Raw genomic sequence first — 57,671 nt, forward strand, 5'->3', positions numbered from 1 at the left:
GTGGCCTACCAGCTGCCGACGATGATCTACATCCTCACCGTCGGCGGCGGCCTGAACTCCGTGTTCGTGCCCCAGCTGGTGCGCTCCATGAAGGAGGACGAGGACGGCGGCGAGGCCTTCGCCAACCGGCTGCTGACCCTCGTGATGGTGGCCCTGGCCGCGCTGACCGGACTCGCGATGTTCGCCGCGCCGCTGCTGGTGCGCCTGCTGGCCGCCCCGGTGGCCGACGACCCGGCGGCGAACGAGGTCGCGGTCACCTTCACCCGTTACTTCCTGCCCTCGATCTTCTTCATGGGCATCCACGTGGTGATGGGTCAGATCCTCAACGCGCGCGGGAAGTTCGGCGCGATGATGTGGACCCCGGTCCTGAACAACATCGTCATCATCGTGACGCTCGGCATGTTCATCTGGGTCTACGGCACCGCCGCGAACTCGCACATGACGGTCCATAGCATCCCGCCGGAGGGCCAGCGACTGCTCGGCGTCGGCGTGCTGCTCGGCCTGGTCGTCCAGGCCCTGGCGATGATCCCCTACCTGCGCGAGACCGGCTTCCGGGTCCGGCTGCGCTTCGACTGGCGGGGTCACGGCCTGGGCAAGGCCGCGATGCTCGCCAAGTGGACGGTCCTGTTCGTCCTCGCCAACCAGGCGGGCGCCATGGTCGTCACCCAGTTGTCCACCGCCGCCGGCAAGGACTCCGGGGTCAAGGGCACCGGCTTCGCCGCCTACGCCAACGCCCAGCTGATCTGGGGCCTGCCGCAGGCCATCATCACCGTCTCCCTGATGGCCGCCCTGCTGCCGCGCATCTCGCGCTCGGCCGCCGAGGACGACACGGGCGCCGTCCGCGACGACATCTCCCAGGGTCTGCGCACCACCGCGGTCGCCATCGTGCCGATCGCCTTCGGGTTCGTCGCGCTCGGCATCCCGATGTGCACGCTGATCTTCGGCTCCGCCGGTACCGGCGCGGCCACCAACATGGGCTACATGCTGATGGCCTTCGCCCTCGGTCTGATCCCCTACTCCGTGCAGTACGTCGTCCTGCGCGCCTTCTACGCCTACGAGGACACCCGCACCCCCTTCTACAACACGGTCATCGTGGCCGTGGTCAACGCCGGAGCCTCGGCCCTGTGCTACTTCCTGCTGCCGTCGCGCTGGGCCGTCGCCGGCATGGCCGCCGCCTACGGCCTCGCATACGCCATCGGGGTGGGCGTCGCCTGGCGCCGACTGCGCCAGCGGCTGGGCGGGGACCTGGACGGCTCGCGTGTGCTGCGCACCTACGCGCGACTGGGTATCGCCTCGGTTCCGGCGGCCCTCCTCAGCGGCGCGGCCTGCTACGGCATCGGGCACACCCTCGGCCTGGGCGTCGTCGGCTCCTTCGCCGCGCTGCTCGCCGGTGGTGTCGTTCTGTTCGGCGTCTTCTTCCTCGCCGCCCGCCGGATGCGCATCGAGGAACTCAACTCGCTCGTCGGTATGGTGCGCGGGCGTCTGGGGCGTTGAGGCGAGGGTAGGCGCACAACCATCGTCCGCCGCTGTGTGTCGTGCATAGCGGCGGACTGTGGGCACAATTGGTTTCGGCGTCGGACAGCGTGCAACGGATGGGGAGGCAGGGACGACGGTGGCGGAACGGAGCACGGCTGCCGTCGACGTGGCAGACAACAGCGGTGAGCAGCCGCTGACCGCCAAGGCGGACCAGTCCACGGCCGACGGGGTGGCCAAGAACCCGGAGCGGGGCACCGACAGCGTGGAGGCACAGGGGAGCGGCGGAACCGAAGGTCCCGGACGGAAGGCTTCGCCTCCGGAGTTGCACAGCGGTCACAAGCTCGCCAGACGCTACCGACTGGAGGAGTGCGTCACCCGTCTGGACGGATTCAGCAGTTGGCGTGCGGTCGACGAGAAACTCCGTCGTGCCGTCGGCGTCCACGTACTGCCCGCGGACCACGCCCGGGCCCGTTCCGTCCTCGCCGCCGCCCGTTCCTCGGCGCTCCTCGGCGATCCGCGCTTCGTGCAGGTCCTCGACGCCGTCGAGGAGAACGACCTCGTCTACGTCGTCCACGAGTGGCTGCCCGACGCCACCGAACTGTCCACGCTGCTCGCCGTCGGCCCCCTGGAGCCGCACGACGCCTACCAGATGGTCAGTCAGGTCGCCTCCGCCATGGCCGCCGCGCACCGGGAGGGTCTCGCCCATCTGCGGCTGAACCCGAACGCCGTGCTGCGCGCCTCCACCGGCCAGTGGCGCATCCGTGGTCTCGCCGTGAACGCCGCCTTGCGGGGCGTCACCTCCGACACCCCGCAGCGCACCGACACCGAGGCGATCGGCGCCCTGCTGTACGCGGCGCTGACCCAGCGCTGGCCCTACGAGAGCGACGCCTACGGTCTGTCCGGTCTCCCCAAGGACATCGGCCTCATCCCTCCGGACCAGGTGCGGGCCGGTGTGCACCGCGGCCTGTCCGAACTCGCCATGCGCGCCCTCGTCAACGACGGTGCCACGGCGTCCCGTCACGAGGCTCCGTGCACCACGCCGGAGGAGCTGGTGAAGGCGATCGGTGAGATGCCGCGCATCCGCCCGCCCGAGCCGTCGTTCACGGCCCCGCCGGAGTACCAGCGCACGACCTACCAGCAGGGCACCTACGGCCGCCCGGCCCCGCACCCGGGGGTCACACAGCCGATCGCTCCCCCGCCGCCCCCGCTCCAGAGCCGCACCGGGAAGGCCCTGAAGTGGGCGGTCTCGGCCCTGCTCATCGCCGCACTGGGACTGGGCAGCTGGCAGCTGGCGGACGCTCTGATGGACCAGAGCGGGAAGTCGGACGACACCAACAAGAGCCAGACGACGGACGGCGGCGACAAGAACGCCGTGAAGCCGAAGCCGACTCCGATAAAGATCCAGAACGGCCAGGAGTTCGTCGCCAAGGGCGACGCCCAGAGTCCCGGTAACGTCGCCAAGACGTACGACGGCGACGCCTCGACGTACTGGAAGACCAAGAGCTTCAACGAAGGTCCGACGATCGCGCCGTTCAAGCCGGGCGTCGGCATCGTGTACGACCTCGGCTCGGCCAAGGAGCTCGGCGCGGCCACCATCGACCTCCGCTACGGCGGTGACCACACGACGGTCGAGCTGTACGCCGCGGATTCGCTGTCCCCGGCCTCGCTGGATTCCATGACGAAGATCGGCAGCGTCACGACGACGGGCACCACGGCCACGGTGAAGGTCAGCAAGCCGGTCAAGACGCAGTACGTTCTCGTCTGGCTGACGGCCGTGCCCAACTCGGGGTACGACTCCACCCTGTACGCCAGTGCCGGCTACAAGCAGGCCATCGGCGAAGTGAAGTTCACGGGCTGACGTCTCACCCGGACCGGAGGGGCAGATGGCGGAGGGCGCCGGATACGACGGAGTGAGCGACCGCGACCTGCTCGCCCGCCACGTGGAAGGCGACCCCGAGGCATTCGGTGAGATCGTGCGGCGTCACCGGGACCGGCTCTGGGCGGTCGCCCTGCGGACCCTGGGGGACCGCGAGGAGGCCGCTGACGCGGTCCAGGACGCCCTGGTGTCGGCCTACCGGGCCGCCCACACCTTCCGGGGGCAGTCGGCCGTCACGACGTGGCTGCACCGGATCACGGTGAACGCCTGCCTGGACCGGGCACGTAAGGCGGCCTCGCGGAAGACGGCTCCGGTCGACGACACCGAGCGGCTGGAGCAGTTGCTGGAGCCGTACGAGTCCGCCTCGGCGCCGGCCGAACGCAAGGACGTGCACCGACAGCTCCTCGAAGCGCTCGGCACCCTTCCGCCCGAGCAGCGGGCCGCTCTGGTCCTGGTGGACATGCAGGGTTACCCGGTGGCGGAGGCCGCGCGAATCCTCGATGTCCCCACGGGAACGGTGAAGAGCCGGTGCGCCCGGGGCAGGGCAAGGCTGCTGCCCCTGCTCACGCACCTACGGCCTGAAGGCACTCCGGCGGCGCGATCGGCCGGTGCCCCAGGCGGGAAAGAGACCGGCCCGGAAGGGAACCGGGGGCAGGGGTCATCCGTCCCACCGGCGACGGGGTCCCCGAGCGGACATCCCACGGACGCGGGACCGAGCGATACAGCTGTAGTGAAGGGCGGAGGTGGGCGAGCGTGACTTCCACGACAGACACGGCCGGGCACCCGGACGTCACGGAGATCTCCGACCTCACCGAGGGCCTCCTTCCGCCGGATCGCAGCACCGACATACGGAGCCATCTGGACGCGTGCGAGGCGTGCGCGGACGTTTATACGTCGCTGGAGGAGATCCGGGGCCTGCTCGGGTCGGTGCCGGCGCCGGAGCGCATGCCGGACGATGTGGTCGAGCGCATCGACGCCGCCCTCGCGGCGAAGGCACCACTGAACGCGGGCGGCGAGGACGTCGCAGGCGATGTTTCACGTGAAACGTCGCCCCTTACTGCCCCTCCCGGTGCACACCCTGCTGTCCACTCCACTGTTCCTGCCACTGATCACCCCGCCGACCGCCCCGCAGGGCGCCCGCGCGCGGGGACCGGGCCCGGGCGCAAGGGGTCACAGCATGGGCGGCGCCGTGGTCGGCTTGTCCTGGGCGCCGTTCTCACCGCCGCGGTACTGGGGGCCGGAGGGCTGGTCGTGAAGTCACTCGGGGACACCACCGACCACACGACCGCCCACGGGACACCGACCGCCTCCGCCGCCACCTTCTCCGGCGACAGCGTGCAGAACCAGGTGCACGCCCTCCTCACCACCAAGAGAAGTCTGCTGCCGGACAGCGCGAAGCCTCGGCTGGAAGGTGACGGCGGGTCGGACACGCCCGGCTCGACCGAGGGCCCCAACACCCTCCTCCAGACCACGGTTCCGGTCCCTGACTGTGTCCGGCAAGCGCTCAACCAGAGCGCCGACGTCCTGGGCGCCAAGACGGGAACGTACGCGGGGAAGCCCGCCTATCTCGTCGTCGTGGCCGACACACACGACAGCAAGCAGGTCACCGCCTATGTGGTCGACGCGGCCTGTGTGCACCAGCAGACGGCTTCGGCCGGCACGGTCCTGCTGAAGCAGTCCGTCGCGCGTCACTGAGCTGGCTGGAACACTCCTTCGGTCGTTCCTGGGCACGCGTGTGCCGGGGCACACCGGGAATGCAGGGCCCGTAGGATCCGTTGGGTGGGGTGGGACTCCCGAAAGGGGCTCCCACCGGTCGACTGACGCAGACCAGAGACGAGGAATCAAGCCGTGAGCGACGTCCGTAACGTGATCATCATCGGCTCCGGGCCCGCAGGCTACACGGCGGCGCTCTACACCGCCCGTGCGTCGCTGAAGCCCCTGGTGTTCGAAGGCGCCGTCACCGCGGGTGGCGCGCTGATGAACACCACCGAGGTGGAGAACTTCCCAGGCTTCCGCGACGGCATCATGGGCCCCGAGCTCATGGACAACATGCGCGCCCAGGCCGAACGCTTCGGTGCCGAGCTGATCCCGGACGACATCGTCTCCGTCGACCTGACCGGTGAGATCAAGACCGTCACCGACACCGCGGGCACGGTCCACCGGGCGAAGGCCATCATCGTCACCACCGGCTCCCAGCACCGGAAGCTGGGCCTGCCGAACGAGGACACGCTCTCCGGTCGTGGCGTCTCCTGGTGCGCCACCTGTGACGGGTTCTTCTTCAAGGACCAGGACATCGTCGTGATCGGCGGTGGCGACACCGCGATGGAGGAGGCCACCTTCCTCTCGCGGTTCGCCAAGTCCGTGACGATCGTCCACCGCCGGGACACCCTGCGCGCCTCCAAGGCGATGCAGGAGCGCGCCTTCGGTGACCCGAAGATCAAGTTCGTCTGGGACAGCGAGGTCGCCGAGATCCAGGGCGACCAGAAGCTCTCCGGCCTGAAGCTGCGGAACGTCAAGACCGGTGAGCTGTCCGACCTGCCCGCGACGGGCCTGTTCATCGCGATCGGCCACGACCCGCGCACCGAGCTGTTCAAGGGCCAGCTGGACCTGGACGAGGAGGGCTACCTGAAGGTCGACTCCCCGTCCACCCGCACCAACGTGACCGGTGTCTTCGCCGCCGGCGACGTGGTGGACCACACCTACCGCCAGGCGATCACCGCGGCCGGGACCGGCTGCTCCGCCGCCCTGGACGCCGAGCGCTTCCTCGCCGCCCTCGCGGACGCGGAGAAGGCGGAGCCCGAGAAGACCGCCGTCTGACCTTCCCTCTCCCTCACCCCACCGCACGACCAAGGTAAGGAGCCCACCGTGGCCGGCAACCTGAAGACTGTGACCGACGACTCCTTCGACCAGGAGGTCCTCAAGAGCGACAAGCCCGTCCTCGTGGACTTCTGGGCGGCGTGGTGCGGCCCGTGCCGTCAGATCGCCCCGTCCCTGGAGGCGATCGCCGCCGAGCACGGCGACAAGATCGAGATCGTCAAGCTCAACATCGATGAGAACCCGGGTACGGCCGCCAAGTACGGCGTCATGTCCATCCCGACCCTGAACGTCTACCAGGGCGGCGAGGTTGCCAAGACCATCGTCGGCGCCAAGCCCAAGGCCGCGCTTCTCCGCGACCTCGAAGAGTTCATCACCAAGTGACGTTTCACGTGAAACATGAAGGGGCCGACCCGCAAGGGCCGGCCCCTTCATATTGAGCCCTCTTCGCTACAGCGGCCTCAACGCGGGTTCCTTCTGGACCGCCCCCAGGAGCCGGTCGAGCGCCATCTCCACGTCTTCCTTCCAGGAGAGCGTGGACCGCAGCTCCAGCCGCAGCCGGGGATGCGTGGGGTGCTGCCGGACCGTCTTGAAGCCCACGGCCAGCAGATGCTCGGCGGGCAACAGACAGGCGGGCTCCTTCCAGCGGGAGTCCCCGAACGCCTCGATCGCCCTGAAGCCCCGGCGCAGCAGATCCTTGGCGACCGTCTGCACCAGCACCCGGCCCAACCCCTGCCCCTGGTATCCCGGCATGACGAAGCCGGTCATCAGCTGGACGGCGTCCGGCGAGACCGGGCTCGTGGGGAAGGCCGTCGAGCGAGGGACATAGGCCGGCGGGGCGTACAGAACGAAGCCCGCCGGTACGTCATCGACGTACACCACCCGGCCGCACGACCCCCAGTCCAGCAGGACGGCGGAGATCCAGGACTCCTTCTCCAGTGCGGCCCTGCCCGCCGTCACAGCCGCTTCGCCGCTGACAGGGTCCAGCTCCCAGAAGACACACGAACGACAACGGTGGGGAAGGTCCTGAAGGTTGTCCAGTGTGAGCGGCACGAGCCGACGCCCCATGAAGGCTGATCCTCGCTTCCTTCGCCCGCCGCATCGCGAGCGGCTGCCCCCGTCTCTCCACTCACAGATGCAGACGCTGTCCGGTGGATGCTCTATCTGATCGCATCGTATCCACGATCGGATTCACTCGATACCGCCTCAAAGCAAAGAGCGGACCGTGTTCCGGTACACACCGGACACGGTCCGCTCTACTGCTCCACGGGGCGGCGTCGCCCGAGGATCAGCCCTGCGTCTCCTCGCCGTCGCTCTCCAGCAGGCTCTTCTGGAGGGCCAGCTTCTCGCCCGGGGCGAGCGTGCTGAGGATCCTCTCCAGATCATCCGCGGAGGCGAACTCCACGGTGATCTTGCCCTTCTTCTGGCCCAGCTCGACCTTTACCCGCGTCTCGAAGCGGTCCGAGAGCCGCGTGGCCAGCTCGTTCAGCGCCGGCGAAGGCACCGACCCGGCCCGGGGCCCCCGGGAACGCGAGGCCTTCTGAGGCCGCGAGCCCATCAACGTCACGATCTCTTCCACGGAGCGGACCGACAGTCCCTCGGCCACGATCCGATGCGCCAGCCGGTCCTGCTCCTCAGAGTCCTCGACGGCCAGCAGCGCCCGGGCGTGGCCGGCCGAGAGCACTCCGGCCGCCACCCGCTTCTGGACGGTCGGGGACAGCTTCAGCAGACGCAGAGTGTTGGAAACCTGCGGACGGGACCGACCGATCCGGTCGGCCAGCTGGTCGTGCGTGCAGTTGAAGTCCTTCAGCAGCTGATCGTAGGCAGCGGCCTCTTCGATCGGGTTCAGCTGCGCGCGGTGCAGGTTCTCCAGCAGCGCGTCCAGGAGAAGCTTCTCGTCGTCCGTGGCCCGGACGATGGCGGGGATGGCTTCCAGACCGGCCTCACGGCAGGCGCGCCAGCGCCGCTCGCCCATGATCAGCTCATAGCGGCCAGGACCCAGCTGCCGCACCACGACGGGCTGTAGGAGACCGACCTCCTTGATGGAGGTGACCAGTTCCTGGAGCGCGTCCTCGTCGAAGATCTCACGCGGCTGGCGTGGGTTCGGCGTGATGGCGTCGAGGGGGATCTCGGCGAAGTGGGCCCCCATCGGGGGCGCGGGCACCTCGACGGCCGGGCTCGCCGGAGCCACCTCCGTCCCCTGTGCAACCGGCGGCAGCGTGGCCACCTTCGCCGCTGCCACCCCGCGGTCGGTCGTCAGCACCGGAACGGCCCCGGGGGAGCTGGTTCCTCCGCCCCCCATCGCCGCCGGAACCGGCGCCTTCTCCGTCGGGGCAGCAGGGATCAGTGCGCCGAGACCACGGCCCAGACCCCTCCGTCGCTCGCTCACTGGATCCCCTCCACCATGCTCTGGTCTTTCTGAGCGCCGATATGGGCCTGGCTCGCGTCATAGCTGACGCCGATGCCCTTCAGCGCGATTTCTCGGGCGGCCTCAAGATACGAGAGGGCGCCGCTCGATCCTGGATCGTAAGTCAGCACAGTCTGCCCGTAACTCGGTGCCTCGGAGATACGGACGGAGCGGGGAATGCTCGTCCGTAGCACCTCGTCACCGAAGTGGCTGCGCACCTCCTCCGCGACCTGGGAAGCAAGGCGCGTCCGGCCGTCGTACATGGTGAGCAGGATGGTCGACACATGCAGGGCGGGGTTGAGGTGCCCCCGCACCAGGTCGACGTTGCGCAGGAGTTGGCCGAGTCCCTCCAGCGCGTAGTACTCGCACTGGATCGGGATGAGTACCTCGGCACCCGCGACAAGCGCGTTGACCGTCAACAGGCCGAGTGAGGGCGGGCAGTCGATGAGGATGTAGTCCAACGGCTGCTCATACGCCTGGATGGCCCGCTGGAGCCGGCTTTCGCGGGCCACCAGGGACACCAACTCGATCTCCGCACCGGCGAGATCGATGGTGGCGGGGGCGCAGAAGAGACCTTCGACATCTACGACGGGCTGGACGACCTCGGCGAGAGGCTTGCTTTCGACCAGCACATCGTAGATGGAAGGAACGTCGGCGTGGTGGTCGATCCCGAGGGCCGTCGACGCGTTGCCCTGCGGGTCGAGGTCGATCACCAGGACGCGGGCACCGTGCAGAGCCAGCGAAGCGGCAAGGTTGACGGTCGTCGTCGTCTTGCCCACGCCACCCTTCTGGTTGGCGACCACGATGACTCTGGTCTGCTCCGGTCGAGGCAAGCCTTCGCCGGCGCGGCCGAGAGCCTCCACCGCCAGTTGGGCCGCACGACCGATGGGAGTGTCGTCCATCGGAGGCGGTGTTTCACGTGAAACATCCGCCCCCATCGACTCGGTGCGGGGACCGGGGACCGGATCGGTCATCGGTCCCGCGATGTTGGCGTCGGACCGCAAGGATTCACTCTCCTCGACTTCAGGCTCGCAATGAACAGAGCCTCCCATGTCTTCGGGGTCATGAACCAGTGAGGCCGGGTCTTCTGTGGAGAAATCCACCTCTGTGGACAACTCCGTGCCCCTGGAGGGGGACGGAGTTGCCGGGGGTGGGGTCGGAGTGTCCGGGGCGGGGACCTCTCCGAGGGAACCGAGAGGCTTTCGGTCGCGCGGTTCGGCCGCAGCGCGGCCACGACTGATGATGCCGTGCAACAGTGAGCGACGTTTCACGTGAAACACGATGCACAGCGGCTGGGACCGGACCGTCGCGACACTCCGGCTTGCGCGGGTTTGGCAGCTTGTGTGGAGTACGTCTCGTCGTCAGGACGGATCAGCGGCGTCGGCGCGTCCGTCCCGTCCGGGCCGCCTTCGCCCGCTTGGCGGCGAAGCGCACACCGCCCGGGCTCTCACCGACCTCGACCCGCACCACCGTCGACAGCGGATCCACAATGCCCTCACCCACGTGGAGGATGGACGTCTCCACCGCGCCGAGCTTGCTGAGCGCGGCAGCCGAAGCCTTCAGCTCCTCCTCGGCGGTGTCGCCCTTGAGCGCGAGCATCTCGCCGTACGGCCGCAGCAGCGGAATGCCCCAGGCGGCCAGGCGGTCGAGCGGGGCCACAGCCCGGGCGGTCACCACATGGACCGGCGGGAGCTTACCCAGGACCTCCTCGGCACGGCCGCGCACCACGGTGACGTGGTCCAGGCCGAGCAGTTCGACGACCTCCGTGAGGAAGTTGGTGCGCCGCAGCAAGGGCTCCAGTAGCGTGATGTTCAGGTCGTCGCGGACCAGGGCCAGCGGGATGCCCGGCAGCCCGGCGCCGGAGCCGACATCGCAGACCGTCACTGCCTCGGGGACGGCCTCGGAGAGCACCGCGCAGTTCAGGATGTGCCGCTCCCACAGACGGGGCACTTCCCGCGGGCCGATCAGGCCGCGCTGCACGCCCGCCTCGGCGAGCAGCTCCGCATAGCGGACCGCATCGGCGAAGCGATCACCAAACACTTCGCGCGCCTGCTCGGGCGCGGGGGGAAGCTCCGCTGCCTCCGTCACGGGGACCGTCCTTCCGTACAGCGCCGGCGCTTCGCGCACCGGCCACCAGAACTACCAGGCTGACAAAGTTCGGCCCCGCCTGCTCAACAGACGGGGCCGGTGGAATCGGAGAGCCGATCAGGCGGGCAGCACGACGACGAAGCGCTGCGGCTCCTCGCCCTCGGACTCGCTGCGCAGCCCTGCGGCCTTGACCGCGTCGTGCACGACCTTGCGCTCGAACGGGGTCATCGGCTTGAGCTTCACGGGCTCGCCGGTGCTCTTGACGTCGGCGGCGGTCTTGGCGCCCAGCTCGGACAGCTCCGACCGCTTCTTCGCCCGGTACCCCGCGATGTCCAGCATCAGCCGGCTGCGGTCGCCGGTCTCCCGGTGCACTGCCAGGCGCGTCAGCTCCTGGAGCGCCTCCAGCACCTCGCCGTCCCGGCCGACCAGCTTCTGAAGGTCGCGGCCGCCGGTGTCGCTGATGATCGACACGGAGGCGCGGTCGGCCTCGACGTCCATGTCGATGTCGCCGTCGAGGTCGGCGATGTCCAGCAGACCCTCCAGGTAGTCCGCCGCGATCTCACCCTCCTGCTCCAGGCGGGTGAGGGTGTCTGCACCCTCGGCAGCGGCGGAGGTGGTGCCTTCCGTCACGGGATGGGCTCCTTCTTACTTCTTGGACGGGGACTTGGGCCGCTGCGGGCCACCCTTGCGCTGGCCGGACTGGGCCTTGCTGCGGGTGCCGGAGCCGGGCTTCTGGGGCTGCTTGGCAGCGGCGGGCTTGGCGTCGTCCTGCGGCGCGTCGGACTTCTCCAGCGAGGTGGGCTCATCCGCCTGCTTGGGCCCGGACTGGCGCTGGGCCTTGGTCTGACGCTTGGGCTGCTGGCGCCGGGCGGCGGCGGCCACGGTGGAGTCGACGGGCGCACCGTCCTCGGTCTGCGCCGTGGCCTGGACCGTGCTCTTCACCACGGTGCCGTCGCTCTGGGCGGCGAGGCCGGCCTTGGTCAGCGCGTTGATGAACTTGCGCTCGAACTCGTTGCGGTCGCGTCCCTTGGCGACGATCGCCTTGACGATGGTCTTCTCGCTCCGGCGGCTGACCTTGCCGTGGTGCGTGACGTGCTTGGTCAGACGCTCCAGGTAGGCGGCCTGGGCCTTGGAACCCGGGGTCGGGTTGTTGTGGATGACGTACATCTGCTGGCCCATGGTCCACACGTTGGTGGTCAGCCAGTAGACGAGGACACCGACCGGGAAGTTGATACCGAAGACGGCGAACATGATGGGGAAGACGTACATCAGCATCTTCTGCTGCTGCATGAACGGCGTCTTCACCGTCGTGTCGACGTTCTTCGTCATCAGCTGGCGCTGCGTGTAGAACTGCGACGCCGACATCAGGACGATCATGATCACGGTCACGACACGGACGTCGGTGACCGAGGCGCCCAGGGCGTGGATCGTGTCGGAGCCGTCCTTGAACTTCGCGGCGAGCGGGGCCCCGAAGATGTGCGCCTTACGGGCGCTGGCCAGCAGCGAGTCGTTGATGACGCCGATGGTGTGGCCCGACGCGATGCCGTTGAGCACGTGGTACAGGGCGAAGAAGAACGGGGACTGCGCCAGGATGGGAAGGCACGAGGAGAGCGGGTTGGTGCCCGACTCCTTGTACAGCTTCATCATCTCTTCGGACTGACGCTGCTTGTCGTTCTTGTAGCGCTCCTGGATCTTCTTCATCTCGGGCTGGAGCGTCTGCATGGCCCGGGTCGCCTTGATCTGCTTCACGAAGAGCGGGATCAGGCAGATGCGGATCAGGATCACCAGGGACACGATGGACAGGCCCCAGGCCCACCCGGTGTCAGGGCCGAAGAGGGCGCCGTAGACCGTGTGGAACTGGACGATGACCCATGAGACGGGTGTTGTGATGAAGCTGAAGAGGCTGGCAATCGTGTCCACTAATCATGCTCCTTGGGCATGGGACGAGGTCTCTGCGGCCGGGCTCGGAGGAAGCTCGGAAGCAGGCTTCTCGGGCTTCGCTTCGGTGGCCGGTTCGGCGGCGGAGGGCCCGCCCCTGCGTGCGCGCCACGCGTTGCGCAGCATTTCGTGCCACCGCGGGCGCTTACGCGGCGGAACATGGTCCACACCGCCCAGCGACCACGGATTGCACCGGAGGATGCGCCAGGCGGTGAGTGCCGTTCCCTTGATCGCACCGTGCCGGTCGATGGCCGTGTAGCCGTAGTGGGAGCACGACGGGTAGTACTTGCACACCGGCCCCAGCAGCGGACTGATCGTCCACTGGTAGAGCTTGATCAGAGCCAGCAGCGGGTACTTCATCGCGCGCCCCCTCCCAGCAGCCGCTGAAGGGCGGCGTCCAGGTCTCGGGCCAGCTGTGCGTGGTCGGCGTCACCCGCTCCGGGCAGCGCTCGTACGACTACCAGGCTACCGGGGGGAAACAGGGCGACTCGGTCACGCATCAGATGACGCAGTCTGCGCTTCACTGTGTTGCGCACGACCGCGCCACCCACGGCCTTGCTCACGACGAAACCCGCACGCGTCGGGGGAGCGCTCTCCCCAGGCGCGTGCGGGTCCGTTGTACCGCTTCGAAGGTGGACGACGAGGGTCGGGCGTCCGGCCCGACGACCTCGTCGCACTGCGGTCGCGAAGTCCTCGCGCCGCCTCAGCCGGTTCTCGGTGGGCAGCACGACGTCATGACCTGATCGGGATCAGGCGGACAGGCGGGCGCGACCCTTGCTACGGCGGGACGCGAGAATCGCGCGGCCGGCACGGGTGCGCATACGCAGCCGGAAGCCGTGGGTCTTCGCGCGACGACGGTTGTTCGGCTGGAAGGTGCGCTTGCTCACTCGGGGGCTCCAGAAGAAATCGGTAGTGGCGGGGTGCCGTCCTGGCTGTCACCGTGCGCCCACGAGAAGCTCGCGTCACGCCCGAGTGCACCGCTTCCCGATCACCTGACGTGATCTGTGCCCATCGGAGGCAGGCGGCAGCAGCCATCGACAACTCGACCTGGTTACGGTACGCGGGGCTGCGCCATCCGGTCAAACCGAGGGTCACCGAGGGACACTATCCACAGGCTGGGGACAACAACTTGAACCGTACCCGCCGCGCTGACTACCGTGGCTGAACTCCGATTCGTTCCCTTATCCCCGCCCGACCTGATTTTCATCCCGACCCGTCCCTGAACCACACGTTCGTGGGACCTGTGAGAGAGCGTGCCCTGTGGCTGACGTACCTGCCGATCTTGCCGCAGTGTGGCCACGCGTACTGGAGCAGCTCCTCGGAGAGGGCCGCGGACAGGGTGTGGAGGCGAAGGACGAGCACTGGATCCGGCGCTGCCAGCCGCTCGCGCTGGTCGCGGACACCGCCCTGCTCGCCGTGCCGAACGAATTCGCGAAGGGCGTCCTGGAAGGCCGCCTGGCACCGATCGTCAGCGAGACGCTGAGCCGGGAGTGCGGCCGTCCCATCCGGATCGCGATCACCGTGGACGACTCGGCGGGCGAGCCGCCGGCACCCGCGGCACCCCCCGCGCAGCAGACCCCGAAGCCGCGCTACGAGGAACCGGAACTTCCCGCGGGGCCCTATGAGGGCTACGGCCGCCACCGCGGCGACCACCCGGGCGGCGACCGGCGCGAGCAGCTGCCGCCCGCCCGCCCGGACCAGCTCCCCACCGCCCGCCCGGCCTACCCGTCCGAGTACCAGCGCCCCGAGCCCGGCGCCTGGCCGCGCCCCGGTCAGGACGAGTACGGCTGGCAGCAGCCCCGGCTCGGCTTCCCCGAGCGGGACCCGTACGCCTCGCCGTCGTCCCAGGACGGCTACGGCTCCGGCGCGGACGCGTACGGCTCGCCGTCGCAGGACTACCGCCCGCAGGGCATGGACCGGCCGCCGTACGAGCAGCAGCGCGGCGACTACGACTCCCCGCGCGCGGACTACGAGCCGTCCCGGGCCGAGTACGACCAGCGTGAACCGGTCCGCCGTGAGCTGCCCGAGCCGCCGGTGCACCGCGGTGGTCACGGCCGCCCGGACGTGCCCTCGGCGGGCGCCTCCGGACCGCTGGCCGCGCAGCCCGCGCCGACGAGCGGCCCCGGTGAGCCGACCGCGCGGCTGAACCCCAAGTACCTGTTCGACACGTTCGTCATCGGCGCCTCCAACCGGTTCGCGCACGCGGCGGCGGTCGCGGTCGCCGAGGCTCCGGCGAAGGCCTACAACCCCCTGTTCATCTACGGGGAGTCGGGGCTCGGCAAGACGCACCTGCTGCACGCCATCGGGCACTACGCGCGCAGCCTCTACCCGGGCACGCGCGTGCGGTACGTGAGCTCGGAGGAGTTCACCAACGAGTTCATCAACTCCATCCGCGACGGCAAGGGCGACAGCTTCCGCAAGCGCTACCGGGAGATGGACATCCTGCTCGTCGACGACATCCAGTTCCTCGCGGACAAGGAGTCGACGCAGGAGGAGTTCTTCCACACCTTCAACACGCTCCACAACGCCAACAAGCAGATCGTGCTCTCCAGCGACCGGCCGCCCAAGCAGCTGGTCACGCTGGAGGACCGGCTGCGGAACCGGTTCGAGTGGGGCCTCATCACCGACGTCCAGCCGCCCGAGCTGGAGACGCGCATCGCGATCCTCCGGAAGAAGGCGGTGCAGGAGCAGCTCAACGCCCCGCCGGAGGTGCTGGAGTTCATCGCCTCCCGGATCTCGCGGAACATCCGTGAGCTGGAAGGCGCGCTGATCCGGGTGACGGCGTTCGCCTCGCTCAACCGGCAGCCGGTGGACCTGGGACTGACGGAGATCGTCCTGAAGGACCTGATCCCCGGGGGCGAGGACTCGACGCCGGAGATCACCGCGACGGCCATCATGGCGGCGACGGCGGACTACTTCGGGCTCACGGTCGAGGACCTGTGCGGCAGCTCGCGAGGCCGTCAGCTGGTCACCGCGCGGCAGATCGCGATGTACCTGTGCCGGGAGCTGACGGATCTGTCGCTGCCGAAGATCGGGGCGCAGTTCGGCGGGCGCGACCACACGACCGTCATGCACGCCGACCGCAAGATCCGGGCGCTGATGGCCGAGCGACGGTCGATCTACAACCAGGTGACCGAGCTGACCAACCGGATCAAGAACGGCTGACCGGCGGCCCACGCCGGCCGTACGCGGCACCGAGGCGCCTTCGGGACGGAGATCCCGGGGGCGCCTCTTCGCGTCCCCGTCGGCCGTTCCCCCAGCTTCCGGTGGACGGGCTGAGCGAGCGGGCGGGATCGCCCTCCGCCGCCGACGGCACGGCTCCCGGGATGCCGACGGTGCGGCCTGCGGTGGCCCTGCGAGCACGGCCGCCCGCCACCCGGTGTTCGATTACTCGCCTGGTTACGGCCACTCTCCACAGATTCGGTGACTTTCTTCCGTCCACATCCTGGGGACTGCGGAGTTGTCCCGAACTGTGTCCACAGGCACGCCTCGTCCACGGCTTCCGCCCAGCTCAGAGGCCTGTGGAATCGTGGACAAACGATCTCCACAGACTGTGGACAACGCGGAGATCCACAGCCTGTGCACGGAGTTGTCCACCGGCGACCCACAGGCTGGGGGCAGTTGTCCCCAGCGATCCCCAGCTTCTCCACAGCGCTGTCCACTGTTCGGCAACCCGGCGCACCCGCTCACCGCGTCGAGTGAAAGCCGTCACAGGAAGCTGCCGGATTGGGGTGTGGGAAACCTGGGTATTCCTGGGGACACAGCTGGGGAGAACTGCCCTCAGCCTGTGGGCGACGTGTGCAGAACTTTCCGTTCTCCACAGACAGCCCCGGTTGTCCACTGCCTCCACCCACAGGACCGGTGGACAAAATATCCGCGCTGAGCTGGGCAAACGTGGTTATCCACGGTATCCACAGGCCCTACTACTACTCCCGACTAGAGAGAGCTCGGCAATCGTTTCGAAGCGGGGGCTGTGCACAACTCGCTGTCTCGGGCCCGGCTGCCCCTCGGTCGGACTTGACCCCGACGGGCACCTACTGTCAGTGCCGTGCGTCAGACTGGTTCCGGTGTCCTTCCCGTCGCAGAGGGCGGTGACACCGAGTCGGAGGACTCAGCAGCAACGGCAGCATCAGGAGGCGGCTTACGGTGAAGATCCGGGTGGAACGCGACGTACTCGCGGAGGCAGTGGCGTGGGCCGCACGCAGCCTCCCGGCCCGTCCGCCGGCGCCTGTCCTCGCCGGCCTGCTGCTGAAGGCCGAGGACGGCCAGCTCAGCCTGTCCAGCTTCGACTACGAGGTCTCCGCGCGGGTGAACGTCGAGGCGGAGGTCGAGGAGGAGGGCACCGTCCTCGTCTCCGGCCGGCTGCTCGCCGACATCTCCCGCGCCCTGCCCAACCGGCCGGTGGAGATTTCCACAGACGGTGTACGGGTCACCGTGACGTGCGGCTCCTCCCGGTTCACCCTCCACACCCTGCCTGTGGAGGAGTACCCGTCGCTGCCGCAGATGCCGAACGCGACCGGCACCGTCCCCGGTGAGGTCTTCGCCGCCGCCGTCTCCCAGGTGGCCATCGCGGCCGGCCGGGACGACACGCTCCCGGTGCTCACCGGTGTGCGCATCGAGATCGAGGGCGACACGGTCACCCTGGCCTCCACCGACCGCTACCGCTTCGCGGTCCGCGAGTTCCTGTGGAAGCCGGAGAACCCCGACGCGTCCGCGGTCGCCCTGGTCCCGGCGAAGACGCTGCTGGACACCGCCAAGTCGCTGGGCGCCGGGGACAGCGTCACGCTGGCGCTGTCCGGGTCCGGTGCCGGTGAGGGCCTGATCGGTTTCGAGGGCGCCGGGCGGCGGACGACCACGCGCCTGCTCGAAGGCGACCTGCCGAAGTACCGCACGCTGTTCCCGACCGAGTTCAACTCCATCGCCGTGATCGAGACCGCGCCGTTCGTGGAGGCCGTCAAGCGTGTGGCGCTGGTCGCCGAGCGGAACACCCCGGTGCGGCTCAGCTTCGAGCAGGGTGTGCTGATCCTGGAGGCCGGGTCGAGCGACGACGCACAGGCTGTGGAAAGGGTGGACGCCCAGCTGGACGGCGATGACATCTCCATCGCCTTCAACCCGACGTTCCTGCTGGACGGTCTGAGCGCGATCGACTCGCCGGTGGCGCAGCTGTCGTTCACCACGTCCACGAAGCCGGCGCTGCTGAGCGGCAAGCCGGCGGTGGACGCGGAGGCCGACGAGGCGTACAAGTACCTGATCATGCCGGTGCGACTCAGCGGCTGACCGCTGTCCACAGCTGTGCGCGGTGCCGGGTGCCGCAGGGGCGCCCGGCACCGCGGTCGGCCGGGACGGGTGGGCACCGGCCGCGCGGCTACGACGGCACGAGTCCGTGGACGAGGCCGTTCTCGCAGGTGAGCGGCTATGCCCACAGCTGTGCATGAGCGTCCGGGTTTAGGCTCGGCTCGGCATCTCCGGTGCCTCTCACGCCACACAGCGACCTAAGGAACACAACTGATGGAGCTCGGTCTCGTCGGCCTCGGCAAGATGGGCGGCAACATGCGCGAGCGGATCCGCCGCGCGGGCCACACCGTCATCGGATACGACCGCAACGCGGACCTCGCGGACGTCCACAGCCTGGAAGAGCTCGTGGGCAAGCTCAAGGGCCCGCGCGTGGTCTGGGTGATGGTCCCGGCCGGTGCGCCCACCCAGTCGACCATCGACCAGCTGGCCGAGCTGCTGGAGCCCGGCGACGTGGTCGTGGACGGCGGCAACTCCCGCTGGACGGACGACGAGAGGCACGCCGAGGAGCTGGCCGCCAAGGGCATAGGCTTCGTCGACTGCGGTGTCTCCGGGGGCGTGTGGGGCCTGGAGAACGGGTACGCGCTGATGTACGGCGGCGACGCCGAGAACGTCGCCAAGGTGCAGCCGGTCTTCGACGCGCTGAAGCCGGAGGGCGACTTCGGTTCGGTGCACGCGGGCAAGGTCGGCGCGGGCCACTTCGCGAAGATGGTCCACAACGGCATCGAGTACGCCATGATGCAGGCCTACGCCGAGGGCTGGGAGCTGCTGGAGAAGGTCGACTCCGTCACGGACGTCCGTGAGGTCTTCCGCTCCTGGCAGGAGGGCACGGTCATCCGCTCCTGGTTGCTGGACCTCGCGGTGAACGCCCTCGACGAGGACGAGCACCTGGACGGTCTGCGCGGTTATGCACAGGACTCGGGTGAGGGACGCTGGACCGTGGAGGCCGCGATCGACAACGCGGTGCCGCTGCCGGCGATCACCGCGTCGCTGTTCGCGCGGTTCGCCTCCCGCCAGGAGGACTCGCCGCAGATGAAGATGATCGCCGCGCTGCGCAACCAGTTCGGCGGTCACGCGGTGGAGAAGAAGTAATCCACAGGGTCGCTCCGCGATCCACAAGCCTGAGGGAGGTCGGCGGTCCCGCCATGCACGTCACGCATCTGTCGCTCGCCGACTTCCGCTCGTACGCCCGGGCCGAGGTCCCGCTCGACCCGGGCGTCACCGCCTTCGTCGGCCCCAACGGACAGGGCAAGACCAACCTCGTGGAGGCGGTCGGATACCTGGCGACCCTCGGCAGCCACCGGGTGGCCTCCGACGCCCCCCTGGTCCGCATGGGCGCCGAGCGGGCGGTCGTACGGGCGCAGGTCCGGCAGGGCGACCGGCAGCAGCTCATCGAGCTGGAGGTGAACCCGGGCAAGGCCAACCGCGCCCGCATCAACCGGTCCTCGCAGGTCAGGCCGCGGGATGTGCTGGGGATCGTCCGGACCGTGCTGTTCGCGCCCGAGGACCTCGCGCTCGTCAAGGGCGACCCGGGCGAGCGGCGGCGGTTCCTCGACGAGCTGATCACCGCACGGTCCCCGCGGATGGCGGGTGTGCGCTCGGACTACGAGCGGGTGCTCAAGCAGCGCAACACCCTGTTGAAGACGGCCGCGCTGGCCCGCCGGCATGGTGGGCGGTCCATGGATTTGTCCACGCTCGACGTGTGGGACCAGCATCTCTCGCGCGCGGGCGCGGAGCTGCTCGCCCAGCGGATGGATCTCATCGCCGCGCTGGGGCCGCTCGCCGACAAGGCGTACGAACAGCTCGCTCCCGGCGGCGGTCCGGTCGCGCTGGAGTACAAGCCGTCGGCGCCCGGTGAGGCGCACACGCGCGAGGACCTCTACGCCCAGCTGACGGAGGCCCTCTCCCAGGCGCGCAAGCAGGAGATCGAGCGGGGCGTCACCCTGGTGGGACCGCACCGGGACGATCTGCTCCTCAAACTCGGTCAGCTGCCCGCCAAGGGCTACGCCTCGCACGGCGAGTCCTGGTCCTACGCTCTCGCGCTGCGGCTGGCCTCCTACGACCTGCTGCGCGCCGAGGGCAACGAGCCGGTGCTGATCCTGGACGACGTCTTCGCCGAGCTGGACGCCCGCCGCCGGGAGCGGCTGGCGGAGCTGGTCGCGCCCGGTGAGCAGGTGCTGGTCACCGCCGCCGTGGACGACGACGTACCCCCTGTGCTGGCCGGCGCGCGGTACGCGGTGGCCGGCGGGACGGTGGAGCGCGTATGAGCACCGAAGAGCCGGGCCCGAGCCGGAAGACGGGTGCCCGGAGCGGTGGCGAGCCCTCCGGCGTCGACCTCGCGCGCGTGGCGTTGCGCGCGGCGAAGGAGCAGGCACGCGCGCGGGGGGACGCGGCGCGGCAGAAGAAGCAGGCGCGGCGCGGCGGCGGCCTGCGCTCCGGGGCGCGCGCCGACGGGCGCGACCCGATGGCGCTGGGCGCGGCGATCAACCGGCTGATCACCGAGCGCGGCTGGGAGAAGCCGGCCGCGGTGGGCGGGGTGATGGGCCGCTGGCCGCAGATCGTCGGCGAGGACCTGGCCAAGCACTGTGTGCCGCAGCGGTACGACGAGGACGAGCGGGTGCTGACCGTCCAGTGCGACTCGACGGCCTGGGCGACCCAGCTCCGGGTGCTCGCCCCCACCCTGGTGGCGCGGATCAACGAGGACCTCGGGCACGGCAGTGTACGGATCATCAAGGTGCTCAATCCGGGCGGCCAGGCCCGCCGCTACGGCCCGCTGCGGGCTCCGGGGAGCACCGGACCCGGGGACACCTACGGGTGATGTACCTCACGTCGGGCGTCCGGTCCGGCATGCCGTCGTACCCCCGTCCACAGGTGTGGATCACTGCTGTGGGGTGCCCCGGAACCCCCGGCGACCGGCCTCGGATCGCCATCTGACCCGCCAGTAGCCACGGGTTGACGGCTCGAAGCGCTGAGTGCCGCTGTGAGCCGCTTGGAGCCCCCTTCCGTATATCGGTACCCGGCGGAGACCGGTTGAGGGCGGCACATGGGAGCTCAGGTGCCCGCAAACCCCCATCGATGTCAGTGCTACCGGTAGACTGGAAGACAATCCCGCCCCAACGTGGGGACCGCCCGGGAAAAGCTGAGCAACGCTGATCAAGGCTTACCAACGCAACATGCCGCAGCCGCTCCGGCAACCTGCCGACGAGCCCGGCTCGTGCTGTGCCAGAAAGGGCGCTTCGTGGCCGATTCCGGCAACCCCAACGAGAACATCCCGTCCACCGACGCCGGCGTGAACGCCGAGGCCACGGAGTCCGCCGCGGCCTCCGCGTCCTACGACGCCAGCGCCATCACCGTGCTCGAAGGGCTGGACGCGGTCCGCAAGCGGCCCGGCATGTACATCGGCTCCACGGGCGAGCGCGGACTGCACCACCTGGTGTACGAGGTCGTCGACAACTCGGTCGACGAGGCGCTGGCCGGTTACGCGGACACCATCGACGTGACGATCCTCGCCGACGGCGGCGTGCGCGTCGTCGACAACGGCCGTGGCATCCCGGTGGGCATCGTGCCCTCCGAGGGCAAGCCGGCCGTCGAGGTCGTGCTCACCGTGCTGCACGCGGGCGGCAAGTTCGGCGGCGGCGGGTACGCCGTCTCCGGCGGTCTGCACGGTGTCGGTGTGTCCGTCGTCAACGCGCTGTCCACCAAGGTCGCCGTCGAGGTGAGGACCGACGGCCACCGCTGGACGCAGGACTACAAGATGGGCGTCCCGACGGCGCCGCTGGCCAAGCACGAGGCGGCGCAGGAGACCGGTACGTCGGTCACCTTCTGGGCCGACCCGGAGATCTTCGAGACCACCGAGTACTCCTTCGAGACGCTGTCCCGGCGTTTCCAGGAGATGGCGTTCCTCAACAAGGGCCTGACGATCCGGCTCACCGACGAGCGCGAGTCGGCGAAGGCCACGAGCGGCGCGGACGAGGCGGGTGCGGACGAGAAGGCCGAGGTCAAGACCGTCACGTACCACTACGAGGGCGGCATCGTCGACTTCGTGAAGTACCTCAACTCCCGCAAGGGAGAGGCGGTGCACCCCACGGTCGTCTCGTTGGAGGCCGAGGACAAGGACAAGAGCCTGTCCCTTGAGGTCGCCATGCAGTGGAACAGCGGCTACACCGAGGGCGTGTACTCCTTCGCGAACATCATCCACACCCACGAGGGCGGCACGCACGAGGAGGGCTTCCGCGCGGCCCTCACCAGCCTCATCAACAAGTACGCGCGCGACAAGAAGCTGCTGCGCGAGAAGGACGACAACCTCACCGGTGACGACATCCGCGAGGGTCTGACCGCGATCATCTCGGTCAAGCTGAGCGAGCCGCAGTTCGAGGGCCAGACGAAGACCAAGCTGGGCAACACGGAGGCGAAGACCTTCGTGCAGAAGGCGGTCTACGAGCACCTCAACGACTGGCTGGACCGCAACCCGGTCGAGGCCGCGGACATCATCCGCAAGGGCATCCAGGCGGCCACCGCGCGCGTGGCGGCCCGCAAGGCCCGTGACCTGACCCGGCGCAAGGGGCTGCTGGAGTCGGCGTCGCTGCCGGGCAAGCTGGCCGACTGCCAGTCCAACGACCCGGCCAAGTGCGAGATCTTCATCGTCGAGGGCGACTCCGCCGGCGGCTCGGCCAAGTCCGGCCGGAACCCGCAGTACCAGGCGATCCTCCCGATCCGCGGCAAGATCCTGAACGTGGAGAAGGCCCGGATCGACAAGATCCTCCAGAACCAGGAGATCCAGGCGCTGATCTCGGCCTTCGGCACGGGTGTGCACGAGGACTTCGACATCGAGAAGCTCCGCTACCACAAGATCATCCTGATGGCGGACGCCGACGTCGACGGCCAGCACATCAGCACCCTGCTGCTGACCTTCCTGTTCCGCTTCATGCGGCCGCTGGTCGAGGCCGGGCACGTGTACCTGTCCCGCCCCCCGCTGTACAAGATCAAGTGGGGCCGTGACGACGTGGAGTACGCCTACTCGGACCGCGAGCGCGACGCGCTGATCGAGATGGGCCGCCAGCGTGGCAAGCGCGTCCGCGAGGACTCGATCCAGCGCTTCAAGGGTCTCGGCGAGATGAACGCCGAGGAGCTGCGCGTGACCACCATGGACCAGGAGCACCGGGTCCTCGGCCAGGTCACCCTGGACGACGCCGCCCAGGCCGACGACCTGTTCTCGGTCCTGATGGGCGAGGACGTCGAGGCCCGTCGCCAGTTCATCCAGCGCAACGCCAAGGACGTCCGCTTCCTCGACATCTGAGTCGGTCTCAGCTGACCGCACCAGGAAGGATCTTCACCAGCAATGGCCGACGAGAACACTCCCGTCACCCCCGAAGAGGGCGGCGAACTCGTGATGCGTGTCGAGCCCGTCGGGCTTGAGACGGAGATGCAGCGCTCGTACCTGGACTACGCGATGTCCGTCATCGTGTCCCGTGCGCTGCCCGACGTCCGGGACGGTCTCAAGCCCGTCCACCGCCGTGTGCTGTACGCGATGTACGACGGCGGCTACCGCCCCGAGCGCGGCTTCTACAAGTGCGCCCGTGTCGTCGGCGACGTCATGGGCAACTACCACCCGCACGGCGACTCCTCCATCTACGACGCCCTGGTGCGCCTCGCCCAGCCGTGGTCGATGCGGATGCCGCTGGTGGACTCCAACGGCAACTTCGGCTCCCCGGGCAACGACCCCGCGGCGGCCATGCGCTACACCGAGTGCAAGATGGCGCCGCTGTCGATGGAGATGGTCCGGGACATCGACGAGGAGACCGTCGACTTCACGGACAACTACGACGGCCGCTCCCAGGAGCCGACCGTCCTGCCGGCCCGCTTCCCGAACCTGCTGATCAACGGCTCGGCCGGTATCGCGGTCGGCATGGCCACCAACATCCCGCCGCACAACCTGCGCGAGGTCGCGGCCGGCGCCCAGTGGTACCTGGAGAACCCCGAGGCCTCGCACGAGGAGCTGCTGGACGCGCTCATGGAGCGCATCAAGGGCCCCGACTTCCCGACCGGCGCCCTGGTGGTGGGCCGCAAGGGCATCGAGGAGGCGTACCGCACCGGCCGCGGCTCCATCACGATGCGCGCGGTGGTCGAGGTCGAGGAGATCCAGGGCCGCCAGTGCCTGGTGGTCACCGAACTGCCGTACCAGGTGAACCCGGACAACCTGGCGCAGAAGATCGCCGACCTGGTGAAGGACGGCAAGATCGGCGGCATCGCGGACGTCCGCGACGAGACCAGCTCGCGCACCGGCCAGCGCCTGGTGATCGTCCTGAAGCGGGACGCGGTCGCCAAGGTCGTGCTGAACAACCTGTACAAGCACACGGACCTCCAGACGAACTTCGGCGCCAACATGCTGGCGCTGGTCGACGGCGTGCCGCGCACCCTGTCGCTGGACGCGTTCATCCGCCACTGGGTGACGCACCAGATCGAGGTCATCGTCCGCCGGACCCGGTTCCGGCTGCGCAAGGCCGAGGAGCGCGCCCACATCCTGCGCGGTCTGCTGAAGGCCCTGGACGCCATCGACGAGGTCATCGCGCTGATCCGGCGCAGTGAGACCGTCGAGATCGCGCGCAGCGGCCTGATGGGCCTCCTGGAGATCGACGAGATCCAGGCGAACGCCATCCTTGAGATGCAGCTGCGCCGGCTGGCGGCCCTGGAGCGGCAGAAGATCGTCCAGGAGCACGATGAACTCCAGGCGAAGATCAACGAGTACAACGAGATCCTCGCCTCGCCGGTGCGCCAGCGCGGGATCGTCAGCGAGGAGCTGGCCGCGATCGTCGAGAAGTACGGCGACGACCGCCAGACCAAACTGATCCCGTACGAGGGCGACATGTCCATCGAGGACCTGATCGCCGAGGAGGACATCGTCGTCACCGTCACGCGCGGCGGCTACGTCAAGCGGACGAAGACGGACGACTACCGGGCGCAGAAGCGCGGCGGCAAGGGCGTGCGCGGCACGAAGCTGAAGGAAGACGACATCGTCGACCACTTCTTCGTCTCCACCACGCACCACTGGCTGCTGTTCTTCACCAACAAGGGCCGGGTGTACCGGGCGAAGGCGTACGAGCTGCCCGAGGCCGGCCGGGACGCGCGCGGCCAGCACGTGGCGAACCTGCTCGCCTTCCAGCCGGACGAGGCGATCGCCGAGATCCTGGCGATCCGTGACTACGAGGCGGCGCCGTACCTGGTGCTGGCCACCAAGTCGGGCTTGGTCAAGAAGACGCCACTGAAGGATTACGATTCGCCTCGCTCCGGCGGTGTCATCGCCATCAACCTGCGGGAACGCGAGGACGGTTCGGACGACGAGCTGATCGGCGCCGAGCTGGTCTCGGCGGACGACGATCTGCTGCTGATCAGCAAGAAGGCGCAGTCGATCCGGTTCACCGCCTCGGACGAGTCCCTGCGCCCGATGGGCCGCGCCACCTCCGGCGTCAAGGGGATGAGTTTCCGGGAGGGCGACGAGCTTCTCTCGATGAATGTGGTGCGACCCGGTACGTTCGTGTTCACTGCCACCGACGGTGGGTACGCGAAGCGGACCGTCGTCGACGAGTACCGCGTCCAGGGCCGCGGCGGCCTCGGCATCAAGGCCGCCAAGATCGTGGAGGACCGTGGTTCGCTCGTCGGCGCGCTGATCGTCGAGGAGAACGACGAAATCCTCGCGATCACCCTCTCCGGCGGTGTGATTCGCACGCGAGTCAGCGAGGTCAGGGAGACGGGCCGTGACACCATGGGCGTCCAACTGATCAATCTGGGCAAGCGCGATGCCGTGGTCGGCATCGCACGTAACGCCGAAGCGGGGCGCGAGGCGGAGGAAGTCGACGGCGACGTGGCCGTGGACGAGACCGCCGAGGGTGCCGCGAGCACCGGCACGGACGAGGGTGAGGCACCCTCGGCCGAGTAGCACGAGGAGTGAGTCAGCGTGAGCGGAGCCACGGGCGCCGGATCGGCCGGTACCTCCACGGGTACGGAAACGGACGGCGGCGGCCGTGGCTCCGCCGCGAACGCGCTGCCCGCGGGGAGTGCGCCCGCCGGTGGTGCGCACGACCCGCAGACGACGAACCTGAAGCCGGTGAAGGTGTCCGAGACGGACTCTTCCCGTACGTCTGGATCCCAGGGGGGAACTGTGACGGACACCCGAGGCCCGGCCGCGTCCGGTGAGGCGCGGCCGGCGTCGCCGCTTCCCGGGGAGCGGCGCCCGGAGCAGACCGACGGGCCCTACCACCCGCCGCAGGCCTATCAGGCGCAGGCGCCCGCCGGCGCGACGCGCAAGCCGCGCACGGGCGTGCGGACGGCGCCGCGGACCCGCAAGGCGCGGCTGCGGGTGGCCAAGGCCGACCCGTGGTCGGTGATGAAGGTCAGCTTCCTGCTCTCCATCGCGCTCGGCATCTGCACGGTCGTCGCCTCGGCGGTGCTGTGGATGGTCATGGACGCGATGGGCGTGTTCTCGACGGTCGGCGGCACGATCTCGGAGGCGACCGGCTCGAACGAGGCGAACGGCTTCGACCTCCAGGCGTTCCTGTCGCTCCCCCACGTCCTGACGTTCGCGGCGATCATCGCGGTCATCGACGTGGTCCTGGCCACGGCGCTCGCGACGCTCGGCGCGTTCATCTACAACCTCTCCGCGGGGTTCGTGGGCGGGATCGAGCTGACGCTGGCGGAGGACGAGTGACCCGCGGACCAGCGGCGTTCCGACGGTCCCCCGACAACCGATTTTGGGACTGACGCGGTCGTGCGCTAATCTTCAGGAGTCAGCGCGCGGGACACACACCGCAGAGCGCGGCGGGGCTATAGCTCAGTTGGTTAGAGCGCATCCCTGATAAGGATGAGGCCACAGGTTCAAATCCTGTTAGCCCCACCAGCGAGAAGACCCCCGGTCCAGCAGGACCGGGGGTCTTCTGCTGTTCGGGGTGGCGGGGGTTCGGGGGAAGAAAAAGGCCCGACCGCTGGCGACGGGGGATGCACCAGCGATCGGGCTATGGCCAAGGGTAACAAGGTTGTCGGTTGTGTGGGGCCAAGTACGGGGGGAATCCCGCAGGTTGGCCGATCATCGACCGCACGGGGGGTCGTAGCCCAGGCGCGGCAGGTACTCGTGCCAGCGCTGGGGGGTCAGGACGCCTCGGGTGACCGAGCAGATGTGCCGGATCGCCGTGTCGGCGTCCAGGCTCCACAGCCGGACCGTGTCGGCGCCGCTGGAGACGCCCAGGACGTGGCTCTCGGGGCTGAAGATGAGGAAGTTGCCCGTCTTGGCGTTGGGGCTCATCGACTGGCCGATGGGGGTCGCCGAGGCGGGGTCGGTGACGTTCCACAGGCGGACCGTGTTGTCGCTGCCGCCGCTGGCCAGGGTGTCGCCGCCGGCGCTGAACGTCAGGGACGTGACCGCCTCGGTGTGGCCGGTGAGCGGCTTGCCCAAGGGTTCGACGTGCGCGGGGTCGCTGGTGTTCCACAGGCGGACCGTGTCGTCGTCGCTGCCGCTGGCCAGCGTGTGGCCGTCCGGACCGAAGGCGAGCGCGTTGACCGGGCCGGAGTGGTCGGTGAGCGGCGTGCCCAGCGGGCGGGCGTGCGCGCGGTCGGTCATGTTCCACAGCCGGATCGTGCTGTCCGCGCTGCCGCTGGCCAGCGTGCGGCCGTCCGGGCTGAAGACGAGGCTGTTGATGTAGCCCCGGTGGCCGGTGAGGGGGCTGCCGAGCGGGGCCGGGCGGCCCGGGTCGGTCACGTCCCACAGCTGGACGGTGCGGTCGTCGTAGGCGGTGGCCAGGGTGCGGCCGTCCGGGCTGTAGGCGAGCGCGTCGGAGCCCATGAAGCGGGTGCGCAGGTGCAGCGGCGGGCCGGCGGCTACCGGGTGGGCGGGATCGGTGACGTTCCACAGGTGGACCGTCCGGACGCCGGTGAGGACGGCGAGCGTGCGGCCGTCGGGGGAGAACATCAGGGAGCGCTCGTCGCCGTCGGCCCGCATGAACGGCTCGCCGAGCAGGACGGGCCGACCGGGCCGCGTCACGTTCCACAGCCGTAGCCTGCCGTCCCGGGCGGCCGTGGCCAGCACCCGGCCGTCCGGGCGGAACGCTCCGCTCCGGCCGATCATGTCCGAGGTCGGGACCGACCACAGGCGCACCTTGCCGTCCCCGCTGCCGGTGGCGAGGGTACGGCCGTCCGGGCGGAACCCCAGGGCGTACATCTCACCGCTGCTGCCCGTCAGCGACTCGCCGACCTGGGACGGGGAGCCCGGGTCGCTGACGTTCCACAGGCTCGCCGTGCTGTCCGCGCTCGCGGCGGCGAGCCGGACGCCGTCCGGGCTGAACGCCACCGACCAGACCGGGCCGGTGTGGCCGGTCAGCGGCGAGCCGACCGCCGCGGCGCGGGCGGGGTCGGCCACGTTCCACAGCCGGATGGTGTCGTCCGCGCTGCCGCTGGCCAGGGTGCGCCCGTCGGGGCTGAAGGCCACCGAGTGCACGAGGTCCGTGTGCCCCCGCAGCGTCCTGACCGGCTGCGGCCGGCGCGGCGCGGAGACGTCCCACAGCCGGATCGTGTCGTCGTCGCCACCCGTCGCGAGCGTCCGCCCGTCCGGGGCGAACGCCACACAGCGCACCGCGGCGCCGTGCCCGCGCAGGGTGGCGAGGGCGCCGGGCCGGCGCGGGTCGCTGACGTCCCACAGCCGCACGGTACGGTCCTCGCCGGCCGTGGCCAGCGTGCGCCCGTCGGGACTGAAGGCGACCAGGTAGATCGTGCCCTGACGGCCGGCGAGCGGCGTGCCCAGCGGGCGGGCGTGCGCGGGGTCGGACACGTCCCACAGCCGGACCGTGCCGTCGTCGCCGGCGCTGGCCAGGGTGCGGCCGTCCGGGCTGAAGACGGCACTGCTCACCCAGCTGGTGTGGCCGGTCAGGGGCGCACCGAGCGGGGCCGGGCGGTTCGGGTCGGTCACGTCCCACAGCCGGACCGTGCGGTCGTAGCCGGCCGTCGCCAGCGTGTTGCCGTCCGGGCTGAAGGAGGTGAGGTAGACGGCGCCGGTGTGGCCGGACAGCGGGGTGGCCAGCGGCGCGTTCACGATCGAGATCAGGCGGCTGTACGTGCCCTCGTCGCCGGGGCGGAGCTGGTGCGCGACCAGGTCGAGCTGGGCGGCCAGGGACGGATCGGTGTGCTGGACCCGGTCGGCCTCGGCGAGCACCTGCTCGAACACGGCGTCGTCCCGCTGCTTCCAGGCGATCACCGCCGTACCGGCCGCGAGCACGGCCAGCGCCACCAGCGCCGCCACCGCGGCCCGGCTCAGCCACACCGAGCGCTTGCGCAGCCGCACCGAGGCGGCCAGGAACTCCACCGCGCTCCGGGTCAGGTACGTGTCCCCGGCCGACCGGGCCCAGCCGCGGGCCTGCTCCAGCCGCGACCCCCGGTACAGCAGCGAGCTGTCCCGGCCCGAGTCCTCCCAGGCCCGGCCGTCCTCCTCCAGCCGCTGGCGCAGCAGATGGTCGCCCCGGCCCTCGTCGATCCAGTGCCGCAGCCGGGGCCAGGCGTGCAGCAGCGCCTCGTGGGTGATCTCCACGGTGTCCGCGTCCAGCGTCACCAGCCGGGCCCGCACCAGGGCCTCCAGCGACTCCTCCGTCTTGCCGGGGTCCGACGACTCCTCCGCCAGCTGCCGCCGGGTGCCGCGCCGGCGGGTGGCCTGGGTGTCCTCGCCCAGCCGGACCAGCCGCAGCAGGAGCAGCCGGGCGGCGGCACGGGCCGCCGGGTCCAGCCCGGACCAGGCGCGCTCGGCGGTCGCCGCGACCGCGCCCTGGATGCCGCCCGCCGCGCGGTAGCCGGCCAGTGTCAGCCGGCCGGCCTTCCGGCGCTGCCAGGTGGCCAGCAGGGCGTGCGAGAGCAGCGGCAGCACGCCCGCGTCGTGCGCGCCGCGCGGGCCGTCGGCGCTCACCTCGCGCACGATCAGCTCGGCGAGGCCCGGCTCCAGCTCCAGCCCCACCGCCTTGGCCGGACCGGTCACCGCCTCGCGCAGTTCGGTGCTGGTCAGCGGGCCGAGCACCATGTGCCGGTGCTGGAGCGCGTCGGCCAGTTCCGGGTAGCCGAGGCACTGCTCGTAGAAGTCGGCGCGGATGCCGAGGACGACCCGGACGGGCGCGGGTCCGGCGGCGCCGGGGGGCGGGGTGCAGGTGGCGTGCAGGAAGTGGATGAAGACGCGCCGGTCCGCCTCGTCGGCGCAGAGGGTGAACGCCTCCTCGAACTGGTCCACGATGACGACCGGCCGGTCGTCCGGGCCCGTCGCGCGGTCCGCCCAGGCCGCGACCGCCTCGCGTACGGCCCGGCCGATGTGCGGGGCGTCGCAGCCCGGCAGCGCCGGGTTCCGCGCCGCCTCCCGCTCGGCCGTGCGGGCGTCGGCGGCGACGGCGGCGAGACCGGGGATCCGGCGGACCAGCTCACCCAGCGGATCGGCACCCGGGACGAACTGGAGGACGGGGCCGGGCGGGTCGGCGGGGTGGTCGGCGGGACGGTCGCCGGTGTCGCCGGTGTCGCCGGTGTCATCGGTGGAAGGGTCACCGGGGTGGTCGGTGGAGCGGTCGCCGGGGTGGTCGGTGGAAGGGTTGTCGGGGTGATCGGAGGGGCGGTCGCCGGGGTGACCGGGAGAAGGGGCACCGGGATGGTCGGCGGGCTGGTCGGACCGGTCGACCGGCGGTGGAGGTGCGGGGAGCTGGGCGGGGGCCTCCCCGGTGGGCGCCCCCTCCTGCCGGGGAGGGACCGTCCCGTCGGCTGCCGGCCCCTTGCCGCCCGCACCCGCGTTCCCAGCTCCGCCATGAGCCCCCGTGCCAGTGTTCCCGGCCCCGCCATGAGCCCCCGTGCCGTAAGCCCCCGCACCCGCGTCCCCGGCCCCGGCGTGACCCCCCGCGCCCAGGGCCCCGCCCCGGACCGCCGGGACCAGGCCGGCGTTCAGCAGGGAGGACTTTCCGGCTCCCGAGGCGCCGACCAGCATGACCAGACCGCCGGACCGCTCGGCCTCGCGGAGCTGGGCGACGAGGGCCTTCGTGCTCCGCTCCCGGCCGAAGAACCACCGGGCGTCCTCCCGCCGGTACGGGGCCAGCCCGCGGTACGGACACACGCCACCGGCGACGGGCGGGGCCTGGGCCGGTGGCCGCCGGTTCTCCTCCGAGGGCGGCGCGGGCCGGTCGCCGGCCGGTCCGGCCACCGCCAGCTCCCACAGCCGCTGCCAGTGGGCGAGGTCGTACAGGCCGGCGGAGACCGGGGCGGGACGCAGCCGCCGCGCCTCCGGGATCAGGATGTGCAGGACCGCCGCGAGGGCGGCGAACTGGGCCGGTACGTTCCTGGCCCGGCGCCAGTCGCTGATCCGCTGCGCGGACACCCGTACCGGCCGGCCGCGCTCATCGATCCGCTGGAGCCGTACGACCGCTTCCGAGACGCTCTTGAGGGGAGGGTTTCCGGCCTCCTTGTACAGCAGCGCGAGGCGCTCGGCGAAGGCTGTGCGTGCCCCTGAGTCGGAACTCAAGGTCCCACCCCTTACTTTCCTCCGCGTGTGACGTCCGGACCGGAAAACTCACCTTATACGCCTGACCTGCGGTTAAGGGCCGGACCGGAGACCGGAACCTCCTCCTCGACGGCGACAGATGGCAGGATCCGAACCCGGTAGCGGACCCGTCACACACCGTCCGGACAGGCCACCGGCCCAGCGCTCGGAGAGACAGCCCATGGCACCGAACGTTCTCGGTCAAAGTCGGCCGCCTCGCATCGCGCCGCGCCGACCCGCGCGCAGCCGCGGAAGCCGTCCCCGTTCTTCGACCCGCGCCGTCCCGCCGACTTGGCGCGGGTCGAATACCCCGCACCGTTCGGCACCGGTCCTCACAGGGGAGGGACCGGTGCCGAACGGGCGGGAACCTGGCTATCTGACGGTACGTCAGCTACGGTCGGCTCGCCCGCCGTTCCCGAAGGGGTGAGTGCCATGGAGAAGCAGCGTCCCCGGTGCCCGCGACCGCCTGGCGAACCACGCTGGGTCGCGATGTTCCACGAGCCCGCCCGGGACTCCTGGACGGTGGGCGCGCAGTCCCCGTACCGGGCTCCCGTGCTGTACGCCGTCGACGACATGACCCGGACCGCGCGGGCGCGCGGGGACGAGGTGGCGGTCGCGCTCTGGGGCCCCGAGGACGGCGCCTGGCACCTCTTCGACACCCCGTCCGCCAAGGCCCCCGCCCCCGCACCGCAGCGGCCCGTGACCGGCTCACCGGAACCGGCCCGGCTCGCGGAACGCATGACGGACCGCCGGCACCAGGTGCTGATGGCCGGGCTGGGCAAGGCGGGCCTGTACGACCTGGGCCCCGAGGACGACGAGGCGGTCCGCACCCTGGCCGACCGGCTCGACGAACCGACGGTCCGCCGGGTGGCCCACTGGCTGGCGGCGGCGGGCGGGCAGCGGTAGTCGCGAGCCGGCCCGCTGGTCCGGTTCAGGAGGCGCGCGGCCGGGCAGTGACGTCCTGAGGACCGCCGGAAGGTCACCGCCCACGACTGGAGGACAGATGAAGGTCTCCGTCGACCGCTCCCTGTGCTACGGCTCCGCCGAGTGCGCGCACCGGGCGCCGGCCGTGTTCGCGTTCGAGGACGGGTACGGCGTCGTACGGCCCGGCGGAGCGGACGCGGCCGAGGACCCGCGGGCCCGGGAGGCGATCGCGGAGGCCGCCGAGAAGTGCCCGTCGCAGGCGATCGTCCTCACCGAGTAGTGCGCTGACCTCACCTGGTGGAGCTCACCGAGCGGCGGAAGGAGCCGGTGGATAGGTCCAGCCGAAGGCGGCGAGCGCGCGCGCCCGGGCCTCCGCGACGGCCATGCGGGCCGCCCGCTCGGCGGGGTCGACATGGGCCGCCTGCCCCGTGACCTGACCCTCCCACTTGCGGTACAGCAGACCGGGCTCCGCCGAGAACCAGCCGCGGCTCACCGCGTCCAGCGCCAGCAGCAGGCCGGTGTCCTCCGAGGCCGGCAGCGCCATCCAGCCGCCCAGCGCGGTGAGCAGTTCCCGCCGCACGCACAGGCCCGCCGGGTGGACCGGGGCCAGGAAGCCGTTCCGCTTCCAGTGGTCGAGGACGGTACCGCGCTCGATCGGGCCTTCGTCGGGATCCCCGGGGAAGGCGGCCGTGGAGCCGTCGGGCAGCAGGTCGAGGACGCGGCACGTCGTCCAGCCGACGGTGTGGTCCGCCTCCAGCACGGCCAGGTCGCGGGCGAGCGCGCCCGGCATGAGCTGGTCGTCGGCGTCGAGCACCTTGACGTACGCGCCCCCGGCGCGTGCCAGCGCGATCGTGCGGGCGACCCCGGGGCCGCCCGGCCGGCCCTGGCGGAAGCTCACGCGGGCGTCGTCCGGGACGTGGGGGCGGACCACGTCCGTCGTGCCGTCCTCCTGGACGACCCACTCCCACTCCCAGCCGGCGGGCAGCCGCTGTGCGCACAGCGACGTGTAGGCGTCCGCCAGGAACCGGGCGGACGGGCCGTGGACAGCGGTGACTACGGTGACGCGCCGGTTCACGGCAGCGCTCACCACCTTTCCGTGGGGTGCGGGTCGTTGCCGTACGAGGATGACCTACCGGGAAACGCGCGAGACCCCCGGCCGAACCCGGCCGGGGGTCTGTTCGTGTCGACTGGTGCGTACGCAAGTCGCCGTGTGGTCGAGACGTTGCGGTACTGCGGTGGGGGAGGGATCAGCAGTCGAGGGAGTCCGAGAGGTGCTGGTCGTGGGTCCTGGTCTCCGTCTGCTCCGGTACCCGCGGCTCCGATTCCGTCTGTGTCCCGTCGAGGGTGCGGTGCCGGCAGCTCGGCGTCTTGCCGTGGGCCTCGGCCCGGATCCGCTGCTTCATCGTGGGGGGCAGGGCCCTGGCATGGGACCAGGCCCAGTGGCGCATCGCCGGGATCGTCGGGGTGGTGCGGTGCGCGGTGCCGGTGCCAGTGCTCGGGGTCTCGGTCCGGGGTGCGGCCGCGGCGGCGGTCGTGGTGGTGGCGGAGACGAGTCCGAGCGCCGTGCACAGCGCGAGGAAGGTGGTGACGATGGCGGTCCACAGCTTCATGACCTTGTTCTGGGCGGTCATGGCCCCTCACTTTCGGGTTGGGCGATTTGCGTACTTTCCTCATGATGTGTATGTGGGCCGGGAAGTGGTGGACCGACGCCCGTGGCGCGTCGATGTTCAGATCAACACCACTCGGACGGGTGCACGGGGGCGGGGAACCTCTGCCGCCGCCGAGGCGGCAAGTCGGGCCCCGGCGCAGGTCACCGATCGATATCGGTCGGTGTGTATAGTCGGGCGCCAGAGGTCCCCTACGTCAAGGAAAGACGAGGTCGCGCGGTGAAGAAGCTGCTCCTGGTCGCACTGGCCGCCATCGGCGGGCTCCTCGTGTACCGCCAGATCCAGGCGGATCGCGCCGAGCAGGATCTGTGGACGGAGGCGACTGACTCCGTGCCCACGGGTTCGTGAGTCCCGATACCCGATCTGTACCGACCCCGGCCGCCTGCGCGGTCGGGGTTTCGTGTTTCCCGGCCGGGCCGCGCGGCCCCCTGCTTCGTGTTGCGGGGTCCCGGCGGGTGCGGTAGACGGGGCGGGGCGACAGGGGCCGGACGGTGCCGGGCGTTTCGGACGGGCGTACGCGTTGCCCGGACGGCGCAGCGGCGGCCGGGGCAGGATGGGCCTGCGGTCCGCCGGTCCGGTGCGGCCGTCCGACGAGTGGGGGTGTGGCGCGTGCGGGGCCGAGGGGGCGGTACGGCGGCGGGGGCCGGGTCGGCCGGGTGGCGGGCGCGGCGGCGGGCCGTCCTCGCCCGGGGTGCCGTGATCGGCCTGCTGCTGGGACTCTCCGCGGCCCTCGCTCCGCCGACCCCCGCCCCCGCTCTGCCGGCCGGTGCCGGGACCGCCGCCGACGCGCGCCCGGGGTCGTACACCTTCACCCCCGGCGCCCGGACCGTCGCGGGCACGAAGGGCACCACGGACGCCGCCCTGCTCGACCCCCGCCACACCTACCGCAGCTCCCTGCCCCGCAACGGCAGGCTCTACTACCGCCTGCGCCTGCCCGCCGCGGACACGGCGTACGTCCCCGTCACCGCCGTACCACCGGCGGACGCCACCGTCTCCGCCACCGACGGCATCCGCGTCTCGCTCCGGGACGCGAACGGCGGCTCCTGCTTCTACGCCTCCGCCCGCATCGGCGCCGGGCTCAGTCCGCGCCCGCTCACGGCCCTGGCCCAGCGCGAGGCCGGCAAGGCGCTGTGCCAGGGCGCGGGGACGTACTACCTGCTCGTCGAACGCCTCGACGCCGAGGGCTCCGGCGCGGCGGCGGCGTCCGAGCCGTGGGACCTGGAGATCGCGCCCGCCACGGAACCCGGCCTCGCCGAGGCCGGGCCCACCACCGCGCCGCGGACCTGGGACTCCGCCACACCGGAACCCCTCACCGGAACCCCCCGGGACCGCTCAGGCGGCACCGGTTTCGCCACGGCGCGCCCGGTGGGCCAAGGAATCTGGCGCACCCGTCTCACCCCCGGCGAGACCCGGTTCTACGAAGTGCCGCTGGACTGGGGCCGGCAACTGCACGCCTCCGCCGGCCTGGACGGCGCGCCGGGCCACGGCTACGTCGGCGGCGCCCTGAACCTCTCCCTCTACAACCCCGTCCGCGACTACGTCGACGACGCCTCCCTCGGCTACACCGGCACCCCCAGGTCCGCCGCCCTCGCACCGCTCCCGCCGGTGGAGTACACCAACCGGTACGCCGTCCCCGCCGGGGTGACCTCCGTCCGCTTCGCCGGCGCGTACTACCTGGTCCTGCACCTCAGCGCGCGGCTGGCCGACACCTTCGGGCCGGGTCCGTTCGACGTGACCCTGCGGGTCCGGGTGCGCGGACAGCGACAGGCGGGACCCGCGTACGCCGGCCGGCCCGTGCCGGACGACGTCTTCACGGTCACCGACGAGGACCGGGACGCCGCGCTGACCGGGAACACCGGGGGCGGGACCGACGGCCGGGTGATGCGGCTGGTCGCCGTCGGCGGGATCGGCACGGGCACCGTGCTGCTGCTGGTCCTGGGCGGGTGGACGGTGGCGGCCCGGCGGGCTCACACCCGCGTCAACGCCCAGAAACCCACGGCGTAGCAGGCGAGCGCCAGCAGCAGGAGCGGGATCGCGGCCCCGGCCGGGGGACCGGGCCGTGGGGCCGCACGCCGCGCCCGACGCCCGCGGGCGCGGGCGGGGGTCCGGGGGGCGGGTGAGGGCGGCGGAACCTGTGGGTCGCGGGTGGTGTAGGCGGCGGTGGCGGTGTCGATCCGGGGGTCCGGAGCCGGAGCCGGGGCCGGCACGGGGGCCGGGAGCGGGAGCGGGTGGACCGGGGCCTGTTGGGGCGGCGGCAGGCGGAAGCTCCCCGTGTCCGAGAGGGAACCGGTGTAGGTGGGCGTCGGACGCTCCTCCACCGCCGAGCCCGGAACGGGGCCGGCCGGCCCACTGTCGACACGGCCAACCGCCCTGCTGTCCACGGGATCAGCCGCCGCACCGGACTCGTCCGTCCCGCCCGCGACCAGGTCCGACGCCACACCGGAAGCCCGCCGGAGGGGGCCTTCGGGGCCGAACCCGGGCGGGAGTGGGCCGAGTTGGTCGAAGATCTCGACGAGTTCGTCGTCGGGGCCCGGCTCCGGCAGGAGTTCGGCGGCGGCGGCGAGCGCCTTGCGCGCCCCCGTGGCGGTGCGGAACCGGTCCGCGGGATCGGGCTGGAGCAGGGTGGCGACGACCTGCCACAGCGGTTCCGGAACGCCCTGGGGCGGGCCGGGCGTCCCGTGCTCCAGGAAGTACTGCACCAGCGCCTTGGCATCGGGCTTGGCGCCTTCGAGGAGGTACAGGGCGACCAGGCCGGCGGCGAACAGGTCGGCCGGGAAGTCGGGTTCGGCGCCCAGCATCTGCTCGGGGGCGAGGTAACCGGGCGTCCCCACCACGAGGTTGGTCTCCGTCAGCCGGGGTTCGCCGAGCCGCATGGCGATGCCGAAGTCGGACAGCCGCAGCCGGGGCCGGCCGGTGCCGGTGGCTTCGAGGAGCACGTTGGCGGGCTTGACGTCCCGGTGGACGACGTCCTCGGCGTGGACGGCGGCGAGCCCGGACAGCAACTGGTCCAGCAGCGTGCACACGAACACCGGCGGGAGGGGGCCGTAGTCGCCGACCAGGTGGACCAGGGAGCCGCCCGCGACCAGGTCCATGGTGAACAGCACCTTGTCGTCGTCGGCGGCCCAGCTCGCCGGGGCGAGGACGTGCGGGTGGTCGATGCGCAGCGCCTGCTCGCGGACGAAGCGGAGCAGGGAGTGGGCGTCGCGCTGCTGGAGGACCTTGGCGGCCACGTACCGCCGGCGGCGGTGGTCCCAGGCACGCCACACGGCGCCCACACCGCCGCGTCCGATCGGGTCGGCCAGTTCGTACCGGCCGGCGAAGACCTCACCCATGGCAGCCGCCGCTCCTCCCCTGCTCCGACGAAGCGCCCCCCCGCGCCCCTGCCCCGCGTACCCCGCGTCCGGCCGGCCCGGCCCCCCCCGTCCCGAACAGGCCGCGCGTCAGTTCTGGTGGGACTGGTAGTGCGCGACGGCGTCGGAGGTGCGGCCGGCGCCGTAGACGCGGAGGAACTCCGCGAGTTCGGGATGGCTCGGGGCGAGGGTGTCCGCGGCGTCGATGATGTCACCCGCGGCGGCCACCGAGCGGAGCAGCGACTGGATCTCGCGCACCACCCGCTTGACCGTGGGCGCACCCGAACTGTTCGTGGTGTGCGTGGTGTTGCTGAGCACGGAGCCCCCCTGCGACCTCTTGATCTCGTCCATCCGCTCGGTCGCCTCGGCGGCGCTGACGCTGCCGTCCGCGACCTGGGACGCCAGTTCCTGCAACAGCTGCACCCGCTGGACCACCGCAGGATTGCCGATCTTCGCGCGCTGGCCGCTCATCAGCTGCGAGAGCATCGGCGCGGACAGGCCCAGGACCGCCGCGAGCCGGGCCTGGTTCAGCCCGAGATCGTCGATGAGCTTACGGAAGAGCGCCCCCAACGGCTCCCCGTACCAGTTCCGCTGCAGCTCCCGCGCTCTGGCGGTGGCTTCCTGCTGTGCGGCGTCCATTGCGTCTCCCCATCGCTTCCCCTGAAAACCGCGGTTCGCTGTAGCGAACCACGTCGAGCATCTTACGGAGAGTGGTCATCCACGGGGACCCCCAATCTTTTTGCGGGATACGGGGGGTGACCCGGTACTCTGGTCTGCGGCGCCCGCCGGAACGTGATCCCTCCGGCCGGTCGCTCCTTGCCGGGGCCTTAGCTCAGTTGGTAGAGCGCCGTCTTTGCATGGCGGATGTCAGGGGTTCGACTCCCCTAGGCTCCACCCCGAAAAATGCCCCCTGATCTGCGGAAACGCAGTATCAGGGGGCATTTTCGCGCGCACGAGGGACCCTCCGGCCCGATTCACTCGTGGCCGGAGGGTCTCCTGGTTTCCACTGATGCGGGCCCGGCGCTCAGACCTCGTCGTCGCGGTCCACGGCGTCTTCCTCCGCCTGCTTCGCCTGGACCTCGGGGTCCAGGCCCTGGGCCTCGCTGCCGTCCACGGACGTGATGCGCCCCTCGTCGGGGACCTCCGTCGCCGCGGGCGGTTCGACCAGCCAGTCGGGGTTGGCCTGCTTGTCCCACCACTTCCAGGCCGCGAAGGCACCGCCCGCCAGAGCGGTCAGCACCGCCACCGCCTTCAGGGCGCGGCCGGCCCGGGACCGGCGGGCGTTCCGCCGGGCCAGCTTCTGGATGTCCCGGGCCGAGACCTGACCGCGCAGCGCGGCCAGCGCGGCCGCACCGCGCGCGGCTGCCTCGTCGCGGACCGGAGCGGTCGCGGCCACGGCATGCTCGATCTTGGGACGTGAGTAGGCGGCGGCCTGCCGGGCGGCCTTGCGGGTACGGACGGCGGCTTCCTGCGCGGCCAGGTCCACCTTCGGCGGCACATGCGTGCGGGCCTGCTCCAGGCGCGGGGCGAGCCGGGCGTCGTACTGCACGCGGGCCTGTTCGGCGGCCTGCGACACCACGGGCGCCAGCCGTACGCGTGCCTCTTGCGCGTAGTACGCGGCACGCTCCTTGGCCGTGTCGGCGTAGGGCGCCACCACTTCCGCGGCGTGCAGCACGCTGTCCTTCGCCGAGCCGGTCGCGGCGCGCACGCTGTCGATGCGGGTCACGGGTTCCTCCTCCTCGGTGGCGTACGGTATTTCGACTTTCCACCCTTTTACGGATCATGCCTGCCCGCCGCCGCTGTGGCATGTGCGGGCGCGCATATGGGTGCCCATCGCTCCCTTTGGCCTGTTCCTGGGCAACAGGGGGCTTGTGGTCGACACTGCCACGAATCACCGGCGCGCGCCGCCCGCCCGGCGGAAGTCACGGCCGCCCGGCGACGCGCGGACGGGACCGTGGAAGGATCGAAGGTGGAGCGGCGGACGACGACGGAAGGCAGATCGTGGCCGAGCAGCTGTATGCCACCTTGAAGACCACCCTCGGCGACATCGAGGTGCGGCTCTTCCCCCTCCACGCTCCCGTCACGGTCAGAAACTTCGTCGAGCTCGCCCGCGGCGAACGCGAATGGACACACCCGGGCACCGGCGAGCGGAGCAGGAACCCCCTCTACGACGGCACGGTCTTCCACTCCGTCATCAGCGGGTTCATGATCCAGGGCGGTGATCCCCTGGGCAACGGCCTCGGCGGACCCGGTTACGGCTTCGAGGACGAGTGCCGTCCGGACCTGGCCTTCGACACCCCGTACCTGATGGCCATGGCCAACGCCGGGCCGGGCACCAACGGCTCGCAGTTCTTCATCACCGTCACCCCGAGCACCTGGCTGAACGGCAAGCGCACCATCTTCGGCGAGGTCACCGACCCGGCCTCCCAGAAGGTGGTCGACGCCATCGCGAACGTGCCCACCGGCCGCAACGACCGCCCGCTGACCGACGTCGTCATCGAGACGGTGGTGGTGGGGAAGCGGGAGAAGTGAGGGGAACCAGGGGAACCAAACGCGCCGCTCGTCCGTAAGGATGGGCGGAGCAGGACGGTACCGTCAGGACGGACACGACGAGCAAGGGGATCCGATGGACCAGGCCGCAGGGAGCGCGCAGGACGCCGCCCGGAGCGTGCCGGTGTGCTACCGGCACCCGGACCGCGAGACCGGCGTGCGCTGCGCCCGCTGTGAGCGGCCCATCTGCCCGGAGTGCATGATCAGCGCCTCGGTCGGCTTCCAGTGCCCGGACTGCGTCCGCGAGGGCTCGGGCACTGGACACGCGCCGGCGGCGTCCCGGCCGCGCACGGTCGCCGGGGGCACGGTCACGGCCGACCCCCGCCTGCTCACCAAGATCCTGATCGGGATCAACCTCGCGGTGTTCATCGCTGTCCAGGCCGACAGCTCCCTCCTGGACCACCTGGTGCTCTACGGCGCCTGGCCCCCGAAGCCGTTCGCGCCGACCTCGGGCGTCGCCGGCGGCGAGTGGTACCGCTTCGTGACGTCGATGTTCGCGCACCAGGAGTACTGGCACATCGGCTTCAACATGCTGAGCCTGTGGTGGATCGGCGGCCCGCTGGAAGCGGCCCTCGGCCGGGCCCGCTACCTGGCGGTCTACTTCGTCTCCGGGCTGGCCGGCGGCGCGCTGACCTATCTGCTCACCTCCCCGCAGTCCGCCTCGCTCGGCGCCTCGGGCGCGATCTTCGGGCTCTTCGGCGCGACCGCCGTGCTGATGCGCCGGCTCAACTACGACATGCGCCCGGTCATCGCGCTGCTGGTGATCAACCTGATCTTCACCTTCGGGTTCAGCAACATCGCCTGGCAGGCGCACATCGGCGGGCTCGTCGCCGGGGTCGTGACCGGGTACGCGATGGTCCACGCCCCGCGCGAGAAGCGGGCCCTGGTGCAGTACGGCACCTGTGCCGTCGTCCTGGTGCTGGCGGTGGCGCTGGCCCTGGTCAGGACCGCTCAGCTCACCTGATACCGAACCGTTGTCCACAGGCTGTGCCGGATCTTGTGCACGGCGTGCGGACACAGCTGCGCCCCCTGCCGCTCGGATGTGTTTTCGCAGGTAGGACAGGGGGCGAACAGATGTATGGGGATCTGTGGACCAGTCACACCGGCGTCAACGCCCGATGAGTTATCCACAGATCGTAGTTTCTTTTCCCCAGGGGATTGTGGACAGCACCCCTGGCCTGTGGATAACTCGGCGGATAGCCCTGGGCAGAGCTATTTCCACTGCGTGGAGACGCCGAAGCCGGCGGCGATGAAGCCGAAGCCGACGACGATGTTCCAGTTGTCCAGGCTGTCGACCGGCAGCGAGCCGTCGGTCACGTAGAAGACGACGATCCAGGCCAGGCCGATGAGGAACATGGCCAGCATCACGGGTGCGACCCACGCGCGGTTGGTGAGCTTGATGGCCTGCGCCTGCTTCGCCGCCGGCGGCGTGTAGTCGGCCTTCTTGCGGATACGTGACTTCGGCACGAGGGTCTCTCCTGTCGATGCGCTGCGTGGCCGCGCAGGTAACTGGGTCGGGCTCGGGGCAGCGTACAAGGGGCCAACATGACGACTCTGTGTGCTCCCCCGGGCGTCCGTTAGCGTAGTGCTTCCGTGGCGCCGAAGGAGATAAGGGTACGTTGAGCAATTCTGCCGACTCCCCCGGGACGGGATCAACGGGTGCGGGCCCCGTCCGCCGACCGCGTGTGCGGCCCGTGCGGATCCTCACCGCCGCCGTCTTCGCGCTCGCCGGGCTCATCTTCTTCACCAGCTTCGACACGGCCAAGGGCACCGACATCCGTCAGGACGGCTCCCTGCTGAAGCTGTCCGACCTGATCCAGCAGCGCAGCCGCAAGAACAAGGAGCTGGACGAGTCCAACGCGGCCCTGCGCGACAGCGTGGAGTCGCTGGCCGAGAGCGACGACGGCAGCACCAAGGCCGAGGACGAGAAACTCGGCCGGCTGGAGAAGAGCGCGGGCACCCGGAAGCTGACCGGCAAGGCCGTCACCGTCACCCTGAACGACGCCCCGCCCAACGCCACCGCCAAGCTCCCCGGCTATCCCGAGCCGCAGCCCGACTACCTGGTCATCCACCAGCAGGACCTCCAGGCCGTGGTGAACGCGCTGTGGCAGGGCGGCGCCCAGGGCATCAAGGTCATGGACCAGCGGCTGATCTCCACCAGCGCGGTGCGCTGTGTCGGCAACACCCTGATCCTCCAGGGCCGCGTCTACTCACCGCCGTACAAGATCACCGCGGTCGGGGACCCGGACCGGCTGAAGCGGGCGCTCGCCGCGAGCAAGGCGATCCAGACCTACATGGTCTACGTCAATGTCTACGGCCTCGGCTGGAAAGTCACCGACGACGGGACGGTGACTCTTCCCGGCTACTCCGGCACAGTGGATCTGCACTACGCGAAGCCAGTGGGATAGACGTCCGTCCGGGAGCCGCCGGTGCGTGTGATCGTCAGGACCGTCAGCGAGCTCTGCGTCACCGTCGGCACCCTGATCGTGCTCTTCGTCGTGTATGTGCTGTTCTGGACGGGTGTGCGGGCCGATCGGGTGATGGGTGACCAGATCGACCGGTTGCAGCAGCGGTGGTCCCGGGGGAGTGTCCAGCCGGAGCCCGTGGCGACACCTCGAACATATGAACCCGGCGCACCCTTCGCGATCATGTACATCCCGCGGCTCGGCTCCACGTGGAACAAGCCGGTGCTGGAGGGCACGGGCACCGGCACCCTGAAGAAGGGCCTAGGGCACTACGCGCGCACCGCGCGGCTCGGCCGGGAGGGGAACTTCGCGGTGGCGGGGCACCGGCGGACGTACGGCGACCCGTTCAAGGACTTCCCCGAGCTCAGGCCGGGTGACGCGGTGGTGCTCACGGACGGGACCACCTGGTTCACGTATCGGATCGACAAAGGCCCCTACAAAACCGTGCCGACCGACGTCGAGGTGATCGACCCTGTTCCCCGTAAGTCCGGGTACACGCGGCCGGGCCGGTATCTGACGCTGACCACGTGCGATCCGGAATGGGGGCACAGTCACCGGCTGATCGTCTGGGCGCACCTGGATTCCACACAGCCTGTGGAGGCAGGCGAACCGAGGGCGCTGCGCCGTTAGTCTGGTGACGTACGGCGTGGGTCTGGTGCCGTAGGGGATACGGAAGGGACGGCAAGGGACGGCATGTACGGCTGGATCTGGCGGCATCTGCCGGGCAACGCGTGGGTGAAGGCCCTCATCTCCCTCGTCCTGGTCCTGGCCGTGGTCTACATCCTGTTCCAGTACGTCTTCCCGTGGGCCGAACCGCTGCTGCCCTTCAACGATGTGACGGTGGACAACCAGTGAGTGCGCGGATTCTCGTCGTCGACAACTACGACAGCTTCGTCTTCAACCTCGTCCAGTACCTGTACCAGCTGGGCGCGGAGTGTGAGGTCCTGCGCAACGACGAGGTGTCGACCTCGCACGCCCAGGACGGCTTCGACGGCGTGCTCCTGTCACCCGGACCGGGGACCCCGGAGGAGGCGGGCGTGTGCGTGGACATGGTCCGGCACTGCGCGGCCACCGGGGTGCCGGTCTTCGGCGTGTGCCTCGGCATGCAGTCGATGCAGGTGGCGTACGGGGGTGTGGTCGACCGGGCGCCCGAGCTGCTGCACGGCAAGACCTCGCCGGTCGAGCACGAGGGCAAGGGCGTCTTCGCGGGCCTGCCCTCGCCCTTCACGGCGACCCGCTACCACTCCCTGGCCGCCGAGCCGGCCACGGTCCCGGCCGAGCTGGAGGTGACCGCCCGCACGCACGACGGCATCATCATGGGCCTGCGCCACCGCGACCTTCCGGTGGAGGGCGTGCAGTTCCACCCCGAGTCGGTGCTGACCGAGCACGGGCACCGGATGCTGGCCAACTGGCTGGCGGAGTGCGGCGACGACGGTGCCGTGGCGAGGTCGGCGGGGCTCGCCCCGGTGGTGGGCAGGGCCACGGCGTGACCGCGCTGCGCCCCGAGCGCGAGGACTTGTACGACGGCGAGAGACCGTACGAGTCCCCCGGCGGTGCGCGGCCGTACGGCGGGCGGCGGCAGGATCCGCCGACGGCTCCGATGCCCCGGCTGACCGAGGAGGGCCTCACGGCGCCGCCGCCTCCCGGTGAGGACCTCACGTCGGCCCTGCCTCGCGCCGACGAGGAGACGATGGCGCTGCGGATCCCGCGGCCGGCGGGGTACGGCGCGCAGAGCGATGCCGCACGGGCGGGCACAGGGGCCGCTGGAGCCTCGTCGGCCGCTTCGGCCACCCCGGTCGCACCCGGAGGCCGTGCGGCCCGGAGAAGGGCCGCCAAGCGGCGTGGCGGGCGGCACGGCGGGGCCAGGGACGCCCGCGAGCCGGCGGCCCCGTCCGCGGACCGGGACCCGCAGCGGCCCCTGAGCCGGGTGGAGGCCCGGCGGCAGGCCCGGCTGCGCAAGCCGAGCCCGGCGACCGTCGCGAGCCGGGCGATCGGCGAGGTGTTCATCACCACCGGCGTCCTGATGCTGCTGTTCGTCACCTACCAGCTGTGGTGGACCAACGTCCGCGCGCACGCGCAGGCCGGCAGCGAGGCGCACCAGCTCCAGGACGACTGGGCCAACGGCAAGCGCAATCCGGGCGTCTTCGAGCCGGGGCAGGGCTTCGCCATCCTGCACATCCCGAAGCTGGACGTGGTCGCGCCCATCGCGGAGGGCGTCAGCAACAAGCGGGTGCTCGACAAGGGCATGGTCGGGCACTACGGCGAGGCCCCGCTGAAGACGGCGATGCCCGACGCCAGGACCGGCAACTTCGGCCTCGCCGCGCACCGCAACACGCACGGCGAGCCGTTCCGGTACATCAACAGGCTCAAGGCCGGGGACGCGGTCGTGGTCGAGACGCAGGACACCTACTTCGTGTACAAGGTGACCTCGATGCTCCCGGTGACCCCGCCGTCCAACACCAGCGTGCTGAACCCGGTCCCGCCGGGCTCCGGGTTCACCCGGCCCGGCCGGTACATCACCCTCACCACCTGCACGCCGGAGTTCACCAGCAAGTACCGGTTGATCGTCTGGGGCAAGATGGTCCAGGAAAGCCCGCGCAGCAAGGGCAAGCCGGACGCGCTCATCGAGTAGGGCTCACCGACCAAGGGCAGAGGACACAGTGGCAGCGACCGCCGACGAGACCGAAGAGACCACGGACGCGTCCGAACCGGAACCGGCTCCCCGCCGGCGCCCCGGCCGGATCGCGCTGGCGGTCAGCGTCTTCGGGGAACTCCTCATCACGGCGGGCGTGCTGCTCGGCCTGTTCGTCGTCTACTCGCTGTGGTGGACGAACGTGATAGCGGACCGCAAGGCGGACCGGCAGGCCGACAAGGTGCGCGAGCACTGGGCCGAGCCCCAGGAGTCCGGTCCCGGCGCGCTCGACACCAAGGACGGCATCGGGTTCCTGCACGTGCCCGCGATGCACAACGGCGAGGTACTGGTCGAGAAGGGCACCGGAACGGACGTCCTCAACGACGGTGTGGCCGGCTACTACACGGACCCCGTCAAGGCCACGCTCCCCACCACGGGCAAGGCCGGCAACTTCGCCCTCGCCGCCCACCGGGACGGGCACGGCGCGAAGTTCCACAACATCGACAAGCTGAGGAAGGGCGACCCGATCGTCTTCGAGACGCGGGACGACTGGTACGTCTACAAGGTCTACTCGATCCTCCCCGAGACCTCGAAGTACAACGTGAAGGCCCTCTCCGCCGTCCCCAAGGAGTCCGGCAGGAAGAAGCCGGGCCACTACATCACCCTGACGACCTGCACCCCCGTCTACACCTCCCGCTACCGGTACGTGGTGTGGGGGGAACTGGTCCGGGTGGAGAAGGTGGACAGCGAGCGGACGCCGCCGAAGGAACTGCGCTGACTGGGCTCTACGTGGTGGAGGGGAGTCAGCGCGGCCCTATGCGTCTATCTGCTGTTCAGCCGCAGTTGGTGGCTTTTCCTTCTCCAACGTAGGCGAGGTTGTTCTTGACGATGATGCCCGTCCAATCCATGCAGGCTCCCACGCCATTGACGTAAACGGGGCCTGCGTAGCTGCTGTAGTTGCCCGAGTCCACCTTGGCGCTGTAGACGTCGTTGGTTCGCTGCAGCCGCACGATCATCTGCTCGGGGCTGGAGGTGTCCGGAGTGTCTCGGATAGCGACGGCACAGTTGTAACCGGTAGAGGAGTTGTAGGTCAGGAACACCGTGCCCAGCGTGGAAATGCGCGCCGAATTGACAACGCTGTATCCCGACCCGCATGCCCCGTTGTACGAAGCTGCGGCGGAAGCGGCTGGAGCCACGATCAGGCTCATGCCGGAAACTGCGAGCAGTGAAGCACCGAGTGTGGCGATTTTTCTCGTGCCGGAATTCATTTTGTCCTGTCTGTATGGCAGGTGATTTATGAGGAGAGCGTGAGAATTTTCGACTCCAGGCCGTGCAGGCTTCAAGATCAACAAAACCTGCGTAACGGCCATAGCGGACTTCCCTGAGGTGATGCATGTCACTCGCTTTGGTCTTGATCGCCGACGTCCTGGGAATAGAGTGACGGCCCGTACGACCCCTATCGGGTCGTACGGGCCGTCGTCATGCGGGCCCTGGCGTGTCAGCCGATGCCGCCGAAGAAGCCGCCGCCGTTGTCGCCGCCGTTGTTGCCACCGCCGAAGTCCGCGGTCGTCAGGACGATCTGGGTGCTGCCTGGGTCGGCCTGGGTCCCTTGCTGCGGGGTTTGGAAGACGACCTGCGCTTTGTCGTCACCGGGTCCGTTGACCTGGATGTTCGTGAAGCCCTGCTGTTGCAGGATCTGCTGGGCCTCCTTCACGGTCTTCTTCGTCACGTCCGGCACCTGCTTCTGCTGCGGTTGCTGCGCCTTGCCCACATTGATCGCGATGGGCGTGTTCTTGGAGACCTGCTGGCCCGCCGACGGGTTGGTGTTCTGGACCTTGCCGTCCTGAGCCGGGTCCGTCACCGGGGTTTCGGTGCAGCTGGAGTTCGGCGCGAGGCCCTTGGCCTGGAGTTCGGCCTTCGCCTCGTCGCAGGACTTGCCGGTGACGTCGGGGACGGTCACCTTCTCCTCGGGCTTGGCGACCGTGAGGGTGATCGTGGTGCCCTTCTCCTTGCTGGAGCCGCCCTCCGGGTCCTGGCTGATGACGACGTCGGGCGTCTGGGCCGACACCTGGGTCTTCTTCTCGACCTCGAAGCCCTTCTCCTTGAGCTGGGCCTCGGCCTGGTCGAACTGGATGCCGCGCACGTCCGGCACGGCGACCTTGGGCGCGCCCGTGGAGATCACCAGGTTGACCGTGCTGTTCTTGTCGACCTTCTCGTCCGGCTGCGGGTCCTGGGAGCAGACGTTGCCCGTGGCCTGGTCCTCGCAGGGCTTCTTGGTGACCGCCACCTTGAGGTCGACGTTCGCGGCCATCTTGCGGGCCGTCTTCTCCGGCTGGCCCACGAACGACGGCACGGGCACCTTGCCGTCGGCCCCGCCGTCACCGCCGAACGCGTACATGCCGATCAGGATCGCGCCGACCAGGACCAGCAGGCCCGCGACCACCAGCAGGATCGTGGAGCTGTTGGACTTCTTCTGCTGGCGGCGGCGGTCCGGGCGCTCGTCGTAGCCGTAGCCGCCGTCGTCGGGGTTCATCGGCGGCAGCATGGTGGTCGCCGCCGCGCCCGGCTCCGAGCGCAGGGCGGTCGTCGCCTGGTCGTCGGGGTAGCCGCCGTAGCCGACGGCGCCCATCGCGGCGGTGGCGGCGACCGGCTGGCCGTCCAGGCACGCCTCGATGTCGGCGCGCATCTCGTCGGCCGACTGGTAGCGGTAGTTGGGGTCCTTGACCAGCGCCTTGAGGACGATCGCGTCCATCTCGGGCGTGATCTCGGGGTCGAAGACCGACGGGGGCTGCGGTTCCTCCCGGACGTGCTGGTAGGCCACGGCCACCGGGGAGTCGCCCACGAAGGGCGGCCGTACCGTCAGCAGTTCGTACAGGAGGCAGCCGGTCGAGTAGAGGTCCGACCGGGCGTCGACCTGCTCGCCCTTCGCCTGCTCCGGCGAGAGGTACTGGGCGGTGCCGATGACCGCCGCGGTCTGGGTCATGGTCATGCCGGCGTCGCCCATGGCGCGGGCGATGCCGAAGTCCATCACCTTGACCTGGCCGTTGCGGGTCAGCATGACGTTGGCCGGCTTGATGTCCCGGTGGACGATGCCGCTGCGGTGCGCGTACTCCAGCCCCTGGAGGATGCCGATGGTCATCTCCATGGCGCGCTCGGGCAGCAGCTTGCGGCCGGAGTGCAGCAGCTCGCGGAGCGTGGAACCGTCGACGTACTCCATCACGATGTACGGGATGGAGACCCCGTCGATGTAGTCCTCGCCCGTGTCGTAGACCGCGACGATCGCGGGATGGTTGAGCGAGGCGGCCGACTGGGCCTCCCGGCGGAACCGGGCCTGGAAGGACGGATCGCGCGCGAGGTCCGCGCGCAGCGTCTTCACCGCCACGGTGCGGCCGAGCCGGGTGTCATGCGCGAGGTAGACCTCCGCCATGCCACCGCGGCCGAGCACCTGGCCCAGCTCGTACCGGCCGCCGAGGCGACGCGGCTCTTCCATAGCTACCTACCAGCCCTCTCCGTCGGTCTCGGCCGCGCATCCCTGTGCGCGGCCGGAGGCTGCCGTCCGGGCCTACCGTACCCGGCTCGCTGTGTGTGACCTGGCCAAGCCCGTAACCCGATACAGGACCGGTATCGCAACGTGCGGCGATGTGAAGGGTGTGTGAGCGGCGTCACTTCCGGTGGCCGACGGCGGTCACTTCTTGGAGTCGATGACCGCCTTCATGACGTCCTTCGCGATCGGCGCGGCCAGACCGCCACCGGAGATGTCGTCGCGGTTGGCGCTCTCGTCCTCGATCACCACGGCCACGGCGACCGGCGAGCTGCCGTCGCCGAGCTTGGCGTAGGAGATGAACCAGGCGTACGGGTTCTCGCTGTTCTCGACACCGTGCTGGGCGGTACCGGTCTTGCCGCCGACCGTGACGCCGTCGATCTTCGCCCGCGTACCGGTGCCCTTCTCGACCACCGTCTGCATCATGTCCTGGAGGATCTGCGCGTTCTTCGGCGACAGCGGCCGGCTCAGCTCCTCCGGCTTGGTCGTGGCGACCGGGTCCAGGTTGGAGGACTGGAGCGAGTCGACCATGTACGGCTTCATCAGCTTGCCGTCGTTGGCGACGGCCGAGGCGACCATGGCCATCTGGAGCGGGGTGGCGGCGGTGTTGTACTGGCCGATGGAGGACAGCGCGGTCTGCGACTGGTTCATGTCGTCCGAGAACACCGAGGCGCTGGAGCGGACCGGGGTGAACTGCTCGGCGTCGAAACCGAACTTCTTCGCTTCCGCGAGCATCTTGTCGTTGCCGAGGTCGGAACCGATCTTGCCGAAGACGGTGTTGCAGGAGTACTGGAGCGCGACCCGCATGGTCGCGTTCTCGCACGGGATGTTGCCCTCGTTCTTCAGCTGGGTCGTGGTGCCCGGCATGGTCCACGGCAGCGGCGAGTCGGTCCGCTCGTCGGCCGAGGAGTACTTGCCGTTCTCCAGTGCCGCGGCGGCCGTGACCACCTTGAAGGTGGAGCCCGGCGGGTAGGTCTCGCGCAGCGCCCGGTTCAGCATCGGGTCGTTGGGGTTGTACTTCTTCTGGAGCTTCTTCCAGGCCGCGGCGTCGTCGTTGGTGTTGCCCGCGAACGACGAGGGGTCGTACGACGGGTAGGAGGCCAGCGCCAGTATCTTGCCCGTGGAGGGGTCCAGGGCGACGACCGCGCCCTTGCCGCCGCGCTGCTTCAGACCGTCGTACGCCGCCTTCTGCGCGGCGGCGTTGAGCGTGGTGACGACGTTGCCGCCCTGCTGCTCCTTGCCGGTGATCATGTCCAGCGTCTTGCGGAAGAACAGCCGGTCGTCGTTGCCGGTGAGGATGCCGTCCTCGATGGACTCCAGCTGGGTGGCGCCGAAGGCCTGCGAGGCGTAGCCGGTGACCGGCGCCCACATGGGGCCGTTCTTGTAGGTCCGCTTGTACTTGAGGTCGTTCAGGCCGGTCTTGCTGGTCAGGGCGGACCCGGTGATCGGGTCGCCGCCGGACACGATGATGTCGCCGCGCGGAGTGGCGTAGCGGGCGATGGTGACGCGGCGGTTGTTCGGGTCGTCCTTGAGCTTGTCTGCCCTGACGTACTGGAGGTAGTTGTCCCGCAGCAGCAGGGTGAGGACGAGGAGGCCGCAGAAGATCGCGATCCGGCGCAGGGGTTTGTTCATGACGGGCGGACCACCTGGGTCATCTCGGCGTCGGGGTTGGCGGCGGGGGCGGGCGCCGGGCGGCGGGCGGTGTCGCTGATGCGGATCAGCACGCCGATCAGCGCCCAGTTGGCGATGACCGACGAACCACCGTAGGCGAGGAACGGCATCGTCATACCGGTCAGCGGGATGAGGCCCATCACACCGCCGGCCACGACGAAGACCTGGAGCGCGAAGGCGCCGGACAGGCCGATGGCGAGCAGCTTGCCGAAGGGGTCGCGGGCGGCGAGGGCGGTGCGCACGCCGCGCTCCACGATCAGGCCGTAGATCAGCAGGATCGCCATGACGCCGGCCAGGCCCAGCTCCTCGCCGAAGGTGGCGAGGATGAAGTCGGAGTTGGCGGCGAACCGGATCAGCTCGGAGTGGCCCTGGCCCCAGCCGGTGCCGAGGGTGCCGCCGGAGCCGAACGCCCACAGGGCCTGCTGGAGCTGGTCGGAGTGGATACCGGGGACGCCGGGGGTGCGGCTGAGCGTGTACTCGCGCATCGGGTCGAGCCAGGCCTGCACACGGACCTTGATGTGCGGTTCGAAGCTGGCCACGCCGATTGCGCCGGCGACGGACATCAGCAGACCGAAGACGATCCAGCTGGTCCGCTCGGTGGCGACGTACAGCATGATCACGAACATGCCGAAGAACAGCAGCGACGTACCGAGGTCGGTCTCGAAGACCAGGATGAGGATCGAGATCGCCCAGACGACGAGGATCGGGCCGAGGTCGCGACCGCGCGGCAGGTACATGCCCATGAAGCGGCGGCTGGCGAGCGCGAGCGCGTCGCGCTTGACCATCAGGTAGCCGGCGAAGAACACCGCCAGCACGATCTTGGCGAACTCACCGGGCTGGATGGTGAAGCTGCCGATCGAGATCCAGATCTTGGCGCCGTACACGTCCGCGCCCAGGCCCGGGACCAACGGCAGGAGCAGCAGGAACAGCGCGGCCACCATGGAGATGTAGGTGTAGCGCTGGAGGGTGCGGTGGTCCTTGAGGAAGATCAGCACCGCTACGAACAGCGCGATGCCCATCGCCGTGTAGATCAGCTGGTTGGTCGCCTTGCCGCCCGCGACATGGATCTGCTGGAGCAGCTTGGACTGGTCCAGCCGCCAGATGCACACCAGTCCCAGCCCGTTGAGCAGGGTGGCGAGCGGCAGCAGCAGCGGGTCGGCGTACGGGGCGAACTTCCGTACGACGAGATGGGCGACGCCGGCCAGCAGACCGAGCCCGAGGCCGTAGCTCAGCAGGCCCGCGGGGACCTGGCCGTCGATGGCCAGGCCCACGTTCGCGTAGGCGAACACGGGGATGGCCACGGCGAAGACCAGCAGGGCCAGCTCGGTGTTGCGGCGGCTCGGCGCGCCGATCGCGCCGATCGTGGACGTGTGGTGCGTCGGCGAGTTCGTAGTACTGCTCATCGTGTGACAGGGCCTCTCACGGCTTGCCTACTGCTTACCGCACAGCGAGACGACCTTCTGCTCGTCCTCCGAGAGAGTCGGGCCGGGGCTGGGGGTCGCGGACGGGGTCGTGGACGGAGACTTCGAAGGGGACGTCGGGGACGTCTTCGAGGCCGACGGGTTCGGGGTCGTGTTCGGCGTCGGGGAGGCCTTGACGAAGGCGGTCTGCGTGGTGGTGCCCGTGGACGTTCCGGTGCCGCCGGAGCTGTTGGCGCCGCCGGTCTTGTCCTGGCCTTTCTTGGCGTCGTCCCGCGCGCGCTCGGCCGCCTGGCGCTCGGTCTGCTTGCGGCAGGCGGAGGCCTGCACGGCGAGCTCCTGGACCTTCGTCCGGGCCGCCTCCAGACCGCCCTCCGCGATCGTCGCCTTCACCTGCTTCTGCTGGTACGGCGGCAGGTACTTGAGTTCGATCTCGGGGTGGTCCTTCTCCACCTTCGACAGCGACACCCAGGCCAGGTCCTGGCTGATCCCGCGGTACAGCGCGACGTGCTCGTCCTTGGTGCCGACGTAGTACTGGGTCTGCGTCCAGCGGTAGCCGCCGTACAGGCCGCCGCCGACGACGGCGAGGGCGAGGACGCCGTAGAGCGAGGTCTTCAGCCATCTGCGCCGCTTGCGCGGCTTGGTGAAGTCGTCGTCGGCGTAGTCGCCGAAACTGTCGGCCGGGACATAGCCGGTGGTGTCGCCGGAGCCGGGCGGGCCGAACTCGCCGCCGCCGTGACCCTGGCCCTGCCGGCCCAGGTGGGAGGCGCGGCCCGCCGGGGTCTGCATGATGCCGTTGTCGTGCAGGTGGTTCTGGTTCTCGGCGACGGCGCCGACCACGACGGGCTGGTCGGACAGCTGCCCGGCGAGGGTGTCACCGGTGTCCAGGTCGAGCACGTCGGCGACGATGACCGTGATGTTGTCGGGGCCGCCGCCGCGCAGCGCGAGCTGGATGAGCTCCTGCACGGTCTCCTGCGGGCCCTGGTAGCTGGCGAGGGTCTCCTCCATCGTCTGGTGGGAGACCACGCCGGACAGGCCGTCGGAGCAGATCAGATAGCGGTCGCCGGCCCGGACCTCGCGGATCGACAGGTCGGGCTCGACGTGGTCGCCGCTGCCGAGGGCGCGCATCAGCAGCGAGCGCTGCGGGTGGGTGGTGGCCTCTTCCTCGGTGATCCGGCCCTCGTCCACGAGCCGCTGCACCCAGGTGTGGTCCTGGGTGATCTGGGTGAGCACACCGTCCCGGAGCAGGTACGCGCGCGAGTCGCCGACGTGCACGAGACCGAGCCGCTGGCCGGTCCACAGCAGCGCGGTAAGGGTCGTCCCCATGCCTTCGAGCTGGGGGTCCTCCTCCACCATGGCGCGCAGCTGGTCGTTGGCGCGCTGCACGGCCACGCCGAGGGAGGTGAGGATGTCGGAGCCGGGCACGTCGTCGTCGAGCGTGACCAGGGTGGAGATCACCTCGGAGGAGGCGACCTCGCCCGCCGCCTGGCCGCCCATGCCGTCGGCGATGGCGAGCAGGCGCGGACCGGCGTAACCGGAGTCCTCGTTGCCCTCCCGGATCATGCCCTTGTGCGATCCGGCGGCGAAGCGCAGTGACAGACTCATGCGCACCTCGCCCGTCGGCTCCGAATGCAGCCGGTCGTGTCGAGCCACACTGCCCACCCTCCGGTCGGGAGCGCGCCGGAGACCGGGTGACGGTCTGCCGCTGCGTGCTCGCTCCGCTCGCGCTCATTCATGACGTAGCACTACTTCCGCAGCTCGATTGCGGTCTTGCCGATGCGGATCGGCGCGCCCAGCGGGATCGGTGTGGGGGTCGTCAGCCGGGACCGGTCCAGGTAGGTGCCGTTGGTGGAACCGAGATCCTCGATGATCCACTGGCCGTCACGGTCCGGGTAGATCCTGGCATGGCGGCTGGAGGCGTAGTCGTCGTCCAGCACGATCGTGGAGTCGTGCGCCCGGCCCAGGGTGATCGTCTGGCCCTGCAACGCGACGGTGGTGCCGGTGAGTGTGCCCTCGGTCACCACCAGCTTGGTGGGGGCGTTGCGGCCTCGCCGGCCGCCGCCGCCCTGCTGGCCGCGCTGCGGCGGGGGCGCGGCCTGCTGCCGGGTCTGCTGCCGGCCCGTCTGCTGCGGCCGGGCCGCTTCCCTACGCGATCCGCGCTGGGTGACACGCGTACCGAACAGGTCGCTCCGGATGACCTGCACGGCCACGATCACGAACAGCCACAGTACGGCCAGGAAACCCAGCCGCATGACCGTGAGGGTCAGCTCTGACATTGCCCCCGCTTCACCCTTCGGCTTGCCTATAGATAACGGTGGTGCTGCCCACGACGATCCGCGAGCCGTCGCGGAGCGTAGCGCGGGTGGTGTGCTGCCCGTCCACCACGATGCCGTTGGTGGAGCCGAGATCCTGGATCGTCGAGGGCGTTCCGGTCCGGATCTCGCAGTGCCGGCGGGACACGCCGGGGTCGTCGATCCGCACGTCGGCGTCGGTGCTGCGGCCCAGCACCAGCGTCGGGCGGGAGATCTGGTGGCGGGTGCCGTTGATCTCGATCCAGTAGCGGGTGCGCGCGCCGCTCGTCGGGGCCGCGGCCGGCCGCTGTGTGGCGGGCTGCGGGTAACCGTAGCCGCCGGGGCGGGTGCCGGGCGGCGGTGCGGACGGCATCGGGGGCGCGCCGGCGGGCGGGGCGGCCGGCGGGTAGCCGTAGCCGCCGGGGGCGCCCGCCGCGGGGCGGCCGGCTCCCGGCGCGCCGGGAGCCTGCGGCGCCCCTTGCTGGTTACTGGAGGAGGCGAGGGTGCGCGAGCGCACCCGGTACAGGCCGGTGTCCAGGTCGTCGGCCTTCTCCAGGTTGACCTTGATCGGGCCCATGAAGGTGTAGCGCTGCTGCTTGGCGTAGTCGCGCACCATGCCGGCCAGCTCGTCGCCGAGCTGCCCGGAGTAGGGGCTGAGGCGCTCGTAGTCCGGCGCGCTCAGCTCCACGATGAAGTCGTTGGGCACGACGGTCCGGTCACGGTTCCAGATCGTGGCGTTGTTGTCGCACTCCCGCTGGAGTGCTCCGGCGATCTCCACGGGCTGGACCTCGGACTTGAAGACCTTGGCGAAGGTGCCGTTCACCAGACCTTCGAGACGCTGCTCGAACTTCTTCAGGACTCCCATGGGGCACCTCCTCCGTCCCTGCCGTCGTCTTGCCTGTTCTGTGCCGCTGCCTTGCCGGGTACTGCGGGTACTGCTCACTGATCGTATCTACGCGCCCGCCAAACAGCCGGTTCCCCCAGCGGCTCCCCTTCGAACTCCCGGGTGCGTGTCCTGCTGCCATGGATCGTAGAGGCGCGCGAAGTCCAGTGTCCCGCACCCGGCTGCGGACCCGGTCCGCCTCCCGGGCAGATGGCCTGGACCGGTACGAGGTTGATACGAGAAGCGCGCCTCCCTGATACGTGAGGCGTTCGCCGGGCGCGTCGTTGAGGCGGTACGCCGCGCGCGCCGGGGCTCGGGACCGGCGGGGAAGGGATGTGAATCCACCCCGTCCGACGTGCTAATGTTCTGGGTGTCGGAAGGGGCCGGGCCGAAAGGGCCGGGAACGGAAGACACACCCAATGCGCGGGTGGCGGAATAGGCAGACGCGCTGGATTCAGGTTCCAGTGCCCGCAAGGGCGTGGGGGTTCAACTCCCCCCTCGCGCACAGAGAAACCGATGAGACGGGTCTCTGCCGGTGACGGAAGTCACGGCAGGGGCCCGTTTCTCGTTGTGTTCGGAGTTGTGGGGGATCGCACAGCCAGGTGTCGGTGTGTGCGGGCTCGTCTGTGAACTAAGTCACGGGCAGGGTCCGGGGTCTGAGTGCCGGGCCTCCGCTCTTCCCCTGGAACACTCCCCGGACATCCCGCCGAGAGCGTCATGTCCATGCTGTTAGCCTGCTCCGCACGCGTGCGTGGGGGGAGCGGCCGGGGGGCCGGAGGGGATGCCAGAGCGTTGCCGTACCTCCGCCCATGCCACCCCTGCTCCCTGGAGGAACGGTGGCCCGACCCGGTACGCACCGGCACAGACCCCAGCCCGCATCACACCCGGCACGACGCACCGCGGCCGTCCTCGCGGCGGCGCTCGGCCTCGCCCTGCCCCTCGCGCACACGCCCGCGACGGCCGCGACGCCCGCGACGGCCGCGCCCACGGTCGTCGCGGGAGAACTCGTCCTGCCCGCCGCCGCGCGGGCCGTCCCCCGGTTCACCTGGATCCTCAACGCCGGGACCAGCGGCTTCCTGTGGGTGCAGGAGGGCGACGACCGGTTCCTGTGGACGGACTACGCCACCGGCGCCACCACCGCGCTGGACCAGCGCATGCCGGTCCCGCTCCACTACGACATCGACAACGGCTCCTACCGCGGGGACGTCTCCTTCGAACCCGGCCACTACGGGGACGGGTCGGACACCGTCGCCCTCTACTCGGAGGAGGACGCGCAGGTCACGCTCGTGCGGGGCGCGGGAACGCCGGGCACCGGCAGCGCGGTGGTGCCGGTGCCCGAGGGCCACACGTACGAGGGCACGTTCGGCGACACCGTGCTCACCAGCACGAGCGACCTCGCCGCGAACCCGGACGCCTACCAGCTCCTGAGGGCCGACGACGGCGAGGTCCGCCGGACGCCGGTGACGGGGCTGCCCGGCGGTGCCCACGGCATCCGCGTCGAGGACGGTGACGCACGGTCCGTCATCCTGCGCTACCAGACGGAGGACGGCAGCCACTGGAGCATCGTCGACCTCGCCACCGGCGTGGCGGAGGCGCTGCCCGACCGGCCCGATCCGCAGGAGGCATGGGAGGTGACCGGCTTCCGGCTGAGCCCCGGCTCGGTGCTGCGACTGCGCACCGGACGCGGCAAGGCGGACCTGCTCGACCGGGCCGACCCGGCCGCCGCACCCCGCACCCTGGAGACGAGTTCGCTGACGTACCAGGCCACCTACGGCGTCGTCGGCTCTGCACTGCTGGGCGTCGAGCCGATGTCGCCGGGCGACGACCAGTACCGGGGCCAGCCCCTGTTCGCCCTTACGGCCGACGGCTCGGACACCGCCCTGACCAAGGTCATGGATCCGGCCGCCCATCAGCTCGTCCAGGCCCCGGACGGCTCCGTCCTGGTGGCGGGCGCCGCGGCGTACGTCGACCGGGGCGACCTCGACTGGGGCGTGTACCGGGTCGCCCAGGGCGCCGACGGCTCGGTCACCCGCAGCCGCCTGACCGCCGTACAGCCGATGCCCGCGCAGGTCCACGGACTCTCCCTCGGCAGCGGCATCCTCACCACGGCCGACAACAGCACGCTCTACCAGCCGCACACGATCCTCGGCGCCTACCGCAGCACCTGGCTCACCACGAGCGGCACCCCGAGCCCCGCGCGGACCACCGTGGACGGCCTGGTCAGCGGCTGGGACGGCTTCTGCGACGAGACCACGCCCCGCTGCATCCGGATGTTCGCCGACGGCACCGGCCGCCACGGCCGCCGCGACTCCACCGAGTCCGGCCTGACCATGCTGCGCGCCAACGGCGCCGCCGACTGGGGCCCGACCCTCGACACCGGCGACGACTCCCCGGAGCTCACGGACCTCTCCGGGCGGTACGCCGTCGTCGAGGGCGCCTCCTCCGGCAAGCAGTACATCGGGGAGTTCGCCACCGCCGGGGCGGGCAAGGTCCTGCTCAAGCGGGACCGGGTCGCCGCGGCCGTGTGGGGGAACACCCTGTGGAGCGGCGCGGCGAGCGGCGGGAAGGTCACGGCCACCCGGCTCCCCGCGGGAACCGCCGTCGAGTCCTTCACCACCCGCGGCGGCTGCACCCCGTCCGACCTCCAGGCCGTGGGCCGCTTCGTCTACTGGGTCTGCCGGGACGCCTGGGGCGACGTACACGGCGCGGGCCTGTACGACCGCACGACCAAGCGCACCTCCACCGCCCCGGACAGCCGGGTCCTGCTCGGGGACGGATACCTGGTCGAGCGGGTTTCCGGCACCCAGTCGGACAGCGGGCTGAGGCTGCTCGACCTGCACAACGGGCTGCCGGCCGA

General features: G+C 70.4%; 50 protein-coding genes and 3 tRNA genes (2 of these 53 running past the window's edge). 30 read left to right on the top strand and 23 right to left on the bottom strand.

The genetic code is table 11. The features are described 5' to 3' along the window. From murJ to trxA, 6 genes are all read left to right on the top strand, one after another. Window positions 1-1,494, top strand: the 3' portion of a protein-coding gene (murJ, locus tag IE273_RS30960) for a murein biosynthesis integral membrane protein MurJ (RefSeq protein ID WP_189818471.1). It extends 882 nt beyond the left edge of the window; the window shows 1,494 of its 2,376 coding nt (coding positions 883-2,376); the start codon falls outside the window, past its left edge; the stop codon is at window positions 1,492-1,494. Between the two features lie 118 nt (window positions 1,495-1,612). After that, the gene (locus IE273_RS30965; RefSeq protein WP_189818472.1) at window positions 1,613-3,334 is read left to right on the top strand and encodes a protein kinase family protein; all 1,722 of its coding nucleotides are present in this window, start codon (window positions 1,613-1,615) and stop codon (window positions 3,332-3,334) included. A gap of 25 nt (window positions 3,335-3,359) precedes the next feature. Then, entirely contained in the window at window positions 3,360-4,109 is a 750-nt protein-coding gene (sigM, locus tag IE273_RS30970) for an RNA polymerase sigma factor SigM (protein ID WP_189818473.1), read from the top strand. A gap of 494 nt (window positions 4,110-4,603) precedes the next feature. Further along, window positions 4,604-5,047, top strand: a complete 444-nt coding sequence (locus IE273_RS44990; RefSeq protein ID WP_189818474.1) for an RsmA family anti-sigma factor — start codon at window positions 4,604-4,606, stop codon at window positions 5,045-5,047. 153 nt (window positions 5,048-5,200) lie between these two features. Further along, on the top strand, window positions 5,201-6,169 hold the full coding sequence (gene trxB, locus IE273_RS30980) for a thioredoxin-disulfide reductase (RefSeq protein ID WP_189818475.1): 969 nt from the start codon (window positions 5,201-5,203) through the stop codon (window positions 6,167-6,169). Window positions 6,170-6,217: 48 nt separating this feature from the next. Next, window positions 6,218-6,550 carry a thioredoxin gene (gene trxA / locus IE273_RS30985; protein WP_014673766.1) on the top strand — a complete coding sequence of 111 codons (333 nt, stop codon included), beginning with the start codon at window positions 6,218-6,220 and terminating at the stop codon, window positions 6,548-6,550. Between the two features lie 66 nt (window positions 6,551-6,616). On the opposite strand, the gene IE273_RS30990 is transcribed toward trxA, so the two are convergent. The 9 genes from IE273_RS30990 to rpmH form a co-directional block, all read right to left on the bottom strand. Beyond that, the gene (locus IE273_RS30990) at window positions 6,617-7,234 is read right to left on the bottom strand and encodes a GNAT family N-acetyltransferase (RefSeq protein ID WP_189818476.1); all 618 of its coding nucleotides are present in this window, start codon (window positions 7,232-7,234) and stop codon (window positions 6,617-6,619) included. Between the two features lie 220 nt (window positions 7,235-7,454). Then, on the bottom strand, window positions 7,455-8,555 hold the full coding sequence (locus IE273_RS30995) for a ParB/RepB/Spo0J family partition protein (protein ID WP_189818477.1): 1,101 nt from the start codon (window positions 8,553-8,555) through the stop codon (window positions 7,455-7,457). Further along, window positions 8,552-9,625, bottom strand: a complete 1,074-nt coding sequence (locus IE273_RS31000) for a ParA family protein (RefSeq protein WP_079082346.1) — start codon at window positions 9,623-9,625, stop codon at window positions 8,552-8,554. The genes IE273_RS30995 and IE273_RS31000 overlap by 4 nt, the downstream gene beginning before the upstream one ends. Before the next feature lie 319 nt (window positions 9,626-9,944). Further along, a complete protein-coding gene (gene rsmG / locus IE273_RS31005; RefSeq protein WP_189818478.1) occupies window positions 9,945-10,661 on the bottom strand; it encodes a 16S rRNA (guanine(527)-N(7))-methyltransferase RsmG in 717 nt (238 codons plus the stop codon). A gap of 117 nt (window positions 10,662-10,778) precedes the next feature. Continuing rightward, window positions 10,779-11,291 carry a Jag family protein gene (locus tag IE273_RS31010; protein WP_189818479.1) on the bottom strand — a complete coding sequence of 171 codons (513 nt, stop codon included), beginning with the start codon at window positions 11,289-11,291 and terminating at the stop codon, window positions 10,779-10,781. Between the two features lie 15 nt (window positions 11,292-11,306). Next, the gene (gene yidC, locus IE273_RS31015) at window positions 11,307-12,581 is read right to left on the bottom strand and encodes a membrane protein insertase YidC (RefSeq protein ID WP_189818480.1); all 1,275 of its coding nucleotides are present in this window, start codon (window positions 12,579-12,581) and stop codon (window positions 11,307-11,309) included. 3 nt (window positions 12,582-12,584) lie between these two features. Beyond that, window positions 12,585-12,959 carry a membrane protein insertion efficiency factor YidD gene (gene yidD, locus IE273_RS31020; protein ID WP_030640154.1) on the bottom strand — a complete coding sequence of 125 codons (375 nt, stop codon included), beginning with the start codon at window positions 12,957-12,959 and terminating at the stop codon, window positions 12,585-12,587. Then, entirely contained in the window at window positions 12,956-13,327 is a 372-nt protein-coding gene (gene rnpA / locus IE273_RS31025) for a ribonuclease P protein component (RefSeq protein WP_189818481.1), read from the bottom strand. The genes yidD and rnpA overlap by 4 nt, the downstream gene beginning before the upstream one ends. Window positions 13,328-13,348: 21 nt before the next feature. Then, window positions 13,349-13,486, bottom strand: a complete 138-nt coding sequence (gene rpmH, locus IE273_RS31030) for a 50S ribosomal protein L34 (protein WP_003956500.1) — start codon at window positions 13,484-13,486, stop codon at window positions 13,349-13,351. A 373-nt stretch (window positions 13,487-13,859) separates the two neighbouring features. On the opposite strand from rpmH, the gene dnaA reads away from it, so the two are divergent. From dnaA to IE273_RS31075, 9 genes are all read left to right on the top strand, one after another. Further along, a complete protein-coding gene (gene dnaA, locus IE273_RS31035) occupies window positions 13,860-15,764 on the top strand; it encodes a chromosomal replication initiator protein DnaA (RefSeq protein ID WP_189818482.1) in 1,905 nt (634 codons plus the stop codon). Between the two features lie 981 nt (window positions 15,765-16,745). Then, the gene (gene dnaN / locus IE273_RS31040; protein ID WP_189818483.1) at window positions 16,746-17,876 is read left to right on the top strand and encodes a DNA polymerase III subunit beta; all 1,131 of its coding nucleotides are present in this window, start codon (window positions 16,746-16,748) and stop codon (window positions 17,874-17,876) included. Between the two features lie 231 nt (window positions 17,877-18,107). Further along, window positions 18,108-18,983, top strand: a complete 876-nt coding sequence (gene gnd / locus IE273_RS31045) for a phosphogluconate dehydrogenase (NAD(+)-dependent, decarboxylating) (RefSeq protein ID WP_189818484.1) — start codon at window positions 18,108-18,110, stop codon at window positions 18,981-18,983. A gap of 53 nt (window positions 18,984-19,036) precedes the next feature. Then, window positions 19,037-20,158, top strand: a complete 1,122-nt coding sequence (gene recF / locus IE273_RS31050; protein WP_189818485.1) for a DNA replication/repair protein RecF — start codon at window positions 19,037-19,039, stop codon at window positions 20,156-20,158. Continuing rightward, window positions 20,155-20,709, top strand: a complete 555-nt coding sequence (locus IE273_RS31055; protein WP_189818486.1) for a DciA family protein — start codon at window positions 20,155-20,157, stop codon at window positions 20,707-20,709. The genes recF and IE273_RS31055 overlap by 4 nt, the downstream gene beginning before the upstream one ends. A 396-nt stretch (window positions 20,710-21,105) precedes the next feature. After that, a complete protein-coding gene (gyrB, locus tag IE273_RS31060) occupies window positions 21,106-23,187 on the top strand; it encodes a DNA topoisomerase (ATP-hydrolyzing) subunit B (RefSeq protein ID WP_189818487.1) in 2,082 nt (693 codons plus the stop codon). 42 nt (window positions 23,188-23,229) lie between these two features. Next, complete coding sequence (gene gyrA / locus IE273_RS31065; protein ID WP_189818488.1) at window positions 23,230-25,824, top strand: DNA gyrase subunit A; 2,595 nt, start codon at window positions 23,230-23,232, stop codon at window positions 25,822-25,824. 18 nt (window positions 25,825-25,842) lie between these two features. Then, window positions 25,843-26,592, top strand: a complete 750-nt coding sequence (locus IE273_RS31070) for a DUF3566 domain-containing protein (RefSeq protein ID WP_189818489.1) — start codon at window positions 25,843-25,845, stop codon at window positions 26,590-26,592. A 112-nt stretch (window positions 26,593-26,704) separates the two neighbouring features. After that, window positions 26,705-26,781, top strand: a tRNA-Ile gene (locus tag IE273_RS31075). A gap of 186 nt (window positions 26,782-26,967) precedes the next feature. Here IE273_RS31075 and IE273_RS31080 read toward each other — a convergent pair. Next, window positions 26,968-31,404, bottom strand: coding sequence for an nSTAND1 domain-containing NTPase (locus IE273_RS31080; RefSeq protein WP_189818490.1), 4,437 nt, complete (start codon window positions 31,402-31,404; stop codon window positions 26,968-26,970). 507 nt (window positions 31,405-31,911) lie between these two features. On the opposite strand from IE273_RS31080, the gene IE273_RS31085 reads away from it, so the two are divergent. Both IE273_RS31085 and IE273_RS31090 read left to right on the top strand, forming a co-directional pair. Then, the gene (locus IE273_RS31085) at window positions 31,912-32,328 is read left to right on the top strand and encodes a hypothetical protein (RefSeq protein ID WP_189818526.1); all 417 of its coding nucleotides are present in this window, start codon (window positions 31,912-31,914) and stop codon (window positions 32,326-32,328) included. Window positions 32,329-32,425: 97 nt separating this feature from the next. Beyond that, window positions 32,426-32,626 carry a ferredoxin gene (locus IE273_RS31090; RefSeq protein ID WP_189818491.1) on the top strand — a complete coding sequence of 67 codons (201 nt, stop codon included), beginning with the start codon at window positions 32,426-32,428 and terminating at the stop codon, window positions 32,624-32,626. Window positions 32,627-32,650: 24 nt separating this feature from the next. Here the strand turns inward: IE273_RS31090 and IE273_RS31095 are convergent, their stop codons facing one another. After that, a complete protein-coding gene (locus IE273_RS31095; protein WP_229887725.1) occupies window positions 32,651-33,433 on the bottom strand; it encodes a glycosyltransferase family 2 protein in 783 nt (260 codons plus the stop codon). 160 nt (window positions 33,434-33,593) lie between these two features. Beyond that, window positions 33,594-33,977 (bottom strand): DUF6344 domain-containing protein, encoded by a 384-nt coding sequence (locus tag IE273_RS31100; protein ID WP_189818492.1) that lies wholly within the window; start codon window positions 33,975-33,977, stop codon window positions 33,594-33,596. Window positions 33,978-34,232: 255 nt separating this feature from the next. On the opposite strand from IE273_RS31100, the gene IE273_RS31105 reads away from it, so the two are divergent. Both IE273_RS31105 and IE273_RS31110 read left to right on the top strand, forming a co-directional pair. Then, window positions 34,233-34,361, top strand: coding sequence for a DLW-39 family protein (locus IE273_RS31105; protein ID WP_003999697.1), 129 nt, complete (start codon window positions 34,233-34,235; stop codon window positions 34,359-34,361). A 261-nt stretch (window positions 34,362-34,622) separates the two neighbouring features. Further along, on the top strand, window positions 34,623-36,017 hold the full coding sequence (locus IE273_RS31110) for a hypothetical protein (RefSeq protein WP_189818493.1): 1,395 nt from the start codon (window positions 34,623-34,625) through the stop codon (window positions 36,015-36,017). Here the strand turns inward: IE273_RS31110 and IE273_RS31115 are convergent. Both IE273_RS31115 and IE273_RS31120 read right to left on the bottom strand, forming a co-directional pair. Then, window positions 35,981-37,345, bottom strand: coding sequence for a serine/threonine-protein kinase (locus IE273_RS31115; RefSeq protein ID WP_189818494.1), 1,365 nt, complete (start codon window positions 37,343-37,345; stop codon window positions 35,981-35,983). The genes IE273_RS31110 and IE273_RS31115 overlap by 37 nt on opposite strands. A gap of 108 nt (window positions 37,346-37,453) precedes the next feature. Then, window positions 37,454-38,002, bottom strand: a complete 549-nt coding sequence (locus IE273_RS31120) for a helix-turn-helix domain-containing protein (protein WP_014673790.1) — start codon at window positions 38,000-38,002, stop codon at window positions 37,454-37,456. A 182-nt stretch (window positions 38,003-38,184) separates the two neighbouring features. Between IE273_RS31120 and IE273_RS31125 the strand changes: the two genes are divergently transcribed. Further along, window positions 38,185-38,257 (top strand) — tRNA-Ala (locus IE273_RS31125). Between the two features lie 130 nt (window positions 38,258-38,387). Here the strand turns inward: IE273_RS31125 and IE273_RS31130 are convergent. Then, window positions 38,388-39,089, bottom strand: a complete 702-nt coding sequence (locus tag IE273_RS31130) for a DUF5324 family protein (RefSeq protein WP_189818495.1) — start codon at window positions 39,087-39,089, stop codon at window positions 38,388-38,390. Between the two features lie 275 nt (window positions 39,090-39,364). Between IE273_RS31130 and IE273_RS31135 the strand changes: the two genes are divergently transcribed. Further along, complete coding sequence (locus IE273_RS31135) at window positions 39,365-39,895, top strand: peptidylprolyl isomerase (RefSeq protein ID WP_189818496.1); 531 nt, start codon at window positions 39,365-39,367, stop codon at window positions 39,893-39,895. A gap of 94 nt (window positions 39,896-39,989) precedes the next feature. Continuing rightward, window positions 39,990-40,877 (top strand): rhomboid family intramembrane serine protease, encoded by an 888-nt coding sequence (locus IE273_RS31140; RefSeq protein ID WP_189818497.1) that lies wholly within the window; start codon window positions 39,990-39,992, stop codon window positions 40,875-40,877. Window positions 40,878-41,125: 248 nt separating this feature from the next. On the opposite strand, the gene crgA is transcribed toward IE273_RS31140, so the two are convergent. Beyond that, window positions 41,126-41,380, bottom strand: coding sequence for a cell division protein CrgA (crgA, locus tag IE273_RS31145; protein ID WP_014673794.1), 255 nt, complete (start codon window positions 41,378-41,380; stop codon window positions 41,126-41,128). Between the two features lie 152 nt (window positions 41,381-41,532). On the opposite strand from crgA, the gene IE273_RS31150 reads away from it, so the two are divergent. The 6 genes from IE273_RS31150 to IE273_RS31175 all read left to right on the top strand — a co-directional run bounded on the left by IE273_RS31150 (window position 41,533) and on the right by IE273_RS31175 (window position 45,788). Beyond that, window positions 41,533-42,321, top strand: a complete 789-nt coding sequence (locus tag IE273_RS31150) for a DUF881 domain-containing protein (RefSeq protein WP_189818498.1) — start codon at window positions 41,533-41,535, stop codon at window positions 42,319-42,321. A 21-nt stretch (window positions 42,322-42,342) separates the two neighbouring features. Then, complete coding sequence (locus IE273_RS31155; protein WP_189818499.1) at window positions 42,343-43,008, top strand: class E sortase; 666 nt, start codon at window positions 42,343-42,345, stop codon at window positions 43,006-43,008. 63 nt (window positions 43,009-43,071) lie between these two features. Further along, on the top strand, window positions 43,072-43,233 hold the full coding sequence (locus tag IE273_RS31160) for a hypothetical protein (RefSeq protein WP_014673796.1): 162 nt from the start codon (window positions 43,072-43,074) through the stop codon (window positions 43,231-43,233). Continuing rightward, entirely contained in the window at window positions 43,230-43,868 is a 639-nt protein-coding gene (locus IE273_RS31165) for an aminodeoxychorismate/anthranilate synthase component II (RefSeq protein ID WP_014673797.1), read from the top strand. The genes IE273_RS31160 and IE273_RS31165 overlap by 4 nt, the downstream gene beginning before the upstream one ends. Continuing rightward, a complete protein-coding gene (locus tag IE273_RS31170; protein WP_189818500.1) occupies window positions 43,865-45,010 on the top strand; it encodes a class E sortase in 1,146 nt (381 codons plus the stop codon). The genes IE273_RS31165 and IE273_RS31170 overlap by 4 nt, the downstream gene beginning before the upstream one ends. 28 nt (window positions 45,011-45,038) lie before the next feature. Beyond that, window positions 45,039-45,788, top strand: coding sequence for a class E sortase (locus tag IE273_RS31175; protein ID WP_189818501.1), 750 nt, complete (start codon window positions 45,039-45,041; stop codon window positions 45,786-45,788). A 55-nt stretch (window positions 45,789-45,843) separates the two neighbouring features. Here the strand turns inward: IE273_RS31175 and IE273_RS31180 are convergent, their stop codons facing one another. The 7 genes from IE273_RS31180 to IE273_RS31210 all read right to left on the bottom strand — a co-directional run bounded on the left by IE273_RS31180 (window position 45,844) and on the right by IE273_RS31210 (window position 54,796). Next, window positions 45,844-46,278, bottom strand: coding sequence for a spore-associated protein A (locus IE273_RS31180; protein ID WP_189818502.1), 435 nt, complete (start codon window positions 46,276-46,278; stop codon window positions 45,844-45,846). 230 nt (window positions 46,279-46,508) lie between these two features. Then, window positions 46,509-48,500 (bottom strand): Stk1 family PASTA domain-containing Ser/Thr kinase, encoded by a 1,992-nt coding sequence (gene pknB, locus IE273_RS31185; RefSeq protein WP_189818503.1) that lies wholly within the window; start codon window positions 48,498-48,500, stop codon window positions 46,509-46,511. A gap of 195 nt (window positions 48,501-48,695) precedes the next feature. Continuing rightward, window positions 48,696-50,183, bottom strand: a complete 1,488-nt coding sequence (locus tag IE273_RS31190) for a peptidoglycan D,D-transpeptidase FtsI family protein (RefSeq protein WP_189818504.1) — start codon at window positions 50,181-50,183, stop codon at window positions 48,696-48,698. Continuing rightward, on the bottom strand, window positions 50,180-51,625 hold the full coding sequence (locus tag IE273_RS31195; RefSeq protein WP_189818505.1) for an FtsW/RodA/SpoVE family cell cycle protein: 1,446 nt from the start codon (window positions 51,623-51,625) through the stop codon (window positions 50,180-50,182). Before IE273_RS31195 ends, IE273_RS31190 begins: the two co-directional genes overlap by 4 nt. Window positions 51,626-51,652: 27 nt before the next feature. Continuing rightward, the gene (locus IE273_RS31200; protein ID WP_189818506.1) at window positions 51,653-53,245 is read right to left on the bottom strand and encodes a Stp1/IreP family PP2C-type Ser/Thr phosphatase; all 1,593 of its coding nucleotides are present in this window, start codon (window positions 53,243-53,245) and stop codon (window positions 51,653-51,655) included. A 140-nt stretch (window positions 53,246-53,385) separates the two neighbouring features. Beyond that, window positions 53,386-53,916, bottom strand: coding sequence for an FHA domain-containing protein FhaB/FipA (locus IE273_RS31205; RefSeq protein WP_014673804.1), 531 nt, complete (start codon window positions 53,914-53,916; stop codon window positions 53,386-53,388). A gap of 10 nt (window positions 53,917-53,926) precedes the next feature. Next, window positions 53,927-54,796, bottom strand: a complete 870-nt coding sequence (locus tag IE273_RS31210; protein ID WP_189818507.1) for an FHA domain-containing protein — start codon at window positions 54,794-54,796, stop codon at window positions 53,927-53,929. Between the two features lie 439 nt (window positions 54,797-55,235). Between IE273_RS31210 and IE273_RS31215 the strand changes: the two genes are divergently transcribed. Both IE273_RS31215 and IE273_RS31220 read left to right on the top strand, forming a co-directional pair. Then, window positions 55,236-55,319: transfer RNA gene (locus IE273_RS31215), tRNA-Leu, on the top strand. Between the two features lie 331 nt (window positions 55,320-55,650). Continuing rightward, window positions 55,651-57,671: the 5' portion of an FG-GAP-like repeat-containing protein gene (locus IE273_RS31220; RefSeq protein WP_229887727.1), read on the top strand. Its footprint extends 1,249 nt past the window's final position; only the first 2,021 of its 3,270 coding nucleotides appear in the window; its start codon is at window positions 55,651-55,653; the stop codon falls past the right edge of the window.

The organism is Streptomyces olivaceoviridis, assembly GCF_014650115.1.
Classification (GTDB): domain Bacteria; phylum Actinomycetota; class Actinomycetes; order Streptomycetales; family Streptomycetaceae; genus Streptomyces; species Streptomyces olivaceoviridis.

Excerpts from the sequence above, each read along its gene's own strand:
- sigM (WP_189818473.1), top strand. The coding sequence starts at position 3,360 with ATGGCGGAGGGCGCCGGATACGACGGAGTGAGCGACCGCGACCTGCTC.
- IE273_RS30990 (WP_189818476.1), bottom strand. The coding sequence starts at position 7,234 with ATGGGGCGTCGGCTCGTGCCGCTCACACTGGACAACCTTCAGGACCTT.
- IE273_RS31000 (WP_079082346.1), bottom strand. The coding sequence starts at position 9,625 with ATGGGAGGCTCTGTTCATTGCGAGCCTGAAGTCGAGGAGAGTGAATCC.
- yidD (WP_030640154.1), bottom strand. The coding sequence starts at position 12,959 with ATGAAGTACCCGCTGCTGGCTCTGATCAAGCTCTACCAGTGGACGATC.
- gnd (WP_189818484.1), top strand. The coding sequence starts at position 18,108 with ATGGAGCTCGGTCTCGTCGGCCTCGGCAAGATGGGCGGCAACATGCGC.
- recF (WP_189818485.1), top strand. The coding sequence starts at position 19,037 with ATGCACGTCACGCATCTGTCGCTCGCCGACTTCCGCTCGTACGCCCGG.
- IE273_RS31055 (WP_189818486.1), top strand. The coding sequence starts at position 20,155 with ATGAGCACCGAAGAGCCGGGCCCGAGCCGGAAGACGGGTGCCCGGAGC.
- gyrA (WP_189818488.1), top strand. The coding sequence starts at position 23,230 with ATGGCCGACGAGAACACTCCCGTCACCCCCGAAGAGGGCGGCGAACTC.
- IE273_RS31085 (WP_189818526.1), top strand. The coding sequence starts at position 31,912 with ATGTTCCACGAGCCCGCCCGGGACTCCTGGACGGTGGGCGCGCAGTCC.
- IE273_RS31090 (WP_189818491.1), top strand. The coding sequence starts at position 32,426 with ATGAAGGTCTCCGTCGACCGCTCCCTGTGCTACGGCTCCGCCGAGTGC.
- IE273_RS31100 (WP_189818492.1), bottom strand. The coding sequence starts at position 33,977 with ATGACCGCCCAGAACAAGGTCATGAAGCTGTGGACCGCCATCGTCACC.
- IE273_RS31115 (WP_189818494.1), bottom strand. The coding sequence starts at position 37,345 with ATGGGTGAGGTCTTCGCCGGCCGGTACGAACTGGCCGACCCGATCGGA.
- IE273_RS31120 (WP_014673790.1), bottom strand. The coding sequence starts at position 38,002 with ATGGACGCCGCACAGCAGGAAGCCACCGCCAGAGCGCGGGAGCTGCAG.
- IE273_RS31140 (WP_189818497.1), top strand. The coding sequence starts at position 39,990 with ATGGACCAGGCCGCAGGGAGCGCGCAGGACGCCGCCCGGAGCGTGCCG.
- IE273_RS31160 (WP_014673796.1), top strand. The coding sequence starts at position 43,072 with ATGTACGGCTGGATCTGGCGGCATCTGCCGGGCAACGCGTGGGTGAAG.
- IE273_RS31180 (WP_189818502.1), bottom strand. The coding sequence starts at position 46,278 with ATGAATTCCGGCACGAGAAAAATCGCCACACTCGGTGCTTCACTGCTC.
- pknB (WP_189818503.1), bottom strand. The coding sequence starts at position 48,500 with ATGGAAGAGCCGCGTCGCCTCGGCGGCCGGTACGAGCTGGGCCAGGTG.
- IE273_RS31190 (WP_189818504.1), bottom strand. The coding sequence starts at position 50,183 with ATGAACAAACCCCTGCGCCGGATCGCGATCTTCTGCGGCCTCCTCGTC.
- IE273_RS31195 (WP_189818505.1), bottom strand. The coding sequence starts at position 51,625 with ATGAGCAGTACTACGAACTCGCCGACGCACCACACGTCCACGATCGGC.
- IE273_RS31200 (WP_189818506.1), bottom strand. The coding sequence starts at position 53,245 with ATGAGTCTGTCACTGCGCTTCGCCGCCGGATCGCACAAGGGCATGATC.
- IE273_RS31205 (WP_014673804.1), bottom strand. The coding sequence starts at position 53,916 with ATGTCAGAGCTGACCCTCACGGTCATGCGGCTGGGTTTCCTGGCCGTA.
- IE273_RS31210 (WP_189818507.1), bottom strand. The coding sequence starts at position 54,796 with ATGGGAGTCCTGAAGAAGTTCGAGCAGCGTCTCGAAGGTCTGGTGAAC.